The 42151-nt window shown below is 69.5% G+C and carries 43 protein-coding genes and 3 pseudogenes (1 of these 46 cut by a window edge); 24 read left to right on the forward strand and 22 right to left on the reverse strand.

Features of this window, described 5'->3' with window-relative positions; translation table 11 throughout:
- On the reverse strand, positions 1-243 hold the 5' portion of the coding sequence (locus tag AC4D16_RS15165) for a VOC family protein (RefSeq protein WP_490955579.1). 228 nt of this gene lie to the left of the window's left edge; only the first 243 of its 471 coding nucleotides appear in the window; it begins with the start codon at positions 241-243; its stop codon lies beyond the left edge, outside the window.
- 104 nt (positions 244-347) lie between these two features.
- On the opposite strand from AC4D16_RS15165, the gene AC4D16_RS15170 reads away from it, so the two are divergent.
- Positions 348-1301, forward strand: coding sequence for a helix-turn-helix transcriptional regulator (locus tag AC4D16_RS15170; RefSeq protein ID WP_490955580.1), 954 nt, complete (start codon positions 348-350; stop codon positions 1299-1301).
- A 4-nt stretch (positions 1302-1305) separates the two neighbouring features.
- On the opposite strand, the gene AC4D16_RS15175 is transcribed toward AC4D16_RS15170, so the two are convergent.
- Positions 1306-1935, reverse strand: coding sequence for a M15 family metallopeptidase (locus AC4D16_RS15175; RefSeq protein ID WP_490955581.1), 630 nt, complete (start codon positions 1933-1935; stop codon positions 1306-1308).
- A gap of 281 nt (positions 1936-2216) precedes the next feature.
- Here AC4D16_RS15175 and AC4D16_RS15180 point away from each other — a divergent pair, with 281 nt between their 5' ends.
- Positions 2217-3116, forward strand: coding sequence for a DNA-3-methyladenine glycosylase family protein (locus AC4D16_RS15180; RefSeq protein WP_490955582.1), 900 nt, complete (start codon positions 2217-2219; stop codon positions 3114-3116).
- Between the two features lie 28 nt (positions 3117-3144).
- Here AC4D16_RS15180 and AC4D16_RS15185 read toward each other — a convergent pair.
- Positions 3145-3798, reverse strand: a pseudogene (locus AC4D16_RS15185) (DUF305 domain-containing protein).
- A 55-nt stretch (positions 3799-3853) separates the two neighbouring features.
- Positions 3854-4207, reverse strand: a complete 354-nt coding sequence (locus tag AC4D16_RS15190; protein WP_490955583.1) for a hypothetical protein — start codon at positions 4205-4207, stop codon at positions 3854-3856.
- Between the two features lie 234 nt (positions 4208-4441).
- On the opposite strand from AC4D16_RS15190, the gene AC4D16_RS15195 reads away from it, so the two are divergent.
- Positions 4442-5785: an MATE family efflux transporter gene (locus AC4D16_RS15195; protein ID WP_490955584.1), complete on the forward strand. Its 1344-nt coding sequence runs from the start codon at positions 4442-4444 to the stop codon at positions 5783-5785.
- A 42-nt stretch (positions 5786-5827) separates the two neighbouring features.
- Positions 5828-6046: a hypothetical protein gene (locus AC4D16_RS15200; RefSeq protein ID WP_490955585.1), complete on the forward strand. Its 219-nt coding sequence runs from the start codon at positions 5828-5830 to the stop codon at positions 6044-6046.
- Positions 6047-6086: 40 nt separating this feature from the next.
- Here AC4D16_RS15200 and AC4D16_RS15205 read toward each other — a convergent pair whose 3' ends face one another.
- Together AC4D16_RS15205 and AC4D16_RS15210 are read right to left on the reverse strand one after the other, a co-directional pair.
- Positions 6087-7502: a M20 family metallopeptidase gene (locus AC4D16_RS15205; RefSeq protein WP_490955586.1), complete on the reverse strand. Its 1416-nt coding sequence runs from the start codon at positions 7500-7502 to the stop codon at positions 6087-6089.
- A 75-nt stretch (positions 7503-7577) separates the two neighbouring features.
- Positions 7578-8417 carry a helix-turn-helix domain-containing protein gene (locus AC4D16_RS15210; RefSeq protein WP_490955587.1) on the reverse strand — a complete coding sequence of 280 codons (840 nt, stop codon included), beginning with the start codon at positions 8415-8417 and terminating at the stop codon, positions 7578-7580.
- 37 nt (positions 8418-8454) lie between these two features.
- Here AC4D16_RS15210 and AC4D16_RS15215 point away from each other — a divergent pair, with 37 nt between their 5' ends.
- Complete coding sequence (locus AC4D16_RS15215) at positions 8455-9003, forward strand: maleylpyruvate isomerase family mycothiol-dependent enzyme (RefSeq protein ID WP_490955588.1); 549 nt, start codon at positions 8455-8457, stop codon at positions 9001-9003.
- Between the two features lie 148 nt (positions 9004-9151).
- On the opposite strand, the gene AC4D16_RS15220 is transcribed toward AC4D16_RS15215, so the two are convergent.
- Complete coding sequence (locus AC4D16_RS15220) at positions 9152-9841, reverse strand: BLUF domain-containing protein (protein ID WP_490950054.1); 690 nt, start codon at positions 9839-9841, stop codon at positions 9152-9154.
- Positions 9842-10031: 190 nt separating this feature from the next.
- On the opposite strand from AC4D16_RS15220, the pseudogene AC4D16_RS15225 reads away from it, so the two are divergent.
- Positions 10032-10166 (forward strand): annotated as a pseudogene (locus AC4D16_RS15225) (ANTAR domain-containing protein); the annotation flags it as partial.
- A 128-nt stretch (positions 10167-10294) separates the two neighbouring features.
- Here AC4D16_RS15225 and AC4D16_RS15230 read toward each other — a convergent pair.
- A complete protein-coding gene (locus AC4D16_RS15230; RefSeq protein WP_490950055.1) occupies positions 10295-10591 on the reverse strand; it encodes a helix-turn-helix domain-containing protein in 297 nt (98 codons plus the stop codon).
- Positions 10592-10651: 60 nt separating this feature from the next.
- On the opposite strand from AC4D16_RS15230, the gene map reads away from it, so the two are divergent.
- The 5 genes and pseudogenes from map (at position 10652) to AC4D16_RS15255 (ending at position 14872) form a co-directional block, all read left to right on the forward strand.
- Entirely contained in the window at positions 10652-11428 is a 777-nt protein-coding gene (gene map, locus AC4D16_RS15235) for a type I methionyl aminopeptidase (RefSeq protein WP_490950056.1), read from the forward strand.
- Between the two features lie 89 nt (positions 11429-11517).
- Entirely contained in the window at positions 11518-12177 is a 660-nt protein-coding gene (locus AC4D16_RS15240; protein WP_490950057.1) for a DNA alkylation repair protein, read from the forward strand.
- Between the two features lie 85 nt (positions 12178-12262).
- Positions 12263-12898: an isochorismatase family protein gene (locus tag AC4D16_RS15245; RefSeq protein WP_490950058.1), complete on the forward strand. Its 636-nt coding sequence runs from the start codon at positions 12263-12265 to the stop codon at positions 12896-12898.
- Positions 12899-12915: 17 nt separating this feature from the next.
- Complete coding sequence (locus tag AC4D16_RS15250) at positions 12916-14049, forward strand: GDSL-type esterase/lipase family protein (protein ID WP_490955589.1); 1134 nt, start codon at positions 12916-12918, stop codon at positions 14047-14049.
- A 139-nt stretch (positions 14050-14188) separates the two neighbouring features.
- A pseudogene (locus AC4D16_RS15255) lies at positions 14189-14872 on the forward strand (DUF2461 domain-containing protein).
- Here AC4D16_RS15255 and AC4D16_RS15260 read toward each other — a convergent pair.
- From AC4D16_RS15260 to AC4D16_RS15270, 3 genes are all read right to left on the reverse strand, one after another.
- Positions 14839-16080, reverse strand: a complete 1242-nt coding sequence (locus AC4D16_RS15260) for an MFS transporter (RefSeq protein ID WP_490955590.1) — start codon at positions 16078-16080, stop codon at positions 14839-14841. The pseudogene AC4D16_RS15255 and the gene AC4D16_RS15260 overlap by 34 nt on opposite strands.
- Positions 16081-16201: 121 nt before the next feature.
- The gene (locus tag AC4D16_RS15265) at positions 16202-16918 is read right to left on the reverse strand and encodes a VIT1/CCC1 transporter family protein (RefSeq protein WP_490955591.1); all 717 of its coding nucleotides are present in this window, start codon (positions 16916-16918) and stop codon (positions 16202-16204) included.
- Positions 16919-17065: 147 nt separating this feature from the next.
- The gene (locus tag AC4D16_RS15270; RefSeq protein WP_490955592.1) at positions 17066-18592 is read right to left on the reverse strand and encodes a SulP family inorganic anion transporter; all 1527 of its coding nucleotides are present in this window, start codon (positions 18590-18592) and stop codon (positions 17066-17068) included.
- A 55-nt stretch (positions 18593-18647) separates the two neighbouring features.
- On the opposite strand from AC4D16_RS15270, the gene AC4D16_RS15275 reads away from it, so the two are divergent.
- The 3 genes from AC4D16_RS15275 (at position 18648) to AC4D16_RS15285 (ending at position 20171) form a co-directional block, all read left to right on the forward strand.
- Positions 18648-19025 carry a MerR family transcriptional regulator gene (locus tag AC4D16_RS15275; RefSeq protein ID WP_490950065.1) on the forward strand — a complete coding sequence of 126 codons (378 nt, stop codon included), beginning with the start codon at positions 18648-18650 and terminating at the stop codon, positions 19023-19025.
- Positions 19026-19129: 104 nt separating this feature from the next.
- Positions 19130-19735, forward strand: a complete 606-nt coding sequence (locus AC4D16_RS15280; RefSeq protein WP_490955593.1) for a DUF308 domain-containing protein — start codon at positions 19130-19132, stop codon at positions 19733-19735.
- Between the two features lie 46 nt (positions 19736-19781).
- Complete coding sequence (locus tag AC4D16_RS15285; RefSeq protein ID WP_490955594.1) at positions 19782-20171, forward strand: hypothetical protein; 390 nt, start codon at positions 19782-19784, stop codon at positions 20169-20171.
- A 440-nt stretch (positions 20172-20611) separates the two neighbouring features.
- Here the strand turns inward: AC4D16_RS15285 and AC4D16_RS15290 are convergent, their stop codons facing one another.
- From AC4D16_RS15290 to AC4D16_RS15300, 3 genes are all read right to left on the reverse strand, one after another.
- Entirely contained in the window at positions 20612-20965 is a 354-nt protein-coding gene (locus AC4D16_RS15290; protein ID WP_490955595.1) for a hypothetical protein, read from the reverse strand.
- 86 nt (positions 20966-21051) lie between these two features.
- Positions 21052-21798 (reverse strand): SDR family oxidoreductase, encoded by a 747-nt coding sequence (locus tag AC4D16_RS15295; protein WP_490955596.1) that lies wholly within the window; start codon positions 21796-21798, stop codon positions 21052-21054.
- Between the two features lie 37 nt (positions 21799-21835).
- Entirely contained in the window at positions 21836-22384 is a 549-nt protein-coding gene (locus tag AC4D16_RS15300; protein WP_490955597.1) for a CGNR zinc finger domain-containing protein, read from the reverse strand.
- Positions 22385-22480: 96 nt separating this feature from the next.
- Between AC4D16_RS15300 and AC4D16_RS15305 the strand changes: the two genes are divergently transcribed.
- Positions 22481-23452, forward strand: a complete 972-nt coding sequence (locus tag AC4D16_RS15305) for an EamA family transporter (protein WP_490955598.1) — start codon at positions 22481-22483, stop codon at positions 23450-23452.
- Positions 23453-23506: 54 nt separating this feature from the next.
- Complete coding sequence (locus tag AC4D16_RS15310) at positions 23507-23911, forward strand: SRPBCC family protein (protein WP_490955599.1); 405 nt, start codon at positions 23507-23509, stop codon at positions 23909-23911.
- Positions 23912-24203: 292 nt separating this feature from the next.
- Here AC4D16_RS15310 and AC4D16_RS15315 read toward each other — a convergent pair whose 3' ends face one another.
- Positions 24204-26381, reverse strand: coding sequence for a putative bifunctional diguanylate cyclase/phosphodiesterase (locus tag AC4D16_RS15315; protein WP_490955600.1), 2178 nt, complete (start codon positions 26379-26381; stop codon positions 24204-24206).
- Between the two features lie 314 nt (positions 26382-26695).
- Between AC4D16_RS15315 and AC4D16_RS15320 the strand changes: the two genes are divergently transcribed.
- Together AC4D16_RS15320 and AC4D16_RS15325 are read left to right on the forward strand one after the other, a co-directional pair.
- Positions 26696-27352, forward strand: coding sequence for a TetR/AcrR family transcriptional regulator C-terminal domain-containing protein (locus AC4D16_RS15320; RefSeq protein WP_490950137.1), 657 nt, complete (start codon positions 26696-26698; stop codon positions 27350-27352).
- 143 nt (positions 27353-27495) lie between these two features.
- Positions 27496-28509, forward strand: a complete 1014-nt coding sequence (locus AC4D16_RS15325; protein ID WP_490955601.1) for a DUF808 domain-containing protein — start codon at positions 27496-27498, stop codon at positions 28507-28509.
- Between the two features lie 10 nt (positions 28510-28519).
- Here AC4D16_RS15325 and AC4D16_RS15330 read toward each other — a convergent pair whose 3' ends face one another.
- From AC4D16_RS15330 to AC4D16_RS15345, 4 genes are all read right to left on the reverse strand, one after another.
- Entirely contained in the window at positions 28520-29770 is a 1251-nt protein-coding gene (locus AC4D16_RS15330) for an MFS transporter (RefSeq protein WP_490955602.1), read from the reverse strand.
- A gap of 35 nt (positions 29771-29805) precedes the next feature.
- Positions 29806-32082: a heavy metal translocating P-type ATPase gene (locus AC4D16_RS15335; RefSeq protein ID WP_490955603.1), complete on the reverse strand. Its 2277-nt coding sequence runs from the start codon at positions 32080-32082 to the stop codon at positions 29806-29808.
- Between the two features lies 1 nt (position 32083).
- On the reverse strand, positions 32084-32308 hold the full coding sequence (locus tag AC4D16_RS15340; RefSeq protein WP_490950086.1) for a heavy-metal-associated domain-containing protein: 225 nt from the start codon (positions 32306-32308) through the stop codon (positions 32084-32086).
- 64 nt (positions 32309-32372) lie between these two features.
- Complete coding sequence (locus tag AC4D16_RS15345) at positions 32373-32750, reverse strand: metal-sensitive transcriptional regulator (RefSeq protein WP_490955604.1); 378 nt, start codon at positions 32748-32750, stop codon at positions 32373-32375.
- Between the two features lie 153 nt (positions 32751-32903).
- Between AC4D16_RS15345 and AC4D16_RS15350 the strand changes: the two genes are divergently transcribed.
- From AC4D16_RS15350 to AC4D16_RS15365, 4 genes are all read left to right on the forward strand, one after another.
- A complete protein-coding gene (locus AC4D16_RS15350; protein ID WP_490950088.1) occupies positions 32904-33578 on the forward strand; it encodes a DUF305 domain-containing protein in 675 nt (224 codons plus the stop codon).
- Positions 33579-33717: 139 nt separating this feature from the next.
- Positions 33718-34371 carry a thioredoxin-like domain-containing protein gene (locus tag AC4D16_RS15355; RefSeq protein WP_490955605.1) on the forward strand — a complete coding sequence of 218 codons (654 nt, stop codon included), beginning with the start codon at positions 33718-33720 and terminating at the stop codon, positions 34369-34371.
- A gap of 162 nt (positions 34372-34533) precedes the next feature.
- Positions 34534-35274 (forward strand): ANTAR domain-containing protein, encoded by a 741-nt coding sequence (locus tag AC4D16_RS15360; RefSeq protein ID WP_490955606.1) that lies wholly within the window; start codon positions 34534-34536, stop codon positions 35272-35274.
- An 81-nt stretch (positions 35275-35355) separates the two neighbouring features.
- Complete coding sequence (locus AC4D16_RS15365) at positions 35356-36225, forward strand: TPM domain-containing protein (protein ID WP_490950091.1); 870 nt, start codon at positions 35356-35358, stop codon at positions 36223-36225.
- Between the two features lie 31 nt (positions 36226-36256).
- Here the strand turns inward: AC4D16_RS15365 and AC4D16_RS15370 are convergent, their stop codons facing one another.
- Positions 36257-37870, reverse strand: coding sequence for a peptide chain release factor 3 (locus AC4D16_RS15370; protein ID WP_490955607.1), 1614 nt, complete (start codon positions 37868-37870; stop codon positions 36257-36259).
- Between the two features lie 138 nt (positions 37871-38008).
- Here AC4D16_RS15370 and AC4D16_RS15375 point away from each other — a divergent pair, with 138 nt between their 5' ends.
- Positions 38009-39265, forward strand: coding sequence for a GAF domain-containing sensor histidine kinase (locus AC4D16_RS15375; RefSeq protein ID WP_490955608.1), 1257 nt, complete (start codon positions 38009-38011; stop codon positions 39263-39265).
- A gap of 33 nt (positions 39266-39298) precedes the next feature.
- Here AC4D16_RS15375 and AC4D16_RS15380 read toward each other — a convergent pair whose 3' ends face one another.
- Both AC4D16_RS15380 and AC4D16_RS15385 read right to left on the reverse strand, forming a co-directional pair.
- Positions 39299-39655, reverse strand: a complete 357-nt coding sequence (locus AC4D16_RS15380) for a hypothetical protein (RefSeq protein WP_490950094.1) — start codon at positions 39653-39655, stop codon at positions 39299-39301.
- A gap of 206 nt (positions 39656-39861) precedes the next feature.
- Positions 39862-41430 (reverse strand): MFS transporter, encoded by a 1569-nt coding sequence (locus AC4D16_RS15385; protein ID WP_490955609.1) that lies wholly within the window; start codon positions 41428-41430, stop codon positions 39862-39864.
- Positions 41431-41491: 61 nt separating this feature from the next.
- On the opposite strand from AC4D16_RS15385, the gene AC4D16_RS15390 reads away from it, so the two are divergent.
- Positions 41492-42052, forward strand: a complete 561-nt coding sequence (locus AC4D16_RS15390) for a TetR/AcrR family transcriptional regulator (RefSeq protein WP_490955610.1) — start codon at positions 41492-41494, stop codon at positions 42050-42052.
- Positions 42053-42151: the final 99 nt, after the last annotated feature.

Consider the following 42151-nt stretch of genomic DNA (forward strand, 5'->3'; position numbering starts at 1 on the left):
GGCCGTCGCCGCGACGGCATCGTCGTCGCCCGCACCCGGGATGTCGTACGCCATCAGCCGGAGGCCTCCGGGAGCGGTCACCTGACCGAAGACCACCCCGTCCGCATCGGGAAGGTCCACGGGCATCCCGACCTCGGCGTAGCTGCTGGTGGTGACCTCGCCACCGAACACCTCGCCGTAGAACTCGAGGGCCTGGCGTGCGGTGCCGCGGAAATTGAGGTGCGTCGTCGTGGAGATGCTCATGATGGTCCTTCTCTCGTCGTGGATCGACAGGTCTGCCGTCCGGGAACCACCCTGCCGATAGAAGAGGCCTGTTTCTGTCCTCTACCCGATCGATACTGGAACGCATGTCAGGTTCTTCACGCATGCTCGCCCTGCTCTCGATCCTGCAGACACAGCGGAACTGGCCCGGCCACGTCCTCGCCGAGCGGCTGCAGGTCGCTCCGCGGACGGTGCGGCGGGACGTCGATCGCCTCCGCCGGCTCGGGTACGAGATCGCAGCGATCAAAGGGCCCGACGGCGGCTACCGCATGGTTGCCGGCGCCGCTCTGCCGCCGCTGCTGTTCGACGACGACCAGGCCGTGGCGCTCGCGGTCGCCCTGCAGAACGCGCCGGCGTCCGGCGTCGACATCGACGAGGCTGCCGAGCGGGCGCTCGCGACACTCCGGCAGGTCCTGCCATCGCGCCTGCGTCATCGGCTCGACGGGATCCCTTTCGACCGTGCGCCGGGGGCCACCCGGTCCGGAGCGCCCGTGGAGCCCGCACTGCTGGAGGCGCTGAGCGCGGCTGTCCGAACGTGCAGGGGCGTCCGGTTCCATTACCGTGACGAACCGCGCCGGTGCGAGCCGCACGCCGTCGTCGCCCGCGGTGCCCGGTGGTACCTGCTCGGCTGGGATCCGGACCGGGAGGACTGGCGGATCTACCGGATCGACCGCATGACCCTGCGAACGCCCGGTGGGGATGCCTTCGTGCGGCGGGCCCTGCCGGGTGAGGATGCGGGCAGCTTCCTGGCCGCCCGGCTGAAAGGTTCTGCCGAGCGGGACGTGTGGCCCTGCACCGGCGTCGTCACCCTCGAGCTGCCGCTCGCGAGCATCGCCCCGTTCCTTGACGACGGCTCCGTGGAGGAACTCACGCCGGGATCCTGCCGCGTGACCATCGGCTCGTGGTCCTGGGCGGACGTCCTCGCCACCGTGCTTCGCTTCGATGCGCCGTTCAGCCTCGAGGGACCGCCCGAACTCGTGGACGCGGGATCGGTGGCGGCCGGCCGCCTGACCGCCGCATGCCCCGCACCGCTCGGGTGACCGATCACGCTGCGCGCTCGGCCGAACTGCTCAGCTGCGGCGGGCACGTACCGCCCGGCTCGGTGAGGAGCTCGAAGTGCCACATCTCGTTGGCGAAGGGCTGGCACAGGCCCCAGCGATTCCCGAAGCGTCCCAGCCAGTCGGCGCCGTCCGTGAACCCGACGTCCACCGCCTCGCCCGTCACGTGAGTGGTGAGGTTGGGAGGGAGGACCCAGGCGAGAGCCTCCTCCTCGCTGCCGTACTCGCGGACCGCACCGTCGAACAGGCGCTGCTGGTACTCGACGCTCCGCCACCCGGAGGTCACCACGAGGCGGGTGTCGCGCACCGCGGCCTCGTCGGCGGCCTGCCGCAACGCATCGCGCAGGTCCGCGGACAGCAGGGTGATGGCCGGGACGTCGTCGAACGGTGACACCGGCGCGTCGAGTTCGCCGTACCCGGCCGGCCCTGGGGTTCCGGATGCGGATCTCGACGCGCGTCCGTCCGACGCACCTTCGTGCGCGGAGCCGGCGGCCGAGCCCCCGGCGGCAGGTTCGATGGCGCACCCCGGCAGGAGGAGGGCACCGATCAGAGCGAGGGCGACAGCTGCGGGGGATCGGAAACCGGAGGGGCTTAGGGCAGAGGCTGAGCGGTTCATAGGGCGTCCTTCGTGAGGTGGGATACCTTCTCAGGACACACGGGCGCGCATTCGCTCAGCGTTAAGCGCTTGGTCCCGCAGCCGCTGACGGGCCGCGGCCGGTTGCCCTCGCCGCCGCCGCCGCTGCTGCGCCTGTGCCGGTCCGGCATCGGGCCGTCGTGGTCGGCCTGTATCGTGCGTCCCAGAGGCGGCAGGCGGCAGTCCACGGACCACGGTCCATGGATCACGGACCGCAGATGAGGGCGCGTAACGCGCGGTCGGCGAGGCGGAGGGTGGCAGCGGTGACGGACACAGTGCTCGACGTCGGTGGCATCGACGTCGCCTCCAGCCTTGCCCCCTTCGGCATGCTCCCGCGCGATCCCACGCTGCGCCTCGGCCCCGGCACCTTCGACCGCGCGACCATGACGCCGGAAGGTGCGGGCCGCATCACGGTCACCTGGCGCAAGGACACCAGCGAGGTGGGCGTGCGCACCGACGGCGACGGTGCGGAGTGGCTGCGGCGTCAGGCCCCCGCCATGCTCGGCCTGCACGACGACGTCACAGGGTTCGAGCCCACGGCCGCCCCGCTCCGAAACCTCTGGCGGCTGCACCGCGGGGACCGCGTGACGGCGTCGGGCACCCTCTGGCACGACCTCGCCTGGTTCATCGTGCAGCAGCGCGTGACGCGGCAGGAAGCCGCGGAATCGTGGTCGCGCATGGTGCGGGCCCTCGGTTCACCCGCGCCCGGTCCGGGCGATCTCGTGATCCCGCCGTCGCCCACCACGATCGGGCGCCTGACCTACGACCGCCTGCACCCGTTCGGGCTCGAGCGGCGCCGCGCGGAGCACCTCATCGCGGCGGCGCGCTGCGTGCACCGTCTCCTCGCCACGGAGGAGCCCGACGTCGATCGCGCTACCGTGGCGCTACGGGGCGTGCCGGGGGTGGGCCCGTGGACCCTGAGCTGTCTCCGCACCTTCACCTGGGGTTCGGCGGACACCGTGATTACGGGTGATTCCGGTATCCCGTCGCTCATCACGTGGCTCCTTGCACGGGAGCGCCGCGGGACCGACGAACGCATGCTGGAGTTGCTGGAGCCCTACAAGCCGCACCGGTACCGCGTGATCCGGCTCGCGTTCGCCAGCGGGGTCACGCCACCACGCCATGCCCCGCGCGCGCCGATCCGCTCCATCAGGAGTCACTGACTCCGGCGGACCGCCCGGTACCGATGCATCAGAGCGCGTCGAGCAGCTCCTGCATCTCGTCGATCTCCGCCTGCTGGGTCTCGATGATCGAGCCGGCCAGGTCGAGGGCCTCCTGATACTGCCCGGAATCCATTTCCTCCTGCGCCATGGCGACGGCGCCCTCGTGGTGGGCGGTCATCGACACCAGGAACAGGCGCGACGCCTCCTCGCCTTCCGCGGCGTCGAGCTCGGCCAGCTGATCCTCGGTCATCATGCCGGCCATGCCCTCCATCGACTCCGCATCCTCACCCGAGTGCGAGCCCATGTCGTGGCCGCTCATGCCACCCTCGGCCTCGACCGGCTCTCCCTACGCCTCGAGCCAGTCGGTCATCGTCCCGATCTCGGGATCCTGTGCCGCCTGGATCCTCGTCGCGAGGTCCGCCACACCGGGGCTCACGTCGTCGGCGTCGAGCAGCATCCCGCTCATCTCCACGGCCTGCCGATGGTGCGGGATCATCTGCTGTGCGAAGGTCACATCGGCGTCGTTGTGGTCCTCCGAGGCGCTGCCGGACGGCCGGTCAGCCGTTGAGGTAGCCGAGCCGGCCGTGTCCGAGGGGTCGGTGGTGCCGCCGGACGGCGCCCCGCACGCGGACAGCATGAGCGCCGCCGCGAGGGCGAGAACCGAGGTCAGAGTACGCGTCATGGTGGTTCCTCCGTCAGAAAGAGTCAGGGGTTTCGCCAGGCCGTCGTCATCCGCTTCAGCCGCGCCCGTCGGCGTCGCGGTTGCGGCGCAGCGGGTGATCCTTCCACGCGTCCTGGTCGTCCGGCGCAGGGCCGTAACCCGGGCGGAGCAGCGGCTCGTCGGGATCGTCCTCGCTGTTCACCTTCCGCACCGCACCCGTCCGGTGCGTCAGGTAGTAGCCCCGCCCCACCACGGCCGCGGCGGTGAGGATGATCAGCAGCCCGATCACCAGCAGTACCGGGGCCTCGGCAGGAATGGGCGTGCCCGTCGAATCGGCGCGCGCGAAGTCGGAGACGGCCTGCGGGACGAAGAGCGTGCTGAGGAATAGCAGCGCGAGGCCGGTCAGGTAGTGCTTGACGCCGAGTTTCATGGTGTCCCTTGTGCTTGCGTGGGCGCCGGCGTGGCGCCTGGAACGGCGGCAACGAAATCTCCTCGGCCGCGGACGGCCTCCGAGATATTGAAGCCGCCTTCCTCCAGACGCCACACCGGCGGTGTCGGTTACAGCTTAGGGGGCACCACCCTCACCTCGGCGTGGGGTCGGCATGGGGTGGATGAGGGGTGATGGGTTGGCGTGGGTGGCGGAGGGCGCGCCTAGGCTTGGGTGGTGACCGAGACCCTGCCCAGCAATCGCGAGCTCAGCCGGTCCATCCTCCGGTTGGCCGTCCCGGCACTGGGGGCACTGATCGCCGAACCGCTGTTCCTGCTCGCGGACTCGGCGATCGTGGGGCACCTCGGGGTGGACGAACTCGCCGGCGTGGGCCTCGCAGCCACGGTGCTCGGCACCGCCGTCGGGCTCATGGTCTTCCTCGCCTACTCCACCACCCCCGCCGTCGCGCGGCTGCTCGGTGCGGGTCGCCTGCCCGAGGCGCTCGCGGCCGGGCGCGACGGCGTCGCACTCGCCGTCGTCCTCGGTATCCTCCTGTCCGTGGCGGGCTGGGCGAGCGCACCGCAGCTCGCCGCCGTGATGGGCGCGGAGGGCGCGGTGCACACCTTCGCCGTCGACTACCTGCGGTGGTCCATGCCGGGGCTCACCGCGATGCTCGTGGTGCTCGCTGCCACCGGCATGCTCCGGGGGCTGCAGGACACGAGGACGCCGCTCGTCGTCGCCGGGGCCGGGTTCGGGGTGAACATCGTGCTCAACTACCTGCTCGTCTACGGCGCCGGTCTGTCCGTGGCGGGCTCCGCGCTCGGCACGAGCCTTGCCCAGTGGGGCATGGCCGCGGTGTACATCGTGATGCTCGTGCGGGCCACGCGGCGCGAAGGGGTGCCCCTGGTGCCGTCCGTGCGCGGTGTCCGGAGGACCGCGAGTGTCGGCTCGTGGCTGATGCTCCGCACGTTGTCGCTGCGCGTGGCCATCCTCGCCACGGTGTTCGTCGCCACGGCGCAGGGACCGCTCAGCCTCGCCTCACACCAGCTCGTCATGACCGTCTTCACGTTCCTCGCCTTCGCGCTCGACGCCCTCGCGATCGCCGCACAGGCCCTCATCGGGAAGGAGCTGGGGTCCGCCAACCGTCCGCTCGCGAGCGCGCTGACGCGGCGCATGACCGTCTGGGGCATCGGCTTCGGAGTGATCACCGGCGTGCTCCTGGCCGCCGTCGCGCCCTTCGTGGGCTGGATCTTCACGAGCGATCCGGCGGTGCAGGCCGCGTTCGCGGCCGGTCTCTGGGTGCTCGCCGCATCCCAGCCGGTGTGCGGTTTCGTGTTCGTGCTCGACGGCGTCCTCATCGGCGCGGGCGACGCCCGGTACCTCGCGATCGCCGGCGTCGTGAACCTCGTGGTGTACGTGCCGCTGCTGGTACTCGTCGGGGCCGCGGACCTCTCGGGCGGCGAGGGCATCGTGTGGCTGTGGCTGGCGTTCGGCGTCGGCTACATGCTGGCCCGCGCAGCCACGCTCGGCTGGCGTGTGCGCAACGACCGCTGGATGGTCACGGGCGCCACCCGCTCCTGATCAGCGCGGGACACATCCGCGGGGGAGCCGTACGCTGTGAGCGTGAAGACTCCTGGTGCTGCCCCGACGGTCCTCCGCTGGCTGATCGTCTGCGGGGCGTTCATCGCGTTCCTCGGGGTGTGCGCGGTGGGAGGGGCCATCGCCAGCGAGACCCCCGAAGGTGTGGCCGTCGGGTGGCTCGTGGCCGCCGTCGGCGTCGCTGTGGCAGGTCTCGCCGCACTCGTCCTCCTGGCCCGGCGGTCCCGGACGGCCCGTTCCTAGCCCCTCACGCAGGCGTGATCGGGCACTCCTCTCGCGGGAATCACTCGGCGACGGCAGGTGTGCGCGCCTCGTGGAACGGGGTGGTGGTGTGCCCCAGGTCGTGGAAGAGCCCACAGGCGATTCTCAGACCCTGGTGGGCGATCGGGCCGAGGAAGTGCTCATCCGGAGCATGCTGCCGGCACCCGGGGTAGGAGTGGGGTACCCACAGGGTTGGCAGGCCGAGGATGTCCTCGAAGACGTTGTTGGGCAGCGAACCGCCGATGTTGGGCAGAACGGTCGGTTCGATGCCGGCGGTGCGGCTGAGCGACCGGCTGGCCCACGCGACCCAGGGGTTCATCGGATCGAGCCTGCTGGCAGGGAACGACGTCGTCGTCCGGACCCGCACCATGTCATAGCCGTTGGCATCCAGGTGATCCTGAATGGTGGTGTCCAGGCCCTCGGTGTCGGTTCCCGCGACGAAGCGGAGTTGGAGGGCGGCCTGCGCGGACCCGGGAATGGCGTTGATGGGGGAGTGGATGTCTCCTGCCCCGATGGCGAGCACTTCGAGCGTGTTCCCGCCGTACACCTTCTCGGCCGGACTGAGTGCTGTGTCCGCCCAGTCCGAGTCGATGTGGGGGTCTCGCGGCGTGTGCGGGATGTCCACGGCTCGGAGCGCATCGCGGACCGTGTCGGGCATGGGCGGCGGCAGCAGCTGCGGCAGCAGGAGCCGGCCGTGGCCGTCCACCAGCGTGCCGATCGCACCTGCCAACGTCGTCGCGTGGTTCCTCAGCAGGCCGCCCCAGTTGCCGGAGTGGTAGCTCCCGTCCCGGAGGTCGGCTTCCAGCTCGAAGGCGAACCCTCCCCGACCGCCGAGGAAGATGGTCGGTGTATCGGCGGACAACCGTGGTCCGTCCGACGCGATGAAGACGTCGGCGGCCAACAGCTCGCGGTGGGAGGCCGCGAATTCGGCCAGGGACGGGGATCCGATCTCCTCGCCGCACTCGAACAGGAAGGTCAGGTTGAAGCCCAGCATGCCCTGGTCCTCGAGCAGGATACGGAGGGCTGTGAGGTTGATGAGGTGTTGGCCCTTGTTGTCAGCGGTCCCGCGTCCGTACCATCGGTCCCCCTCCGCTTCCAGGACCCATGGGTTCCGTCCTGCGGTCCACTCGCCGGCCTGGCCCGGCACGACGTCGGCGTGTCCGTAGCAGAGCACGGTCGGCAAGTCCTCGGACTCGAAGCGCGTACCGATCAGGAACGAGTTGGACCCGCCCTCCCAGTCCTGGAAGAGCTCGGTCCTGCACCCCAGGGCGTCGAGATCAGGGATGAGGACGTCCGCAAGGTAAGCCTGCAGGGCAACTCGGCCCTCGGCTGTCGCGCTCTCGGTGGGATAGGCGACCCGCCGGCCCAGGTCAGCGAAGAGCCGGCCGCTGGAGAAGTATCCGTCGATACTCGCTTCCACTGACGTCGGAAGACTCATGTGCGTGAACTCCTCGGAAGGTCGGACGAACGCTGGTGGCCACAGCCTAGCCGTGCAGTGCCGGCAGGTCCCCGTTCACTTGCCCCTCTGCTCGGCAGCGAATCTGCTCGGCGTCGTGCCGGTGACGCGGGAGAAGTCCCGGGTGAAGTGGGCCTGATCGGCGTAGCCGAGCAGAGCGGCGGTGTCCGCCAGGGTGGCCTTAGTGGTTCGAAGCCGCTCAGCCGCTTCCTGGAGGCGACGCCGCTGGATGAGCCACTTCGGGGTCAGACCGAGGCGTCGGTGCACCAGGCGTTGCAGGGCCCGCTCGGACAGGCCTGTCTCCGCGCACACCTGTGCCACGGTGAGCAGATCCGAGCGCTCCTCGACGAGGGTCACCACGCGGTCGATCAGGTCACCCTCCGGATCGACGGGCAGCAGTGGCCGGAGCGCGTCGTCGAACGCGTCCATCACGGACCGGTGTGCACCTGGACGGTGCGGGTCTTCGAGCATCGCCGCACGGACCCGCGTGGTCAGGTCGGTACCCGCCGGGCCGAGGACGTCCGACACGTCGACGTGCGTGTCCGTGAAGCGGGTCATGGAGCCCTTCGCGATGAGTGCGCCGGCAGCCGGGGTGCACATGATGCCCGCCGCCCACCCGTCCGCTGTCAGCACTGTCTCGGACAATCCGGTCGTCACGCCGTAGAAGCGCGCGTAGTCCCCAGCGACGACCAGGAGCGACACGGGGTACTGCAGCACGCGCTGGACGGACTGCTCGCCAGCCGGGACGGACCACACCGGGATCCAGAACCGCCGCACGAGTCCAGCCAGTCCGGACGGAGCCGGGTAGCGGTACATCACGTGCGATGCGTCACCGGGAGCCTTGAGATGCGCCCGCTCGATGTCGTTCAGCGCGCCCTGAGGTGTGTCGGGTTTCATCAAGACCCAGAATGCCCCACCCGGCACCGTGGAGTACATGAATCCCGTGTCGATCGCCTACCGGTCCGCCCTCCGTCCCCTCTCCCGTGTCGTCGAAGCTGTTCCGGCGGAAGCGTGGGGCAACGCGTCACCCTGTGCGCAGTGGACGGCGCGCGACGTCGTCGTCCACATGATCGACACGCAGCGGAGCCTCTTCACGGAGCGTGGATACGACCCCGGCCCCGCTCCTGACCTGACCGATGCCGCCACCGGCTTCCGGGAGCACACCGATCGCGTACTGAGCCTAATCAGCAGCGACGACGTGGCCGATTCCGCGTATGACGGACTTTTCGGGCCCACCACCGTCGGAGCGACTCTCCAGCAGTTCTACGTGTGGGACATGCTCGTCCACCGCTGGGACGTCGCCCGATCCACGGGAGGGGACGACCGCCTCACCCCCGAGGAGATGGACGTCATCGAGGCAGGCGCGGAGAGCTTCGGATCCATGCTGCACATGGAGGGAATCTGCGGACCGGCCGTGCCGGTCCCCGCAGACGCCGACCGGCAGGCCCTTGTCCTGGCTCGGCTCGGGCGTAGCGCCTCGTGACCGGAGGGTGCCCGAGAGTGAACCGCTAGCTCTACGCTGTCGCTGAAGCCGTCGCCGCCTCAGTCAGTGAAGCGGCGCCCACAACGCACGTCGAGCCTAGCAGCGACCGGACGCCCGGCCCCAGACCCCTGGATGGCACGAAGGCTGTTCATCGCAGGGGGATCGCCGGGTCCTGGAACCACCGGATGAGGTTGCGGAGTGCACGGATGGTGCCGTCGGGGTCCGCGTCGTCTTTCGCATCGGAGAACGGCCTCTCGAACCCGGAGACATATTTGGACATGGCGGGCCCGACGGTCCCGTAGCGCATCGTCCAGACCGGGAACTGCCGCTGTTCCCTCGATTCATCAAGAAGAACCCGTAGCTGGTCGTGACGAGGATCGACGCTGATGACGGCCATCCGTTCGCGGACCACGGCTTCGGGTCCCTCGAGAACCTGCAGGAACCGGCCCTTGCGGTACAGGAGCAGGCCCGTGAGGTGCAAGGAGTGGTTTGTCCGGCGGCTCGCCGTCAACAGTTCGGCCAGCTCGGCGTCGTTGAAGGGTTGTGTTGCTGAACTGGAGTACACCACGGAGAGCACCTGGTTCTCGGCGATACCGTCGATCATCTCGTTGACGGACTGGGAGATCATGTCCCGCTCGAGCGCGGGAAGCGGCATCAGCCCGTGGAGATACGCGTCGACCTCGTATTCATCGATGACCCCACCCGTGCCGAGGTAGTGCAACCAGAGCTCTCCGACCGAGATCCCGACCCGGTCCATCGCATCGAAGGTGAAGGCGTGTTGGTTCTCGGGCGACATACTGCCGTCGCGCCGGTCCTCATCGTCGAAACGCTCAACCATGTCGCATCAATCCCACCGACTACACCCGCACCCGTTCGTTCGCGCCCGTTGACCCGTACACCGTAACGACTTGAGCCCCTGGACCAAAGCGACGTGATCGTTCGAGCCGGCCGTCGGTGACCCTCGGTGACCGGGATGGAAGGTGGAATGTGACGACCGGGTCGCGAGCAGCAGCGAGCACGCTCAGGGTATGGACGAGGTCCAGTACCCCTTCGACGTCGCGGCCGGCGTCTCCATGGGTCGGAACAGGTGCAATCGTGATGCGGCGATCACCATACTCAAGGCTGCCTCGAGTGGTCGGAACATCAAACTCGCCGACGTCGCCGCCGCGGTCGTGACATCGACGGGCAGCGAGGTCCGCAGACTCACTTCGCCTCTGTCGCCGTCCGGACTGCTCAGCGGAACACCCCCCCGGGGGGACCCTCGCGGTCCGCGACTCCGCGCGGGCGGTCGTCAGGACGCGATGCGCTCGCCCGCGCGACGGCGAGCGCCGCCGTCGTCGTGCCGTGGCTCCTTGATCTCGGCCCAGACGGCGTCGAGGGACAGGCCCACGACGCCGGCGATGGCGGCGATCGTCGGGAAGGCCGGGGTGGCCACGCGGCCCGACTCGATCTTCCGGAGGGTCTCGGGTGAGACGCCGGCGTCGAGCGCGGTCTCGATCATGGAACGTTCTCCCCGCGCACGGCGCAACAGGGCACCGAGGCGTTGTCCGCGTTGCACGTCGTCGTCGCTGAGGGGCAGTCTGACCATGCATCCATCCTAATGCGGGATAGTATTACCGGGATAGTTATTGGTACTGAGAGGAAGCCCATGATCGAGATCCTGACTCCGGCCGAGGTTGCACGCGCGAGGGTCACCGGCGCGCTGGTGGCGGACATCCTCCAGTCCGTGCGGACGCGCGCAGCCGTCGGCACCAACCTCCTCGAGATCGACACGTGGACGAAGGAGATGATCCTCGGAGCGGGCGCTGAGTCCTGCTACGTCGACTACGCGCCGTCCTTCGGGCGTGGGCCGTTCGGCCACTACATCTGCACCTCCGTCAACGACGCCGTGCTGCACGGCCTGCCCCACGACTACGCCCTGGCGGCGGGGGATCTGCTGACGCTCGACCTCGCGGTGCTGAAGGACGGCGTCGCCGCGGATGCAGCCATCAGCTTCGTGGTGGGCGCGGAGCCGACGGCCGCTGACGCAGCGTTGATCGGCGCGACCGAGCGGGCACTCGCAGCGGGCATCGCCGCAGCCCGGCCGGGCGCGCGCACGGGCGATCTCTCCGCCGCGATCGGCGCCGTGCTCAGCGAGGCGGGATTCCCCATCAACACCGATTTCGGCGGCCACGGCATCGGCTCGACCATGCACCAGGAGCCGCACATCACCAACACCGGCCGGCCGGGCCGCGGGTACACGCTGCGCCCGGGCCTGATGCTCGCACTCGAGCCGTGGGTCATGACCGACACGGCGCAGCTCGTCACGGACGACGACGGTTGGACCCTCCGGAGCTCCACCGGCGCGCGCACGGCGCATACCGAGCACACCGTCGCCATCACGGAGGACGGCGCGGAGATTATGACGCTGCCCAGCACCCGCTGATCGCTACCGGGTAGGTGGCCAAACGGCGACGACGGCGGCACCATGGGGTGCAGACGCCCGCCCCGGCGTCGTGCAGGAGAAGGGCTGCCATGACCGTCGATGAGGTACTCGCCGAGCTGGCGTCGCTCGAGGATCCGCGCATGCGGGCGGTCAACGAGAGGCACGGCGACGATCACGGCGTGAACCTGACCGCCCTGCGCGCGCTCGCGAAGCGGTTGAAGGGACAGCAGGAGCTGGCACACGGGCTCTGGCGGACCGGCAACACAGCAGCTCGCCTCGTCGCGCTGCTGGTCCTCCGGCCACGCGACCTCCCGGCGGATCAGCTCGACGCCATGCTGCGTGAGGCACGCGTGCCCAAGGTGCACGAGTGGCTCGTCTCCTACGTCGTGAAGAAGAGCCCTCACGCCGAGCAGTTGCGCGTCCGCTGGTTCGCGGATCCGGACGACGTCGTGGCGAGTGCGGGCTGGTCCCTCACATCCGAGCGGGTGGTCCGGAAGCCCGACGGACTCGACCTCCCCGGCCTGCTGGACCTCATCGAAGCGAAGATGGCGGACGCGCCCGCGCGTCTCCAGTGGGCCATGAACCACACACTCGCGCAGATCGGGATCGAGCGCGAGGAGCTCCGTGCGCGGGCCGTCGACATCGGCGAGCGCCTCGGCGTGCTCAGGGACTACCCCACAGCACCGAACTGCACCTCGCCGTTCGCGCCGCTGTGGATCGGCGAGATGGTGCGGCGGAAGGCCGGGTAGGCCCGCTGGTCAGCGGCCGTTGCCCGTACATCGGTCTGCGAAAATCGAAGGGACACCGATCCCCGTCACTCAGGAGAACCTCACCATGGGCACTTCGCAGCGCGCTCTCGTCCTCGTCGACATCCAGCAGCAGTACTTCGGTGGCCTCCTCGAGATCCAGTACCCGCCCCACGGACAGTCCCTCCCGCGCATCACGGCGGCGATCGACGCGGCGACCTCCGCAGGCATACCGATCGTCGTCGTGCAGCACTCAGCCGGCGAAGGAGCTCCGGTGTTCGCACCCGGATCACCCGAGTACGAGCTGCACCCCGACGTCGAGAGCCGCCGCACGGGATCCTGGAAGAGCATCGTGAAGCAGTACGGGTCCGTCTACGCCGACACGGACCTCGCGGAGTGGCTCCGCTCGCACGGCATCGACACGGTCACCCTCGTGGGCTACATGACCAACAACTGCATCCTCGGGTCGGCCGTCGAGGCGGAGGCGCTCGGGTTCGCCACCGAGGTGCTCTCCGATGCGACGGGAGCGATCAACATCGCGAACGACGCCGGTTTCGCCGACGCGCGCACAGTCCACACCACCCTGCTTGCGCTGCTGAACTCCAACTGGGCGTCCGTCGGCACGACCGACGCGTGGATCGAGGCGCTCCCGGCCGGACAGGCGCTTCCCGGAAGTGATCTGGGCAGCTCGGCTGCGGCGGGTACCGCCCGCGTGGCCTCCTAGTGCCGAAGGTGCCGCGCATGGTCCTGACGCCGTTCACCCTCGACTTCGTTCGCGGTGCCGCCGAACTCGAATCCACAGCGCGCGGCACCCTCCCACACCGCCTGCCGTCCTGGGTGCGGGAGCAGTTCCCCGATCCGCAGCTGATGGCCATGGAAGCGCAGCCCTCGGGTATGCGTCTGGCCTTCCGTACGTCGTCGACCCGTTTCGATCTGGTGGTCCACCCCCACCGGGTGACCTACGTCGGTGCGGACCGCCCGCGCGGTCGGATGGACGTCGTCGTGGACGGCGTCCGGCACCTGCAGGACGAGCTCACCGGCGGCGATCAGCTGCAGGTGGATCTACGCACGGGGACATCGACCGCGATCCCGGGCGAGGAGCACACCCTCCACGTCGAGGGTCTGACGGGCGACGAGAAGCGCATCGACGTGTGGTTGCCGCACAACGAGGCGCTCGAACTGATCTCGCTGAGTTCCGACTCTCCCGTCAGGCCTGCTCCCGCGAGCCCCATCAGGTGGGTCCACTACGGGAGCTCCATCAGCCAGGGGTCGAACGCCGTGTCGCCGAGCGCCATCTGGCCTGCCGTGGCCGCCAGAACGGCCGGCGACGTCGACCTGCGGAACCTCGGATTCGGCGGGAGCGCCCTGGTGGATCCGTTCATGGCCCGGGTGATCCGTGACCTCCCCGCCGACCTCATCAGCGCGAAGGTCGGTATCAACGTCGTCAACCTCGACGCGATGCGCCTCCGCAGCTTCGTGCCCGCGATCCACGGGTTCCTCGACACCGTCCGTGACGGACACCCGACCACGCCCCTCGTCCTCATCTCGCCGATCTTCTGCGGGATGCACGAGCGGACGCCGGGACCCCTCGCCGTGGATCCAGACAGCCTGGGCACCGATCAGGTGCGCTTCATCGCGACCGGCACCGCAGGGGACACCCAGCAGGGCCGGCTCACGCTCGAGGTGATCCGTGATGCGCTCCGTGACGTGGTGGAAAGGCGGCAGGACCCGCACCTGCACTACCTCGACGGCACCGCGCTGTACGGGCCCGACGACGCGAATCAGCACCCGCTCCCCGACGGGCTCCACCCGAACACGGCCACGCACGAGCTGATCGGTCGCCGTTTCGCGGACCATCTTCCCGGGTACCGATGACGGCGGCATTGCCTGGTGACGGCGGCTTCGTCGTTGCCCGGCTTCTCCGGGGTGCCGGCGATGGCGCGACTTCCCGGGACAGCGCCCTCCCGCGATACTCGAGGAGTGCGCCCGGACGGGACGGCAGGAAGGCGCAGCCGTGACCCAGCAGGCCCTGTTCACCCGGAAAGCGTTCACGTTCCTCGACGGACTCGCGGACAACAACGCGCGCGAGTGGTTCGACGAGCACCGCGCCGAGTTCAAGCACGAGCTCGACGAGCCCTTCGAGTAACTGCTCGAGGTGGTCTCCGAGCGCCTCGACGGCAGCGACCTCCCGCTGAGTGGTGGGCGCGCCACGATGTTCCGCATCAACCGTGACGTGCGTTTCAGCCCGGACAAGTCCCCCTACAGCACGCACGTCTCGGGGATGCTCACGCGCTCGGGCACCAAGAACGAGACCGCGGCGCTCGTCTACGTCCAGGTCGGGGTGGACGGCGGGCTGCTGGCCGGCGGTCTGTACCGCCCGAATGCCGGAGCACTCGCGCCGATCCGGCGGGCCATGATCGACAACCCGGAGTCCCTCACGCGGATGAAGGGTGAGCTCGAGCGGGCAGGGCACGCCTTCGACCGGTCGGAGATGTTGAAGACCATGCCGCGCGGCATCGCCGAGCACTCCGGGCATCCGCTCGCCGACGATCTACGCCTGAAGGAGCTGATCATCACCGAGCAGCTCTCGAGGACCGCCTGCTGCGCGCCCGACCTCGTGCAACGGGTGGCCGATTTCGCGCTGGGGATCGCGCCCCTGCTCACCTACCTCGAGGACAACGGCGCGACGGCGTCCTGACGCTGCCGGGGCCACAGGCAGAGCGCCAGGAGCGTCCCGCTCAGCGCGAGCGCGCCGAGGACCAACGCCGCGACGCCCTGCCCCGCCGTCGCTCCGACCCACCCGGCGACCGGGTAGGCCAGGAGGAAGCAGGCGTGCGAGAGCGAGAACTGCGCGGTGAACAGAGAGCCCCGGGTCGCGTCCGAGGCCACCCGGCGGAGGAGGCGGGAGGACGGCGTGCTGATCATCGAGGTGCCGACCCCGAGAAGTACCCACAGCCCGAGGAATGCGGGCCACCCGGCCGACGTCGTCGCGCCTGGACCGATGGCGGCGAGCGCCGCCGCGGCTGGCAGCCCGAGGGTGAGGAGCACTCCTCCGGCGAGCATGAGGGTGCGGTCGGTCACCCGCTCGAGCAGCGGTGGAGCGGCGAACGCCACGAGCATGGATCCCGCTCCGAAGCAGGCGAGGGCCACCGCGACGTCCGTGGCTGATCCGCCGAACAGGTCCTGGGCGTACACGACCGTGTTGACGAGCACGAGGGCCGTGGCGCTCGCCACCACGAGGTCGAGGGCGAGCAGGCCGCGCAGCGACGGCTCCCGCAGGAAGATCCTCGTCCCGAGGGTGGTGCGGTGCAGCAGGGAACCCTGCCGGATGAACGGAACCTGCGGTAGTCGCGTCACCAGCACCAGTGCGGCCGAGACCAGGAACCCCACCGCCGTGCCGACGAACAGATCGTCGAACGTCGTGACGGTCAGCAGGGCGGCCGCGAGGACCGGGCTCGCGAGCGATTCGAGGTCGTACGCGACCCGGGAGAGCGACAGCGCCTTCGTGTAGTCCCGCTCCGCGGGCAGCACCACCGGGATGAGTGCCTGGAACGCCGGGGTGAAGGTGGCGGACGCCGACTGCAGCACGAACACGAGCACGTAGATCTGCCACACCTGGTCGATGAACGGCAGGCCGAGCGCGATCGCGGTCCGGACGAGGTCGGCCCCGATCAGGACGCCCTTCCGCGGGAGCCGTTCCACCAGCGCGGCCATGAGCGGTGCCACGCCCACGTAGGCGACCATCTTGATCGTCAGCGCGGTGCCGAGCACGGCTCCGGCCTGCGCGCCCGCCAGCTCGAACGCCAACAGACCCAGGGCCACCGTCAGCAGGCCCGTTCCGAGGAGGGCGACCACCTGGGCGGTGAAGAGGGTGCGGTAGGCGGGGTGGCGGAGGACGGTCAGCACGGGACGCTCATTCGGATGGGGGACGATTCCCCCGAACGACGAGGGTGAGTTGCGAGTGAAGGCTCATCCCGTCCCGCTGGCGTGACCACCGTGGCTGGTCGGAATGAGTTCATAGCGAGGATCATGAAATGCCGGTTGTGCCGAGGAGTGCGCCGACAAGATAGGTGAATGCCATCGCCAAGGCGCCGCCGAGGAGGAGGCGCACCATGGCGCGGCGTCGGGAGCTCCCGCCTACGTGAGCGCTGACAGCACCCGTGATGGTCAGTGCCACCAGTACCGCGACGAAGGTCAGCGGTATGCGAACCTCCGCCGGGAGGAGAAGAATCGCGAGCAGAGGCAGCACCGCTCCCGCTGCGAAGGCACCGGCGGACGCGAAAGCTGCTTGCCAGGGATTCGCGACCTCGAGTTCGTCGATGTTCAGCTCCGCCGAGAGGTGAGCAGCCAGAACATCATGCTCCGTCAGTTCGACGGCGACCTGCCGGGCTGTGGCGGGCGTGAGACCTCTGGCCTCGTACATCCCGGCGAGCTCATCGAGTTCGCCGTCGGGGTCGTCGCTCAACTCCTGGCGTTCCTTCTCGATCAGGGCTTCCTGGCTGTCCTTCTGACTGCTGACCGAGACGTACTCTCCCAGGGCCATCGAGACGGACCCGCCCACGACGGCGGCGGTTCCGGCGATCAGGATCGGGGCGATGGTGTTCGTCACCCCGGCGACGCCGATCACCGTGGCCGCTGTGGAGACGATCCCGTCGTTGGCGCCCAGCACTGCAGCACGCAACCAGTTCAATCGCGCCATCACACCGCTGTCGTGGGGCTCAGAAGGGTTCGTGGTATCCGTCATGTAGGCAGTCAACACCCGGGGGCCGGATCCATCCACGCAGGAACGGCTCACCTAACTGCTGAATGTGTCCAGGAATGGCGGCGGATAGGCAGGGTCAGCAGGAAGCTTGTGGTCAGAACGGGTATCCCGATGCGGCCGGGCGAACGATCAGTGACCGACGCCGAGCGTGCCGCCCAGGCGCTCGCGCATGGTGGTGGAGGCTTCGTTGAGACCCACGACCCTCACCTCGGTGCCGTGGCTGCGGTACTTCTCCTGGATCGCATCGAGCGCGGCGACGGTCGATGCGTCCCACAGGTGCGAGCCGTGCAGGTCGATGGTCACCCGATGCGGGTCGGTGGCGTACTCGAACTGCGTGTAGAGGTCGTTCGAGGACGCGAAGAACAGCTCACCGTCCACCGTGTACGTCGCGTGGCGCTCGCCGTCCTCGGTGTCCTCGGTGTCCTCGGTCCGGGTCACGGTGACGAAGTGCGCCACCCGGCGGGCGAAGGCGACCATCGCGACCAGGACGCCCACGCCGACGCCGATGGCGAGGTTGTGGGTCCAGACGGTGACGACGACCGTGGAGAGCATCACGGTGGTCTCGCTCTTCGGCATGCGCTTCAAAGTGGAGGGCTGGATGCTGTGCCAGTCGAAGGTGGCGATCGACACGAAGATCATGACGGCGACCAGGGCCGCCATCGGGATGAGGGCCACGATGTCGCCGAGGACGACGACGAGGACGAGAAGGAAGATCCCGGCCAGGAAGGTGGAGATGCGCGTGCGGGCGCCGGAGGCCTTCACGTTGATCATGGTCTGGCCGATCATGGCGCAGCCGCCCATACCCCCGAAGAATCCGGTGACGATGTTCGCCGCGCCCTGGCCCCAGGACTCCCGGGTCTTGTTCGAGCGGGTATCGGTGATGTCGTCCACGAGCTTCGCGGTCATCAGGGATTCCAGGAGCCCGACGGCGGCCAGTGCCAGCGCGAACGGGGCGATGATCTGCAGCGTGTCGAGGGTCAGCGGCACATTCGGGAGGACCAGGGACGGCAGGTTCTCGGGCAGCTCGCCCTTGTCCCCGACCGTGGGGACGAGCACGTTCGCGAGGACGGCGAAGACCGTCAGGACCACGATCGCGACGAGCGGCGCGGGGACGACGGCGGTGAGGCGGGGAAGTCCGAAGACGATGACGAGTCCCACCGCGACCATGGGGTAGACCAGCCAGGGCACGTCCACGAGTTCGGGGACCTGGGACAGGAAGATGAGGATGGCCAGGGCGTTGACGAAGCCGACCATCACGGAGCGCGGGATGAAGCGCATGAGGCGCGCGACCCCCGTGACACCGAGGATCACCTGGAACGTGCCCCCGAGGATGACGGCTGCGATGAAATAGTCGACGCCGTGACTCGCGACCAGCGGCGCGATGACGAGGGCGACGGCGCCGGTCGCGGCGGAGATCATCGCCGGGCGGCCACCGAGGAAGGCGATGGTGACCGCCATGGTGAAGGACGCGAACAGGCCGAGCCGCGGGTCCACCCCGGCGATGATGGAGAACGCGATGGCTTCGGGGATCAGGGCGAGGGCGACGACGAGCCCGGCCAGCACCTCGGTCTTCAGGAGGCGCGGGGTACGGAGTGTCCGCCGCACCGATTGGCGCTGGAGCGGAGTGAGGCCGAGGGGTGCTGGGATCGCTGACACTCGTTCAACCCTACTCTCACGTAAGGTGAGGGTTCAATCGGAAGGGAACGGTCCCATGGAGCAGCGCGTCATGCACATCGGCGAGGTCGCCGAGCGGACGGAGCTGTCGCTCCGGACCATCCGGCATTACGACGACGTCGGTATCCTTCCTGCCACGGCACGGACCGAGGGCGGCTTCCGCGTGTACACCGAGCACGACGTCGAGCGGTTGATGGTCATCCGGCGGATGAAGCCGCTGGGTTTCACGCTCGAGGAGATGAAGGACCTGCTGTCGATCCTCGACGCGCTGCGGCAACACCCGGACGGCTCCGCGGAGGCGGACCTCCGCGCCCGGCTTGCGGCCTTCAGGGCTGCGGCGGTGGAACGGCGGGAGACGATGATGCAGACTCTCGCCCGGGCCGACGAGTTCATCGCCGTCCTCTCGGACCTGTAGCCGCTTGGACCACGTTTGCGGGACGGCCGACCAGTACCCCCTTCAGAAGAACTAAACTCGACCTGCCGGGCTGCTCCGTCCGCCACACCTGAAAGGTCCTTCCGATGGCTGTTGCCTCGCCCGCGCCGGGCGCCGACCCCGCTGCCCTGCAGGTGTGGAAGCCCTTCCTGACCCGGTCCGTGGTCAGCGCGGTCTTCGGGCTCGTCACCATCTTCATCCGCGAGCCGTCCACGCTCACCATGTCGTTGCTCGGAGGCGCGTACCTGCTGCTCACCGGGACGGCCTACCTCTGGACCCACCGGCTCAAGCGCTGGGGTCGGTCCTCGCGGTTGCTCACCGACGTCGGGGCGGGCCTGCTCCTCGGAGCGGGCATCGCGAGCCTCGTCTTCGTCGACGATCGCAGCTTCGCCTTCGCGGGGGCCGTCGCCCTCGTGGTCGGTGGTATCGCCGAACTCGTCCGAGGGCTCGGCACCCGGACGCATCCGGCCGGGAGGGACCTGATCACCATCGGCGTGGTGGGCATCGCCACCGGGCTGATCCTCCCCTTCGTCGAGCCGCTCGGTCCGCACGCCCTCCTCGGCGTGACCGGCGGCGGAGCGCTGCTGACCGCCGTCGTGCTCGGGATCGCGGCCCTGAGCTACCGGCACGATTCCGCGCTCAGCGCATCCGCCGTTCCCGGGACGCACGGGGAGCAGGACACCGTAAACTGAGGTCTCTACGCCGCGTAGAAGTCAGGTCGATCGAAAAGGAGTGCCCGTGGCCAAGCGTCAGCCGGGAGCGCCCAGGCAGGGCCGTTTCCGCTACGGCATCAAGGCTCCACTGCTCTTCTCCGCTGTCCTCGGTCTGGTGGCCGGCGTCGCGACCTCGATCTTCGCGACCGGCGGCGGCAACAAGGTGCTGCGGTACGATCTCGGGCTGACCGCCGGCGGCATCGCCTTCATCGTCTCGCTCGTGATCTGCGCCATGCTCATGATGGCGGAGACCCCGAACCCCGAGCACCTCGGGAAGGGCTCGGGCGTCAACCGTTCCTCGTCGAAGCCCGACCGTAAGCCGCAGGCCCCGGGGGCGACAGCCGCTCCCGCGCCGGCGAAGGACGCCGAGGGCGAGCCCCGGTACGGTCAGCGCCTGCCCGACCAGGACTTCTAGCCTCTCCCTCCACCCGCTGTTGGCCTCCCTCGTGAGTTCATCGAGGGGCACCTCGGGGCCCCGTCGGCACCGTCCCGCTCGTCGTCGAGGACGTACCCAACAGCCGCTTCGTCGACGCCGACATCATCCTCGAATCACTGGCGGAACCGGACGCGCGGCTGGTGGGCATCGGCGGCGGCGACCAACGCCACCACCTCTCCCTCTCCGACGTGATCCAGCAGGCGGGGGCGTACGCCACCTTCCCCCTCTCGTAACCCGATTACGCCAACCTGGCGGTCGGTCCCGACGCGCAGCGACAGGTCCTGGCCTTCGGTCTGCGCCGACGACGTCGAGCCTCCGGGCACCCCCGCCGATGACGACCCTCCCACCGGTGCGCGGTGAGCGGGGCCTGACGCCGGCCGAACCGGCACCTGACCGAAGCGCCCGTCGAGTCGGGTGGGTCAGAGGAGGTCGGGGAGGACGAGCGCCGTCACGGCGAAGGCCGATCCGACCACCACCGCCATGACCCCGAACAGTCGCGCGTACAGGGGTGTGGAGAGGAAGGACCGCGAGTAGTCGGCGCCCATGGGCCGGTACTCCTTGATGGCGGTGGCCATGCCGTCGGCGGTGCCGTTGATGTTGAGGCTCGCGGAGAGACCCAGCAGGACGAACAGGGTGCCCACCCCCACGAAGGCGTACCGCTGCAGTTCATCAAGATCCATCACGAAGGTGACGAACAGGACCACGAAGCCGAGGAAGATCAGGACGTAGAGCGTCTTCGCGGGTTGCGGGAGCCTGCCGATGAAGGAGAACATCCGGTCAGCCTACGACGGCCGACCATCGGGGAGCAGGCGCACGCCGAGGATCAGCGGCTCAGGTGCACTGCGTGCCACGAGGGCCTCTAGCGCCGCTGGTTGATCAGCTGCACGAAGCGCGCGGGCGCGATCCTCGACCCCGCCCGCAGTCGCTTGGCCCCGCCGACGGCGATCTCCTCCAGCCCGCGGTCCAGCCCCCGCAGCGTCTCGGCGATGAAATCGTCCAGCGCCATGACGCCCGGCGGCGTGCGGGTCTGGCCGCGGTGCAGGTTGGTGGCGACGGCCGGCGGGATCAGCTCGACCACGTCCACACCCGTGCCCTGCAGCTGGTGCCGCAGCGACATCGTGAACGAGTGGACCGCCGCCTTCGTCGCGGAGTAGACCGGCGCCGCGGTCAGCGGGACGAAGCCCAGGCCCGAGCTGACGTTGACGAACGTGGAGGAGGCCTGCAGGCGGAGCAGCGGCACGAAGGCGTTGGCCATGTGCAGCACGCCCTTGAGGTTGGTGTCGATCTCCTCGTCGAGCCGCCGAGGGTCCACGGGTGCTTCGGTGAAGTCGATGAGGCGCTGCACACCGGCGTTGCTGATCACGGCGTCGAGCCCGGGGTGACGCTCCGCGATGCGCGCGGCGGCGTCGTACACCGACTCCGCGTTGCCGACATCCACGAGCTCCATCTCCATGCCGGGGTTCGCCGCCACCACCTCCATGAGGCCGGCGGCGTTGCGACCGCCGATGATCACCCTGACGCCGCGCCGGTGCAGCGCCTCGGCGAGGCCGCGGCCTATCCCGGAGTTGCCGCCGGTGATGAACAGGGTGGAGGGCGAGAAGGTCATGCGCCCAGCGTAGGACCGCGCGGCGCCGGCCCGGGCCTCATGACGCGGTCTGCGCCTTCCTCGCCCGGTAGGCCTTCACGTGTGTGCGGTTGGCGCAGTTGCCGGTGTCGCAGAACCGCTTGGAGCGGTTGCGGCTGAGGTCCAGCACCACGCCGTCGCAGTCCTCCGCCGCGCACGCGCGCAGGCGGTCGAGTTCATGGCCGCGGATGACGTCGGCGAGGGCCATGGCGGCCTCGGTGGCCATGCGCTGCTCGAGCGGGGCCTCCGGCCCGGTGGCGTGGAGGTGCCAGTCCCACTCGTCGTGGCGCACGAGCTGAGGGAGTGCGTGGTGCTGCCGGAGGATCGCGTTGACGTGCGCGACGGCGTCGTCCTCCTCCGCGAACCAGATCAGCTCGAGTTCGGTGCGGAGTTCCCGGACGGCGTCGAGCTCCGCGCGTGTGTGGGTGCGCGAGCCGCTGAAGCGCTGCTCGTCGAGGAAGCGGTCGAGTCCGTCGAGAGTGTCCAGGGGGTCCACGTCGTCCCGGGCGGTGTTGATGAGCGCTGCCGCGGAGGAGAGCGCCACCTCGGTGTCATAGGTGAAAAGCATGTTGACTCCTGACATGATGCTCCTCTAGTGTCACGACCATCACTACCGAACGCTCCTGACACCTGTGCAGCACGAGCGTACCCGAAAGGAGCGGACATGCGTCCCGCCGCCGGTCTCTGGATCGCCATCCTGTCCGCTGCGACGTTCGGCGTCTCCGGACCCTTCGCCAAGTCGCTCCTCGAGATCGGCTGGAGCCCCGGCGCCGCCGTCGGGCTGCGTATCGGGGGCGCCGCCGTCGTGCTCCTGGTCCCGGTGCTGATGGCCCTGCGCGGACGCTGGTCCGCGATGCGCGGCAACGCGCTGACGGTGATCATCTACGGCACCACGGCGATCGCCCTCTGCCAGCTCTTCTACTTCAACGCGGTGCAGCGCATGTCAGTCGGCGTCTCGCTGCTGCTCGAGTACCTCGCGCCCGTGCTCCTCGTCGGCTACCTCTGGCTGCGCTCGAAGAAGCGCCCCAACGCACTCACGATGATCGGCTCCGTGATCGCGATCCTCGGGCTCCTCCTGGTGCTCGACCTCGCGGGGGACGCCCGGCTGGACCCGGTGGGCGTGCTCTACGGGCTCGGTGCCGCCGTCTGCCTGATGGTCTACTTCGTGATGTCCGCGAAGATCGACGACACCCTGCCACCGCTGGTCATGGCGGGCGGCGGCATGGTGGTCGCCTCCGCCGTCATCCTGGTCCTCGGGCTCACGAACATCATGCCGTTCCGCTTCGTGTTCGAGGACGTCCAGCTCGCGGGGCACACCGTGAGCTGGCTCGTCCCGGTGGCCGTGCTGGTGCTCGTCGCGACGGTCGCCGCCTACGTCACGGGCATCCTCGCGGCGCAGCGGCTCGGCTCGAAGGTTGCGAGCTTCGTGGCCCTCACCGAGGTGATGTTCGCGGTGCTGGCGGCCTGGCTGATCCTCGGCGAACTGCCGGGTGCGGTGCAGCTCCTCGGCGGGCTCCTGATCGTGGCCGGCGTGGTGTGCGTGCGCGTGGACGAGCTGCGCTCCACGGATTCCGACGACGCCGACGCGGCGATCGTGGAGAGGCCCAACCCCGTGGAGCCGCTCCCGCGGGTCTGAGCGGCCGGGACCCGGCCCTTCCCGGACCCCGGAGGTGGGTGCGAGGCTGGCACCATGCGAAGTCAACATGTCAGCCGTGTCATCGCCGCGCCGCCGGAGGCCGTCTACGCCGTGGCCTCGGACCCCGGCAACCTCGCGGCCTGGGCTGCCGGTCTCGCGACCTCCGAGGTGGTCCAGGACGGCGAGCTGCTGTACGTCGAGTCCCCGATGGGCCGGGTGGTGGTCCGTTTCGTCGAACGGAACGGCCTCGGGGTGCTCGACCACGACGTCACGCTGCCGTCGGGAACGGTGGTGACCAACCCCTTCCGCGTCCTGGCTCACCCGCTCGGCGCCGAGGTGGTCTTCACCGTCCGGCAACTCGACCTCAGTGACGACGAGTTCGACCGCGACGTCCAGCTGGTCGGAGCAGACCTCGACCGCCTTGCGGCACTCGTGGCTGCGCGGGCGGGCGCCCGGTAGGCGCGCGCCCGTCCCGGATGGTCGCTCCGGACGCGGCGAACGACGTCGCCCTGGCGGGTGACACCGTTACCACCACACGAAAGCCGATCGGCACAGTGTCCCCGTGCCCTCGGCCGCCGCCAGCGTCGTCGGTGGACGACGTCGCCGCCGGGACCTGAGGTCGAGCTCCCTCGTGAGCACGCTGCGGGTGGTCTCCCTCGGCGTCTCATCCGTCCGAGCCACCAGCGACGAAAGGTGCGCACAGGGCGGCCAGGAGGCCGTCGACCGTAGTCGCCCCTCGCTCACCCCTCGCTCAGGGTTCATCGCTCGCGACGACCGCGCGTCGTGTCCCGGCGTCGCGCGGCTCCTCGTGCTGCGCCACAAGGCCGATGATCCATCGGATGAGGGAACTGCTCGAGGTCTCGCGCGCGCCCTGCGCCAGGTGCTGCTGCGCGTGCTCCCGTAGTATGCCGGGCCCCGCCTCCCTGCGTTCCAGGAACACGGAGAACGGGCATTTCTCCAGCTCGAGAGGGTGCGGAGCGGCGCGTCGGGCGAACTGCCAGTGGTAGGCGAGCGCACCGAGTGCCGTCTGCGGCGTCGACCCGTCGAGCGTGTAGTCGAAGGACGACACCCAGCGGAAGGACTCTTCGGCGGTCATGGGCCGTGTGAAGAAGTAGCCCTGACCCAGCGGCGCTCCGAGGATCGCGGCCGCTTCGGTGAGGTCCAGGTCCTCCAACCCCTCGATCACCACGTCCATGGCGAAGTCGCGGCCGAGCTGGATGAGGGTCGCCATCATGCTCAGCGTTTCCAAGGGCCGTTCGTGGACGCCCTGGAGCAGCCCGCGGTCCACCTTGAGGGCATCGAAGGGGAAGGAGGACAGCCGCTGCAGACTGCTGTACCCCGAGCCGAGATCATCCATGGCGAGGCCCACACCGAGAGCGGTGAGTTCCTGCAAGGCGGCGCGTTGGGCATCGAGCTGCATGTCCTGTGATTCCAGCAGCTCGAGGCCCAGCCTGTCGGGTCGGATGTCACGGCTGCGCAGGAGCTCGTCGATGCGCCGCGGCAGGCACTCGTCGTGCAGGATCTCGGGGGGCAGGTTGACGGAGACGTCGTGGTGCACCCCCAGGCGGTCCCAGGATGCGATGACGTCCAGCGCTTGTTCGAGGACGCCCCCGAACAACCGGTTCTGGTCCTCAATGGTGAGGTGGGGGAGGAATTCGTCCGGGTGGGCAATCTGGTTGGATGGCAGTTTCAGCCGTGCCAACGCCTCGAGAAGGTGCACCGACCCGTCCCGGAGGTCCACCACGGGTTGGAAGTGCACCACGATGCCGCCATTGGACACGGCCTCACGCACAGTCCCGGGATCAACGGCCGGACGCCGGGGGAGCGTGCCGTCGGCGATCGGGTCGGCGATCGTTGTGTCCGTCCCGGACCCGACGCCGTGTCCGCTCGGCCCGATGCGCGCGTTCCGGCGTTCGGAATGGTGCCCGCCGGCGAAACTCCACCAGGACGGATCCCGAGGCGGGCGGTTCCTGGCGGCGTCCAGCGCCTGGTCGGCACTGCTCAGGATCGAGCGCCTGTCGACCCCGTCGGCTGGGACCAGCGCCACTCCGAGGCTCATGCCGATGCGCACTTCCCGGCCTCCCAGCACGAAGGGTTCTTCGACGGCGCGGTGGAAGCGGTCGAGGATCTCCTGGACGTCCCGGGTCGAGGTGTGCCGGGAGATGTTGCGGAGCAGGAGCAAGAATTCGTCCCCACCCATGCGGGCGAGGATGTCACCGGGCGGGAGCAGGGCCTTCGACCGGGTGGCCCACTGTTTCAGCAGCGAATCCCCGGCAGCGTGCCCGAGAGTGTTGTGCACCAGGCGGGAGCCGTCGAGGTCTATCAGGGCGACGGCGACGGTCGTGTTCTGACCCGCGGGCATCCCCACGGCCTCGGCCACCGCCTGCTCAGCTGCTGTCCGGTTGGGGAGCCCGGTGGCGTGGTCGTGGAAGCCCTGCACCTGGAACTTCCCGAGCTGGGCAACCCTGTTGCTGATGTCGCTCTGCACACTCACGAAGTGGCTCACCTGGTGGCCGCCGCCGACGCGCAGCGGCATGATGCTCAGCTCTGTCCAGAACGGGGTTCCGTCCTTCCGGTAGTTCAGCAACTCGCCATGGAACGCCTGGCCCGAGGACAGCACGTCCGACAGGTGCCCTGTGACCTTCCTGTCCGTTCCCGCTCCCTGCAGGATCCGACAGTCGCGCCCGATCATGTCCGTCGCCTCGTATCCCGTCATCGCGCAGAACGAGGCGGAGACATGGAGGATGCTGCGTGACGCGTCCGTGATGACGGCTATGTCGGCCGTGGTCCGCCGGGCTGCTGCGATGACGGGCGCGAGGTCGACGTCCTGCCTGGTTCGTTCGGAGGGGTCGGGAACCGCAGCTGATCGACCTGGACCGCCGGGCGCACCCGGCCGATCGGGATTGCCCGCACGCGCATACGAATTCATGGTCTCCCTCGTGGGATCGGTGGTCGGCCCGGGCTCGTCAGGCTGCTGTCCTGGCAACAGCCGGGAGTATGCTCAGAGCGCCTCCAGGTTCCCTTCTACAATGTAGTAGCTATGCTGTAGTAGCTACAGCGTAGAGGTTACAGCGCGGGGGAGAAGGCGGCAAGCCATTGATGACACCCGACGTGAGGGAACACGTGAGCAGACCTGAGGTACCGATCGACGCATCCCGATCCGCCGACCTGCCCGGAACCCAGGACCCACCCCGAAGCGGCAACGGCGCCGCGGCGACCACATCAGACCAGCGGGAGGGCAGGCTGAACCGCGCGGTCGTCCTCCAGGCTGCCCTGGACCTGGTCGACGCACACGGTCTGGAGGCACTGACCATGCGCAGACTGGGCACTGAACTCAACAAGGACCCGATGGCTCTCTACCGCTACGCGGCCAACCGGGATGCATTGCTCGACGGGATCACCGAGCTGTTGCTCGAGGAGTGGGATGTAGCGCGTTCCGAGGACTCCTTCTCCTGGGAGGACCAGCTGCGGAAGGCCGCACATGACTTCCGCACGCTCGTGCTCGCGCACCGCCACGTCGTCCCACTTCTCGTGACACGTCCCCTGTCCACGCCGATGGGGTTGCGCCCGCTGGGTGTCCTGCGTCCGCTCGAGCGGATCCTCGCCGTCCTCAGCGGCGCCGGTTTCAGCCCTGCAGCTGCCCTTCATGCGTACCGGGCCTATTACGGCTTCCTCATCGGTCACATCCTGAACGAGCTCGAGGAGTTCGTCGTCAACCCGGACGAGGATGAGCTCGGTCTGAGACTGGGGCTGCACCGGCTACCGAAGAAGGACTTCCCTTACCTGCGCGAGCTGGCCCCCTTGCTGCTCGGCTACGACGGCGAAGCGGAACTCGACCAGGGCATCACGATCCTGCTCCAGGGGCTGCAGGCGCAATTGCTCGATCCTCCGAAGAGCTAGGACGCCGCGAGTAACGACGTCGATGACATCCGCTCGACCTTTCCGCCGCCGACGCCGTCGCGCCGTCCGCTCTATACTCCGAGCATGCCGATTTTGCTCGAACGACAAGGTCATCGCACGCTCATCACGCTTCGCGTGGCGCTGTGAGCGGCGGTCTGTTCGCCCTGCTCGACGACGTCGCGGCCCTCGCCCGCGTCGCCGCGGCGTCGGTGGACGACGTCGCCGCCGGAGCGGCCCGCGCCAGCGTCAAGGCCGCCGGCGTGGTCATCGACGACGCCGCCGTGACCCCGCAGTACGTCTCCGGAGCCGATCCCTCGCGGGAGCTCCCCATGATCAAGCGCATCTTCTGGGGTTCGCTGCGGAACAAGCTCCTCTTCATCCTGCCGGCGCTGCTGCTCATCAGCGCGTTCATCCCGGGGATCATCCCGTTCATCCTGATGGCAGGCGGTACCTACCTCTGCTACGAGGGCGCCGAGAAGGTCTGGCACAAACTCCACCCGACCCACCACGACGAGAAGAAGCCCGCGGTGGAGCAGGGACCCGAGGCGGAGTCGAAGGTCACGAAGGGCGCCATCACCACCGATTTCATCCTCTCCTGCGAGATCATGGTCATCTCGCTCAACGAGGTGGCGAGCGAGTCCATCTGGTCCCGCGCGCTCATCCTCGTGGTCGTCGCGATCCTCATCACGGTCGTGGTGTACGGGGCCGTCGCGCTGATCGTCAAGATGGACGACATCGGCCTGCACCTCACCACCAAGGACTCGGCGGGCGCCAAGCGTTTCGGTGCAGCGCTCGTGAAGGGCATGCCGAAGGTCCTGGCGTTCATCACCCTCGTCGGCACTGTGGCCATGCTGTGGGTGGGCGGGCACATCATGCTGCAGGGCGCCTACGATCTCGGCTGGCACGCGCCCTACGACCTGGTGCACTCCCTCGAGGAGCCGTTCGTCGGCATCGCGGCCGTGGGCGGCGCTCTGGCCTGGATCGTGAACACCCTGTGCTCCGCGATCGTCGGCGCCATCTGGGGCGCGGTCGTCATGGCCGTCATCCACCCGCTGCTGAAGGTGCTGCCCTTCGGCAAGGACAAGGGTGGTCACGAGGAGGGCGACATCCGCGCCGCCCTGGCCGGTCACAAACGGACCGGGAGCACCGCCCGCTGACCAGCGCGCGTCAGGACTCGACGTCGGCGGCGTCGATCGCCGCGTCCGTCAAGAAGGGCATGAGGGTGAGCAGCGAGAGAGCGAGCACGCCCATGATGCCGAACATGACCTGCAGCCCCAGCCACTGCGCCAGCACTCCGCCGGTCGCGGCGCCGAGCGGCATGGACCCCCACGCCAGCAGGCGGTAGGCGCTGTTGACCCTGCCGAGCAGGCGGTCGGGCGCAATGCGCTGGCGGACGGACACGGTGATGACGTTCCACAGCACGACGGCGACGCCGCCCACGAAGAGCGCCGCTCCCAGCGCGTACGGGCTGGTGGTCAGCGCGGGGGCTCCGATGAACACCGAGAAGCCGACGACGGACGCGGCCAGCGCCCACGAGCGTCCGAGCGCGGCCTCGATCCGCTCGGCGACGAAGGACCCGACGATGGACCCCAGCGCGGCGGTGGTCAGCAGGACGCCGAACTCCACCTCGCTCAGTCCCATCGCGGAACCGGGCCCCACGGCGAAGAGCACCAGGACGGCGAACGCCGCATTGGAGGCGAAGTTGGAGACCCCCGTCATGACGGCGAGCGTGCGGAGGATCTTCTGGTGCCAGAGGAAGCGCAGGCCCTCGGCGACGTCGTGGCGGAGGGTGGCCCGCACCTCGCGTCCGATCCGGAAGCTACCGCGGACCAGCAACAGGCTCCCGACGGCGGCGAGCCAGAGTGCGGCCGGCACGGCGAACCCGGCGACCACTCCGGCGGCGACCAGGAAGCCGCCCAGGGGATGCCCCACGAATTGGTTGGTGGTCAGCTCCACGGCGTACAGCCTGCCGTTGGCGCGGGAGAGCTGATCGCGGCGCACGAGTTGCGGGAGGATCGACTGCGCCGAGGTGTCGTACAGCGTCTCGGCCACGCCGACCAGCAGCGCGCCGACGTAGAGCGCCCACCGGGAGCCGGGATCCAGCAGGATCACGGCCACCAGGGCGGCCGGGAGGATGGCCCGGCACAGGTTCGCGGCCAGCATGAGCCGACGCCGGTCCAGGCGGTCGGCGAGTGCACCGGCCGTCAGCGCGAACAGGAGCCACGGCAGGGTCGCGGCGATGGACAGCCCGGCGATCAGCGTGGGGGACTGCGTGTACTGGATGGCGAGGAGCGGCAGCGCGATCTTGAAGACGCCGTCGGCCAGGTTGGAGAGCCCGGAGGACGTCCACAGACGCCAGTAGGCAGGACCGAGGGGCCCTCGGTCCTGCCCGTTCGCTACTGGTGCGTCCTGACCCATGGACCGACCCTGACACGGGCGGCCCCGTCAACCCGCTATTTGCCGAAGTTCCGCAGTCTCAGCGAGTTGGCGACCACGAGCACGGAACTCGCTGCCATCGCCGCTCCCGCGAGCATCGGGTTCAGCAGGCCGAACGCGGCGACGGGGATGCCCACCGCGTTGTAGAAGAAGGCCCAGAACAGGTTGCCCTTGATGGTCCCGAGGGTCCGCCGGGAGAGTTCGATGGCCTGCGCCACCTGCTCCAGGCTGTTGCCCATGACGGTGAGGTCGGCCGCCTCGATCGCCACGTCCGTGCCGGATCCCATCGCGATACCGAGATCGGCCTGGGCCAGCGCGGCGGCGTCGTTCACGCCGTCGCCGGCCATCGCGACCGTGGCACCCGTCGCCTGCAGGTCCCGGATCACGTCCACCTTGCCCTGGGGGGTCACCCCGGCGTGCACGTCCTCCGCAGCGATGCCCACGGCGGCGGCGACCTGCAGGGCCACGGCCCGGTTGTCCCCGGTCAGCAGCACGGGCCTCAGCCCGAGTGTCCGCAGCCGGCCGATCGCGGCGGCGGAGCCGTCCTTGACGGTGTCGGAGAGCGTCACGAAGCCGGCTACGGCGCCATCCACGGCGACCCACACCGCCGTCGTCCCGGCGTCCTCGGCCGCGGTGAAGGCGGCCGAGTGCCCGGGGGTGGGCCGGATGCCGTTGTCCTCCAGCCAGGTGCCGCGCCCGGCGATGACGACGGCGCCGTCCACGATGCCACGGACGCCTCCTCCAGGGGCGCTCGCGAAGTCCGCGACCGCGGGGAGGCGGCCCGCCGCGGCGGCGTGCCGGGCGATCGCCTGGGCGATGGGGTGCTCGCTGCCGGACTCCACCGCACCGACGAGGCGCAGCAGATCGTCGGCGGGCACGTCGCCGAGGGCGACGACGTCGTCCACCGTCATGATGCCGCTGGTGACCGTGCCCGTCTTGTCCAGCACGATCGTGTCCACGGTGCGGGTGTCCTCGAGGACCTGCGGTCCGCGGATGAGGATGCCCAGCTGCGCGCCACGGCCCGTGCCGGTGAGGAGCGCCGTGGGCGTCGCGAGCCCGAGGGCACAGGGGCAGGCGATGACGAGGACGGTCACCGAGGCGGTGAACGCGGCATCGAGGTCGCCGGTGAGGGCGAGCCACAGCACGAAGGTCACGACGGCGATGACGAGCACCACGGGCACGAACACCGCGCTGATGCGGTCCGCGAGCCGGGCGATCGTCGCCTTGCCGCTTTGCGCCTGGCTGACCAGACGCCCCATGTGGGCGAGCACGGTGTCCGAGCCGACGCGCGTCGCCCGGACCACGAGCCTGCCGGAGGTGTTGATGGTGGCGCCGGTGACGGTATCGCCGGTGCCGACCTCCACGGGGATGCTCTCACCGGTCAGCAGGGCGGTGTCCACGGCGCTCGAGCCCTCCGTGATCACGCCGTCGGTGGCGATCTTCTCGCCCGGGCGGACCACGAACTCGTCCCCGGGGATCATGGCGTTCGCCGGGAGGGTCACCTCGGTGCGCTCGCCGTCGACGGTGCGGAGCACGTGCGCCTCCTTGGCGCCGAGGCTGAGCAGCGACTTCAGGGCATTGCCGGCCCGCTGCTTCGCACGCGCCTCCAGGAAGCGGCCGAGCAGCAGGAACGTGACCACGACGGCGGCCACCTCGAAGTAGAGGGAGTGCTCCGTCATGTCCATGCCCGCCATCCCGGCGTGCTGCGTCATGGTCGGGTCCGCCACGAGCTGCCACGCCGAGAAGAGGAACGCCGCGGTGACCCCGATGGAGACGAGCGTGTCCATGGTGGAGGAGAAGTGGCGGGCGTTGATCGCGGCGGCGCGGTGGAACGGCCAGGCCGACCACGTGACCACCGGGAGGGACAGCGCGAGCACCACCCAGCCCCAGTTCGCGAACTGCAGCGCGGTGACCATCGAGATCAGCAGCACCGGCACGGAGAGTACGGCCGCGAGGGTCAGCCGCGCGCCGAGGAGCGACGGCGTGTGGCCGTGCTCATCATGTCCGTCGTGTCCGCCGTCGTGCTGGGGCCGCACCACGTGCGCGCCGTACCCGGTGGCGACCACCGTGTCGATGAGGTCCTGATCCGTCACGGAGGCGGGCACCCGCACCACGGCGGTCTCGAGCGGCAGGTTCACGCTCGCCTCGACGCCGTCGAGCTTGCCGAGCTTCCGCTCGACGCGGCCCACGCAGGAGGCGCAGGTCATGCCCTGGATGGAGAGTTCGACCACGCGCGGCGCGGCCGCGTCGGCGTCCGCCCCGTGTGCCGGGAGCTGGTTCTGCAGAGCCGTCATGTCAGGCTCCGGCGGGCACCACGGTGTAGCCGGCTTCGGCCACGGCGCCCTCGAGGGACGCGGCATCCAGTGGTGCGGAGGAGGAGATGGTGGCGGTGGAGGTGCCGCCGTTGACGAGGTCGACGTCGACGGTCTCGACGCCCGGGAGCTCCGAGAGCTCGCTCTTCACGGCGCTGACGCAGTGGCCGCAGGTCATGCCGGTGATGCCGATGGTGGTGGTGCTCATGGTGTGTCTCCTGGATTCGGTCGGTCGGTCGGTTATTTCGGTTCGGTCGGTGTGTGCAGGGGGATCAGCGGAGCAGCCGGCCGATGGCGGCCGTGGCTTCCTGGACCTTCTCCTGGACGGCGTCGGTGGAGCCGGACACCTGTGATTCCTGGGCGGCACCCACCACGCAGTGCGCGATGTGCTCCTCGAGGAGGCCCATCGAGACGGCGTGCAGCGCCTTGGTCACGGCCGACACCTGCGTGAGGATGTCTATGCAGTACTTGTCCTCGTCGACCATCCGGGCGATCCCGCGCACCTGGCCCTCGATGCGTCGCAGGCGCTTGAGGTAGGCGTCCTTGTCCGCGGTGTAGCCGTGGGGCGCGGTCGGCTCGGCGGATCGGGGTGCGGCACCGGTCTGCACGATCGTGTCGACGATCGTGTCGGTGCCCCTCTCGGTGGTCATGATGTGGCTCCCTGCATGGATGAAACGATACCCTCAGGGGGTATAGCAGTCGAACCGCTATGGGTATTCCCGGTTCGGCCACCTTCTTTGAGGGAACGCCCAGCGGTGTGCCGTACGGTGGCTCTGCGGCAGATCCCCGACCCTAGGACGTTCATGACCCTCTCGCTCGCCCGGTGGCAGAAACTCGTGCTCCTGATCCTCTGCGGGGTCATGGTGCTCGGGCTCTTCGCCCTCGCCTTCACGGCGGGCCGCGTCTCGGCCGGTCCCACCTACCCGGACTCCACGAGCGCCGACGCGGGTTTCGCCCGCGACATGCAGGTGCACCACACGCAGGCGGTCGAGATGTCGATGATCGTCCGAGACAAGGTCGACGACGAGACCCTCCGGGCCGTGGCGTACGACATCGTGACGACACAGCAGGGCCAGGCGGGCCAGATGTATGCCTGGCTCGAGGAATGGGGGCTTCCCCAGAGCACCTCCGAGCCGCAGATGGCGTGGATGGCGGAGGCCTCGGGCGAGCACGGCGGCATGGACATGGACATGTCCGGAAGCTCCTCGGGCGACGCCGCGTCCATGCTCACGCCGGAGGGGTTGATGCCGGGCATGGCCACCCAGGCGCAACTCGACGAACTGCGCGCCGCCCAGGGTGAGGACGCCGAGCGTCTGTACCTCAACCTGATGATCAGTCACCACGAGGCGGGCGTCGACATGGCTGCGGCGGGCGCCGAACTCGCCGAGACCGAGCAGGTGCGCTCCCTCGCCACGAAGATCCAGTCGGGGCAGCAGTCGGAGATCGACCTCATGCAGACCATGCTCGCCGACCTGTAGTCCCCCCGGCCCCTGAGGTCCGGGCACCCGCACACGGGTGCCGGTTCAGGGGCCGGGCCCACCCGCCGGTACATTTGATCCCGGCGCTACCGATCCGCGGCGAACGCCGCAGCCGTACCAGTACCGAAGGGCACTCGCGTTGAACAAGAAGCGATCGCAGGAGAACCAAAACCGTCAGGCCCGTCTGGCCGCCATCCAGGCGGAGCAGCGAGCGGGCGAACGGAAGCGCAATGCCCTCATCTTCGGGGGGATCGGCGCCGTGGTCCTGGCGATCATCATCGCGGTGACCATCGTCATCGTCGGCCAGATCCAGGACAACCGCGTCCGTGAAGCAGCGGCCTCGCAGGACATCTCTGGCGTGGAGACCTTCCCGGACGTCACGTTCAACCACGTCGAGGGCCCGGTGGAGTACGAGCAGTCCCCTCCGGTCGGCGGCGACCACAGCCCCATCTGGACCAATTGTGGCGTCTATACCGAACCCGTGCCCAACGAGAACTCCGTGCACTCCCTCGAGCACGGCGCTGTGTGGATCGCCTACAACCCCGACATCGGGCAGGAGGGGATCGACCGGCTGACCGAGATCGTGGGCTCGCGCTCCTACGTACTGCTCAGCCCGTACCCGGATCTCGACACGCCCGTCGCCGCCAGCGCCTGGGGTCTTCAGCTGAAGGTCGACTCCGCGGACGACCCGCGCCTCGTCACGTTCCTCGACAAGTACATCCAGGGCGAGCAGACCCGCGAGCCGGGCGCCGCCTGCTCCGGCGGCGTGACCCCTCCGGGGCTCGCCTCTTAGCAGGTGAGGGAGCACCTCGGACACCGGCTCACCGCCTGTCCGGGGTGCTGGCAACGTGAGCGCACGGCTGCAAGAAGGTCTCCACCCGACGGGCGGCACTTGGTAACGTGGCATCACACGCCGCTCCCCGCGGCCTTCGCCCTTTCCGGAAGGCGCAGTGGCATGGTCGACAATCGCGTACTCGATGAGGTCTCCCTCCCGGGCATGCTGCAGGACATGGTCCTCGAGAGCGCCGACATCAATGAGTTCCTGGGCGGTCTTGCGAAGTTGGCAGCTGACTCCTTCGGGTCCGAACACCGAGAAGTACTCTGCGGGATCACGCTTCTCCGACCGCGCGCCAAGATCACCGTGGCCAGCAGTTCGGACCGTGCGCAACTCATGGACGAGGTGCAGTACCGGTTCGACGACGGACCGTGTCTGCGTGCCGCGCGCGAGGGACAGGTCTACACCGTGTCCGACTTCCGCACGGAGACCCGGTTCGGTGAGTACACGCGAGCCATTGCCGAACACGGTCTGCGATCGGCGGTGGGTCTTCCCATACCGCTCGACGGGATGGCCGCCTCCGGGCTGAACCTGTACTCGCCCGAGCCGAACGCCTTCAGCGAGAAGGACATCGCTGCGGCGTCGGACCTCGCTCGCGAGGCATCGCGCGCCCTGCGCATGGCCGTGCGCCTGGCGCATCTCAACAGCACCGCCGAGAACCTCGAATCCGCCATGCAGTCGCGCACCATCATCGACATCGCGGCCGGCATCATCATGGGCCAGAACCACTGCAGCCACGAGACCGCCATGACCATCCTCAAGGCAGCCTCCAGCGGCCGGAACAGGAAGCTGGCGGACGTGGCGGCATCGGTGGTCGCATCCCTCGGTCAGCAGGCACCGGACACGCACTTCGAGTCCTGATGCCCGCCTGTCCCACCCTGTACCGGAGTGCCTACACTGTCCGTCCGTAGCGGCCGTCAGGGTTGTGGGGAGGATGCCACGGTGGTTCGAGCAGCTCACAGGGTGGTGACCGTCGTCGCGCCGGGTGGCGCGCTCCTGCTCACCGGATGCGGGGACGCGGCCGCGCCCGAGGTTCCAAACGCTCCGGACCAGGGCAGCATCGTCGACGCAGCGGACGTCCTCACGGACTCCGAGGAGCAGGAGCTCGACGCGCGGATCGACGCCCTCAACGCCCGCACGGACGCCGCGCGCGTAGCCGTCCTCACCGTCGACGGCCTGGCTGGTTCCATCGAGGACATCGCCCGGACCGCCGCGACGGAATGGCGTGTGGGTGACGACGGCGCGGACAACGGCGTCCTGATCGTCGCGGACACCGGTGAGCGGGAGCTGCGGATCGAGACCGCGGACGGCGTGCGCGATGCCTTCAGCGACGACGACGCCGAGGAGGTCGTGGAGGATCTGCTCGAGCCGGCGTCCGCCGACGAACAGTACGCCCGGGGCCTCGGGGACGCCGTCGAGGAGGTCTACCTGTACGCGGAGGGCGGCGCTCCTGCCGAGGAGCCGTTCGACTGGGCGCTGCTGGCCCTCGTGCTCGGCGGGACTGCCGTCGTCGTCGGAGCCGCGATCGCCTCGATCATGGCCGACCACCGGACGCGGCGCCGGGAGATTGACGCCGAGCTCAGGGCCGTCGAGGACGCCGATCCCGAGCTCGGACTCACCGACGAACAGCGCGAGGCCTACCGGACGTACCGCTACTACCACCGCGGCAAGGATGACATCAGCAGCCCGGCCGCCTGGCTGCCGCTCTACATCGCGAATCCGGCTCCGTACTCGGGCGGCTCGGGATCCTCGGGCTCGTTCGTGAACGGCGGCGGAGGTTTTAGCGGCGGCGGGGCGTCCGGGAGCTACTGACTGCCGCTCGCACAGGGCCCGATCCCATCGGTCAGAGGTCGACGGCTGCGCCGATCGCTTCGAGGACGACGTCGGGGTAGTCCTTCCGGAAGTGCCCCACCTTCCACTTGTCCCCGAAGACCGCGACGATCTCGCCGTCGGACCGGTACAGGATCTCCCCGCCGCGGAACGTCTCCGGGACGCCCTCACTGCCGGGTGCCACGCTCATGGCCAGGGAGTAGGAGAGGTTGTCGAGGGACGTCGGGGCGTTGAACTCGGTGCCGAGCCGCTCGGCGGCGACCTCGAATTGAAGGGCCCCGACGGCGGCCAGCACGGGTGCCTGGTCACCGCGCAGGTTGGAGCGCAGCACCTGGACCACGCCCTCGTGCTCGAGCTGCTCGATGCCCCGGCGGAACTGCTTGTAGCGCCCCGGGTCCTTGGCGCGGGCGACGGCGAACAGCTCCGGCGAGAAGCGCGGGATGTCCGGGAACTGCACGGGCCGCTCGGAGAAGAGGCTGTCACCCACGCGGAGGCTGGTGGCGTTCACGAGCCCAACGACGTCGCCCGGCCACGCGGTGTCCACCACTTCGCGGCTGCGGCCGAGCACGCGATGCGCGTACTTGGTGGCGAAGGGCTTGCCGGTGCGCTGGTTCGTGATGACCATGCCGCGCTCGAACGTCCCCGAGCAGATGCGCAGGTATGCGATGTGGTCGCGGTGCGCGCTGTCCTGTCCGGCCTGCACCTTGAACACGAAACCGGACAGCGGGGCGTCGATGGGGCGTGGCTCGTCCTCCTTCGACGGGCGGGGCGAGGGTGAGGGCGCCACGTCCACGAGGATGTCGAGCAGCTGCGAGACGCCGAAGTTCTTCGCCGCGGCGGCGAAGAGGACCGGCGTCTGGCGTGCCGCCTCGAACTCCTCGCGGTCGAAGGAGCCGTTCGAGGACTCCACGAGCCCGGACTCCTCGCGGGCGTCGAGCCAGGCGCCGGCGTCGCGCGGGTCGAGGGCGTCGATGTCAACGTCCGTCTCCTCGGCCGCCTGCGCCCCGGCCTGAACCGCCTCGAGCGCGAGGGTACGGCCCGCCTGCAGGTCGATCAGGCCCTGGAAGTGCCCGGCGATGCCGACGGGCCACGTGAGGGGTACGGGCGTCATGCCGGTGCGCTCGCCGATGTCGTCGATGAGCCCGAGCGCGTCCAGACCCGGCCGGTCCCACTTGTTGATGACGGTGATGATGGGGATGTTCCGTGCCTTGCACACCGCGAGGAGCTTCACGGTCTGCGGTTCGAAGCCCTTGGCTGCGTCGATGAGCATGACGGCGGAGTCCACGGCGGCGAGCACCCGGTAGGTGTCCTCCGAGAAGTCCGCGTGGCCGGGGGTGTCGACGACATTGAGGATGGTGTCGCGATAGGTCAGCTGCAGGGCGGCGGAGCTGATCGAGATGCCGCGCTCCTGTTCGATGCCCATCCAGTCGGACACCGTGGCGTGCCGGCTGGACTTGCCGTGGGTGACGCCGGCGTCCTGGATGGCGCGGGACAGCAGGGCGAGGGCCTCGGTGAGCGTCGACTTGCCGGCGTCCGGGTGGGAGATGACGGCGAAGGTGCGGCGCCGACCGGCCTCACGGCGGACGGCATCGGCGTCGAGGACGGGGGGATCGGTCAGGACAGTCACCTCCCCATTGTCCCCGATCCCGGCCGCGCGGTCCTCCGCCTTCATGCGTCCGCCGCACGCCCGCCGGACGGGCTGGGGGAGCGGGCCGCTAGTCTGGACCCAGATCACAACACACGGCGACGAGGTGGAGGCGCGGGAATGACCGATCAGGCCTCGGTCCAGCGGTCGCCGCACGTGCCCGCCCACGCCGATCTGATCTCGAGGTACGGCCTCCAGATGGCACTCGGTGCGGTGGCGCCCGCAGGATCTGCACCGCAGCAGGCCGCCGAGTCGCAGGCTCCGGCGTCCCTCCAGAACCTCGTGAACGTCGCCATCCAGCTCTGCAACGCCAGCTACGGTGCCATCAACGTCATCACCGAGGACGAGTTCCACCAGATCGCGACACAGGGCCTCGAGCCACTGATGTGCGCGCGGGAGGACTCCCTGTGCGGACAGGTGCTGAAGTACGGACACACGGTCGTCTCGGCGGACTGCTCCGCGGACCCGCGCTTCGCCACCAATCCCTTCGTGGACGGACGTTTCGGTGCCGTGCGGTTCTACGCCACCACACCCCTGCTGACCAAGGAGGGTGTGCCGCTCGGCACGCTCTGCATCTTCGACGAGGTGCCGGGGGATCTCACGGAGAAGCAGGCCGCCGGGCTCGAGACGCTGGCCACGCAGGTGATCGACGTCCTGGACCTGCAGCTGCGCACCCGTCAGCTCGACGCGACGGTGCAGGAGCTGCAGCGCAGCAACGAGCTGCTCGGCGAGTTCGCGGGGCGCATCAGCCATGACCTGCGCGGCCCCATCACCAGCGTGGTGGGCCTCGTCGAGCTCGCCGAGGAGGAACCGCACCTCCAGGAGGGGCCGGCCGGTACCTATTTCCGCCGGATCGGGGCGAGCGCCCTCCGGATGTCCTCGATGGTGGACAACCTGCTGGGGTACTCGAAGATCGGCGGGACGGCGAACCTCGAGACGGTGTCCCTCGCCGACGTGGTGCAGGCGGCAGCGGCGGATCTCGGCCACCACCTGGACGGCGTGCAGATCACCTGGGACGATTTCCGGGGCCGGGCGGACCCTGCGCAACTCCGGGTCCTCGTGCAGAACCTCCTGGCGAACGCCGCGTGCTACGTCCGCCCCACGTCGACTCCCGAGGTCCACGTCTCAGGCACGGGCACTCCCGAGGTGTGGCGCCTGGATGTCGCCGACAACGGCAAGGGGATCGAGCCGGAGGACTACGACCGCGTGCTCGAGCCGCTGGTGCGGCTCGAACGGGACGGTGACCCCGCGGGGGCCGGCATCGGGCTGGCCACCTGCGTGAGGATCGCCCAGGCGCACGGGGGCAAACTCGCTCTGGACAGGACGCCCGGTGGCGGGCTGACGGTCCGCGTCTGGTTCGGCTCCGGCCCCGCCTGAGGTACTCGGACGTCGGCTCGGGCCCCGCCTGAGCTACTCGAACGCGGGGTTGTCCTCGCGGGGCTCCTCGTGGCCCACGGACTTCTCCTCGAGGAACTGGCACAGGGACGCGGCGACCAGCAGCTCCGCGGCCAGGGCGTGCAGCTCCGGGGCGCTGAGTTGGGCCGCGAGGTTCCGTGGCTCCAGTGTGATTCCCCAGGTCGACTGCTCGGGGTCGAGGGGCTGCAGGTAGAGCTCGAGAGAATCGTTGCGCAGCGGCACCACGACGAGTCCTGTGTCGCCGCCGTCGGCGCCGTCCTGCAGGAGCACCCGGATCATGGATCCTCCCTCGCGGGTGGTCCTGAACTCCTCCAGCCAGGCTTCGAGCGTGCGCTTGCTCCGGAACGGCATCCTTGGTCCTCTTCCTGTACCCGGCCATCGAGTCCGTTCCGCGGGCGGCGCGGGCGGCGGCACCCCAGAAGCGCCTCGATCAGCCTACTCAACGTCACCGACGGGCGCGCCCACCGCCGGGCCGGGCTATGCGCGGTGCCGATCGGTGGGCGCAGTCAGCCCGAGCCGCGCGGTGTCACGCGGTGTCACGCGGGGCCGGCGTCGGGTCAGCGCGCCGCCGCCGGGCTGCGGAGGCTCCAGGCCGCGAGGACGGCCGCGCCGACCATGAGGAGCGCCGCGATCCCGGCGGTGAGGGTGACCCCGCCGTCGAAGGCGTGGAACGCCGACTCGCGCAGGAGCGCAGCGGCACCGCCGTCGAGCTGTCCGGCGACCTCCACCGCGCCACCGAGGGTCTCGCCCGCGGCATCGGACTGCCCCGGGGTGAGCCCCGCGGGGAGCACCAGGTGGCGCTGGTAGGACGCCAGGAGGATGCTCCCGAGCACCGCCGTCCCCAGCACCGAGCCCACCTCGTAGGCGGTCTCGGACACGGCGGATGCGGCGCCGGCCTTCGTGGCCGGGACGGTGGAGAGGATGAGGTCGTTGGACACGGTCTCCGAGGCACCCACGCCGATCCCGAGGATCACGAACGCCGTCATGAGCACGTGCGCGCTCCCGCCGTCACCGAGCAGCGCGATCATCGCGTAGGCAAGGGCGGAGAACAGGAGCGAGACCGGGACGACGACGTGCGCCGGCACGCGGCGGGCCAGGGGCACGACGGCGAGACCCGCCGCGATGGTCATGAGGAGCCCCGGCAGGAGGACGAGCCCGGCAGCGAGCGGCGAGTACCCGAGCACGAGCTGCAGGTGCTGCGACACGAAGAACAAGAACCCGACCAGGGAGAAGATGGCCAGCAGGTTGACCAGCACGGCGCCGGTGAAGGCCCGCACGGTGAACAGCCGGACGTCGAGCATGGGGCGGCGGCGCTGGAGCTGGCGCGCCACGAAGGCGATCCCGGCGGCGATCCCGATCACGGCGGCGGTCACCGTGATGAGCAGGGGCCCGCCCTTGGCGAGGTTCTTGATGGCGTACACCACGGGGAGCATGGTCGAGATGGACAGCACGATGCTCGCGATGTCCACGGGCCCCGGATCGCCGTCACGTGATTCGGGGACGACGGCGGGCGTGAGGACCAGCATGAGCACGAGGACCGGCACGGCGAGGAGGAACACCGAGCCCCACCAGAAGCGCTCGAGGAGGAGGCCGCCGAGCAGCGGGCCGAGGGCGGCGCCGGCGGAGAAGCCGGCGGCCCACACGGCGATGGCCACGCGGCGCTGGTTGCGGTCCGTGAAGATGTTGCGGATCAGGGAGAGCGTGGAGGGCATGAGCATGGCGCCGAAGACGCCGAGCCCTACGCGGGCGGCGACGAGGAAGGCGGCGGTCGGCGCGAACGCGGCGATCACGGAGAAGACGGCGAACCCGGCCGCGCCGATCATGAGCAGGCGTCGGCGGCCGAAGCGGTCACCGAAGCTGCCCATCGCGACGAGCAGGCCGGCGAGGACGAGGGGGTAGACGTCGACGATCCAGAGCAGGGTGGTGCCCGTCGTCGCGAAGTGTCGCGAGATCTCCGGCAGGGCGAAGCTCAGGACGGTGTTGTCCACCGAGACCAGCAGCACCGGGAGCATCAGCACGGCGAGGGCGAACCACTCGCGGCGGCCGGCCCGGACGGGGAGGGGGGTGTGGGCGGCACGCGAGGTCACCTCGGACACGCGTGCAGAAGGCGAAGGTGGTGTTGTCATGCTTCTAAGCTATACCGTCCAGCCGGTACAGTACAACAAACGTGACCGGTATCATCACGGGGTGTCCAGTTCCCGCGAGCGCATCCTCGACAGCTTCGAAACCGCCCTGATCCGCGACGGCGAACGGGCCGCGACCATGGAGACCGTGGCCGCCGCCGCCGACGTCTCCAAGGGTGGTCTGCTGTACCACTTCCCGTCCAAGGAGGCCCTCGTCGAGGGGCTGGCCGTCCGCCTGGACGCGCTCGCCGAGAAGGACCGCACGGGCATGACCGCCGCCGCCGACGGCGCGGCCCGGTACTACGTCAGGACGTCCGTGTTCGAGGACAGCCCGCTGGACCGCGCACTCGTCTCCATGGCGCGGCTGGCCCAGCAGGGGCACCCGATAGCGAAGGCCTCCCTCTCGGACATCCAGGAGCGCTGGCTCGACGCCCTCGAACAGCAACTCGGGGACCGCACCACCGCGCGGGCCGTGAAGCTGCTCGGTGACGGCCTCTACTACGACGCCGCGTTCTTCGCCTCCGCCGGCTCGGGCCGCACCACGCCGGGGGACATCGACGAGCTGCTGGCCGTCGTCGACCTCATCGTCGCCGGACGCGGCTCAGAGGCCGACGGCGGTTCCTGAGCCGCCGTCCCCTCCGCCGGCCCAACACTGATTCGCACGTCGACAACGTTGGCAAGGGCCTCCTGGCCGGCTACCTCCTCGCTGCAGCTGTCAGCGGGC

The organism is Arthrobacter sp. TJ-236 (assembly GCF_058269235.1).

Excerpts from the sequence above, each read along its gene's own strand:
- AC4D16_RS15205 (WP_490955586.1), bottom strand. The coding sequence starts at position 7,502 with ATGAGTCTTCCGACGTCAGTGGAAGCGAGTATCGACGGATACTTCTCC.
- AC4D16_RS15385 (WP_490955609.1), bottom strand. The coding sequence starts at position 41,430 with ATGACAACACCACCTTCGCCTTCTGCACGCGTGTCCGAGGTGACCTCG.
- map (WP_490950056.1), top strand. The coding sequence starts at position 10,652 with ATGATCGAGATCCTGACTCCGGCCGAGGTTGCACGCGCGAGGGTCACC.
- AC4D16_RS15250 (WP_490955589.1), top strand. The coding sequence starts at position 12,916 with ATGGTCCTGACGCCGTTCACCCTCGACTTCGTTCGCGGTGCCGCCGAA.
- AC4D16_RS15305 (WP_490955598.1), top strand. The coding sequence starts at position 22,481 with ATGCGTCCCGCCGCCGGTCTCTGGATCGCCATCCTGTCCGCTGCGACG.
- AC4D16_RS15280 (WP_490955593.1), top strand. The coding sequence starts at position 19,130 with ATGGCTGTTGCCTCGCCCGCGCCGGGCGCCGACCCCGCTGCCCTGCAG.
- AC4D16_RS15215 (WP_490955588.1), top strand. The coding sequence starts at position 8,455 with ATGAATCCCGTGTCGATCGCCTACCGGTCCGCCCTCCGTCCCCTCTCC.
- AC4D16_RS15245 (WP_490950058.1), top strand. The coding sequence starts at position 12,263 with ATGGGCACTTCGCAGCGCGCTCTCGTCCTCGTCGACATCCAGCAGCAG.
- AC4D16_RS15230 (WP_490950055.1), bottom strand. The coding sequence starts at position 10,591 with ATGGTCAGACTGCCCCTCAGCGACGACGACGTGCAACGCGGACAACGC.
- AC4D16_RS15345 (WP_490955604.1), bottom strand. The coding sequence starts at position 32,750 with ATGACCACCGAGAGGGGCACCGACACGATCGTCGACACGATCGTGCAG.
- AC4D16_RS15335 (WP_490955603.1), bottom strand. The coding sequence starts at position 32,082 with ATGACGGCTCTGCAGAACCAGCTCCCGGCACACGGGGCGGACGCCGAC.
- AC4D16_RS15360 (WP_490955606.1), top strand. The coding sequence starts at position 34,534 with ATGGTCGACAATCGCGTACTCGATGAGGTCTCCCTCCCGGGCATGCTG.
- AC4D16_RS15315 (WP_490955600.1), bottom strand. The coding sequence starts at position 26,381 with ATGAATTCGTATGCGCGTGCGGGCAATCCCGATCGGCCGGGTGCGCCC.
- AC4D16_RS15310 (WP_490955599.1), top strand. The coding sequence starts at position 23,507 with ATGCGAAGTCAACATGTCAGCCGTGTCATCGCCGCGCCGCCGGAGGCC.
- AC4D16_RS15350 (WP_490950088.1), top strand. The coding sequence starts at position 32,904 with ATGACCCTCTCGCTCGCCCGGTGGCAGAAACTCGTGCTCCTGATCCTC.
- AC4D16_RS15380 (WP_490950094.1), bottom strand. The coding sequence starts at position 39,655 with ATGCCGTTCCGGAGCAAGCGCACGCTCGAAGCCTGGCTGGAGGAGTTC.
- AC4D16_RS15290 (WP_490955595.1), bottom strand. The coding sequence starts at position 20,965 with ATGTTCTCCTTCATCGGCAGGCTCCCGCAACCCGCGAAGACGCTCTAC.
- AC4D16_RS15300 (WP_490955597.1), bottom strand. The coding sequence starts at position 22,384 with ATGCTTTTCACCTATGACACCGAGGTGGCGCTCTCCTCCGCGGCAGCG.
- AC4D16_RS15170 (WP_490955580.1), top strand. The coding sequence starts at position 348 with ATGTCAGGTTCTTCACGCATGCTCGCCCTGCTCTCGATCCTGCAGACA.
- AC4D16_RS15295 (WP_490955596.1), bottom strand. The coding sequence starts at position 21,798 with ATGACCTTCTCGCCCTCCACCCTGTTCATCACCGGCGGCAACTCCGGG.
- AC4D16_RS15340 (WP_490950086.1), bottom strand. The coding sequence starts at position 32,308 with ATGAGCACCACCACCATCGGCATCACCGGCATGACCTGCGGCCACTGC.
- AC4D16_RS15175 (WP_490955581.1), bottom strand. The coding sequence starts at position 1,935 with ATGAACCGCTCAGCCTCTGCCCTAAGCCCCTCCGGTTTCCGATCCCCC.
- AC4D16_RS15190 (WP_490955583.1), bottom strand. The coding sequence starts at position 4,207 with ATGAAACTCGGCGTCAAGCACTACCTGACCGGCCTCGCGCTGCTATTC.
- AC4D16_RS15265 (WP_490955591.1), bottom strand. The coding sequence starts at position 16,918 with ATGACGGATACCACGAACCCTTCTGAGCCCCACGACAGCGGTGTGATG.
- AC4D16_RS15275 (WP_490950065.1), top strand. The coding sequence starts at position 18,648 with ATGGAGCAGCGCGTCATGCACATCGGCGAGGTCGCCGAGCGGACGGAG.
- AC4D16_RS15220 (WP_490950054.1), bottom strand. The coding sequence starts at position 9,841 with ATGGTTGAGCGTTTCGACGATGAGGACCGGCGCGACGGCAGTATGTCG.
- AC4D16_RS15240 (WP_490950057.1), top strand. The coding sequence starts at position 11,518 with ATGACCGTCGATGAGGTACTCGCCGAGCTGGCGTCGCTCGAGGATCCG.
- AC4D16_RS15375 (WP_490955608.1), top strand. The coding sequence starts at position 38,009 with ATGACCGATCAGGCCTCGGTCCAGCGGTCGCCGCACGTGCCCGCCCAC.
- AC4D16_RS15210 (WP_490955587.1), bottom strand. The coding sequence starts at position 8,417 with ATGAAACCCGACACACCTCAGGGCGCGCTGAACGACATCGAGCGGGCG.
- AC4D16_RS15330 (WP_490955602.1), bottom strand. The coding sequence starts at position 29,770 with ATGGGTCAGGACGCACCAGTAGCGAACGGGCAGGACCGAGGGCCCCTC.